Annotated in this window: 45 protein-coding genes and 1 other RNA gene (1 of these 46 running past the window's edge); 27 read left to right on the top strand and 19 right to left on the bottom strand. The window is 56.1% G+C overall.

Annotated features, from left to right (window positions below; all coding sequences use genetic code 11):
- Positions 1-1,439, top strand: the 3' portion of a protein-coding gene (locus PLD04_08925) for a TonB-dependent receptor (protein ID HXK68456.1). The gene continues 358 nt to the left of window position 1, outside the view; the window shows 1,439 of its 1,797 coding nt (coding positions 359-1,797); its start codon lies beyond the left edge, outside the window; its stop codon occupies positions 1,437-1,439.
- Positions 1,440-1,497: 58 nt separating this feature from the next.
- On the opposite strand, the gene PLD04_08920 is transcribed toward PLD04_08925, so the two are convergent.
- The 9 genes from PLD04_08920 to PLD04_08880 form a co-directional block, all read right to left on the bottom strand.
- Positions 1,498-3,198 (bottom strand): AMP-binding protein, encoded by a 1,701-nt coding sequence (locus PLD04_08920; GenBank protein ID HXK68455.1) that lies wholly within the window; start codon positions 3,196-3,198, stop codon positions 1,498-1,500.
- Between the two features lie 39 nt (positions 3,199-3,237).
- Positions 3,238-3,837 carry a DNA-3-methyladenine glycosylase I gene (locus tag PLD04_08915; GenBank protein HXK68454.1) on the bottom strand — a complete coding sequence of 200 codons (600 nt, stop codon included), beginning with the start codon at positions 3,835-3,837 and terminating at the stop codon, positions 3,238-3,240.
- A gap of 63 nt (positions 3,838-3,900) precedes the next feature.
- Positions 3,901-4,605 (bottom strand): hypothetical protein, encoded by a 705-nt coding sequence (locus tag PLD04_08910; GenBank protein ID HXK68453.1) that lies wholly within the window; start codon positions 4,603-4,605, stop codon positions 3,901-3,903.
- Between the two features lie 278 nt (positions 4,606-4,883).
- Positions 4,884-5,633, bottom strand: coding sequence for a 2,3-diphosphoglycerate-dependent phosphoglycerate mutase (gpmA, locus tag PLD04_08905; GenBank protein HXK68452.1), 750 nt, complete (start codon positions 5,631-5,633; stop codon positions 4,884-4,886).
- A 2-nt stretch (positions 5,634-5,635) separates the two neighbouring features.
- Positions 5,636-6,685 carry a class I fructose-bisphosphate aldolase gene (locus PLD04_08900; GenBank protein HXK68451.1) on the bottom strand — a complete coding sequence of 350 codons (1,050 nt, stop codon included), beginning with the start codon at positions 6,683-6,685 and terminating at the stop codon, positions 5,636-5,638.
- Between the two features lie 110 nt (positions 6,686-6,795).
- Positions 6,796-8,538 carry a KamA family radical SAM protein gene (locus PLD04_08895; GenBank protein HXK68450.1) on the bottom strand — a complete coding sequence of 581 codons (1,743 nt, stop codon included), beginning with the start codon at positions 8,536-8,538 and terminating at the stop codon, positions 6,796-6,798.
- Between the two features lie 329 nt (positions 8,539-8,867).
- Positions 8,868-9,995, bottom strand: a complete 1,128-nt coding sequence (locus tag PLD04_08890; GenBank protein HXK68449.1) for a cysteine desulfurase family protein — start codon at positions 9,993-9,995, stop codon at positions 8,868-8,870.
- A gap of 44 nt (positions 9,996-10,039) precedes the next feature.
- A complete protein-coding gene (locus PLD04_08885) occupies positions 10,040-11,629 on the bottom strand; it encodes a hypothetical protein (GenBank protein HXK68448.1) in 1,590 nt (529 codons plus the stop codon).
- 27 nt (positions 11,630-11,656) lie between these two features.
- The gene (locus PLD04_08880) at positions 11,657-13,891 is read right to left on the bottom strand and encodes a DUF5916 domain-containing protein (protein HXK68447.1); all 2,235 of its coding nucleotides are present in this window, start codon (positions 13,889-13,891) and stop codon (positions 11,657-11,659) included.
- Positions 13,892-14,129: 238 nt separating this feature from the next.
- On the opposite strand from PLD04_08880, the gene PLD04_08875 reads away from it, so the two are divergent.
- The 5 genes from PLD04_08875 to PLD04_08855 all read left to right on the top strand — a co-directional run bounded on the left by PLD04_08875 (position 14,130) and on the right by PLD04_08855 (position 19,449).
- Positions 14,130-14,750, top strand: a complete 621-nt coding sequence (locus PLD04_08875) for a hypothetical protein (GenBank protein HXK68446.1) — start codon at positions 14,130-14,132, stop codon at positions 14,748-14,750.
- Positions 14,751-14,848: 98 nt separating this feature from the next.
- Positions 14,849-17,068, top strand: coding sequence for an amino acid permease (locus tag PLD04_08870; protein HXK68445.1), 2,220 nt, complete (start codon positions 14,849-14,851; stop codon positions 17,066-17,068).
- A 9-nt stretch (positions 17,069-17,077) separates the two neighbouring features.
- Positions 17,078-17,335 (top strand): hypothetical protein, encoded by a 258-nt coding sequence (locus tag PLD04_08865; GenBank protein ID HXK68444.1) that lies wholly within the window; start codon positions 17,078-17,080, stop codon positions 17,333-17,335.
- A 64-nt stretch (positions 17,336-17,399) separates the two neighbouring features.
- Positions 17,400-18,782, top strand: a complete 1,383-nt coding sequence (locus tag PLD04_08860) for a TrkH family potassium uptake protein (protein HXK68443.1) — start codon at positions 17,400-17,402, stop codon at positions 18,780-18,782.
- A gap of 10 nt (positions 18,783-18,792) precedes the next feature.
- Entirely contained in the window at positions 18,793-19,449 is a 657-nt protein-coding gene (locus PLD04_08855) for a TrkA family potassium uptake protein (GenBank protein ID HXK68442.1), read from the top strand.
- Between the two features lie 308 nt (positions 19,450-19,757).
- Here PLD04_08855 and PLD04_08850 read toward each other — a convergent pair whose 3' ends face one another.
- On the bottom strand, positions 19,758-21,035 hold the full coding sequence (locus PLD04_08850) for an adenylosuccinate synthase (protein ID HXK68441.1): 1,278 nt from the start codon (positions 21,033-21,035) through the stop codon (positions 19,758-19,760).
- Positions 21,036-21,154: 119 nt separating this feature from the next.
- Between PLD04_08850 and amrB the strand changes: the two genes are divergently transcribed.
- Positions 21,155-22,348, top strand: a complete 1,194-nt coding sequence (gene amrB, locus PLD04_08845) for an AmmeMemoRadiSam system protein B (protein HXK68440.1) — start codon at positions 21,155-21,157, stop codon at positions 22,346-22,348.
- A 3-nt stretch (positions 22,349-22,351) separates the two neighbouring features.
- Here the strand turns inward: amrB and PLD04_08840 are convergent, their stop codons facing one another.
- From PLD04_08840 to PLD04_08830, 3 genes are all read right to left on the bottom strand, one after another.
- Entirely contained in the window at positions 22,352-23,551 is a 1,200-nt protein-coding gene (locus PLD04_08840) for an ABC transporter permease (GenBank protein HXK68439.1), read from the bottom strand.
- Between the two features lie 5 nt (positions 23,552-23,556).
- Positions 23,557-24,726 (bottom strand): efflux RND transporter periplasmic adaptor subunit, encoded by a 1,170-nt coding sequence (locus PLD04_08835; protein HXK68438.1) that lies wholly within the window; start codon positions 24,724-24,726, stop codon positions 23,557-23,559.
- A 72-nt stretch (positions 24,727-24,798) separates the two neighbouring features.
- Positions 24,799-25,785 carry a DUF1028 domain-containing protein gene (locus tag PLD04_08830; protein ID HXK68437.1) on the bottom strand — a complete coding sequence of 329 codons (987 nt, stop codon included), beginning with the start codon at positions 25,783-25,785 and terminating at the stop codon, positions 24,799-24,801.
- A gap of 116 nt (positions 25,786-25,901) precedes the next feature.
- Between PLD04_08830 and PLD04_08825 the strand changes: the two genes are divergently transcribed.
- The 10 genes from PLD04_08825 to PLD04_08780 all read left to right on the top strand — a co-directional run bounded on the left by PLD04_08825 (position 25,902) and on the right by PLD04_08780 (position 37,775).
- On the top strand, positions 25,902-26,408 hold the full coding sequence (locus tag PLD04_08825) for a GAF domain-containing protein (protein ID HXK68436.1): 507 nt from the start codon (positions 25,902-25,904) through the stop codon (positions 26,406-26,408).
- Positions 26,409-26,475: 67 nt separating this feature from the next.
- Positions 26,476-27,309 carry a zinc metalloprotease HtpX gene (locus PLD04_08820; protein HXK68435.1) on the top strand — a complete coding sequence of 278 codons (834 nt, stop codon included), beginning with the start codon at positions 26,476-26,478 and terminating at the stop codon, positions 27,307-27,309.
- A 102-nt stretch (positions 27,310-27,411) separates the two neighbouring features.
- Positions 27,412-28,068: a TetR/AcrR family transcriptional regulator gene (locus tag PLD04_08815; GenBank protein ID HXK68434.1), complete on the top strand. Its 657-nt coding sequence runs from the start codon at positions 27,412-27,414 to the stop codon at positions 28,066-28,068.
- Positions 28,069-28,070: 2 nt separating this feature from the next.
- Positions 28,071-29,534 (top strand): efflux transporter outer membrane subunit, encoded by a 1,464-nt coding sequence (locus tag PLD04_08810; protein HXK68433.1) that lies wholly within the window; start codon positions 28,071-28,073, stop codon positions 29,532-29,534.
- Positions 29,527-30,735, top strand: coding sequence for an efflux RND transporter periplasmic adaptor subunit (locus PLD04_08805; protein HXK68432.1), 1,209 nt, complete (start codon positions 29,527-29,529; stop codon positions 30,733-30,735). The genes PLD04_08810 and PLD04_08805 overlap by 8 nt, the downstream gene beginning before the upstream one ends.
- On the top strand, positions 30,732-33,920 hold the full coding sequence (locus PLD04_08800) for an efflux RND transporter permease subunit (GenBank protein HXK68431.1): 3,189 nt from the start codon (positions 30,732-30,734) through the stop codon (positions 33,918-33,920). Before PLD04_08805 ends, PLD04_08800 begins: the two co-directional genes overlap by 4 nt.
- Before the next feature lie 46 nt (positions 33,921-33,966).
- Positions 33,967-34,503, top strand: coding sequence for a DUF1648 domain-containing protein (locus PLD04_08795; protein ID HXK68430.1), 537 nt, complete (start codon positions 33,967-33,969; stop codon positions 34,501-34,503).
- Entirely contained in the window at positions 34,490-35,323 is an 834-nt protein-coding gene (locus tag PLD04_08790) for a DUF2520 domain-containing protein (GenBank protein HXK68429.1), read from the top strand. The genes PLD04_08795 and PLD04_08790 overlap by 14 nt, the downstream gene beginning before the upstream one ends.
- Before the next feature lie 5 nt (positions 35,324-35,328).
- Entirely contained in the window at positions 35,329-36,531 is a 1,203-nt protein-coding gene (locus PLD04_08785; protein HXK68428.1) for an efflux RND transporter periplasmic adaptor subunit, read from the top strand.
- The gene (locus PLD04_08780; GenBank protein HXK68427.1) at positions 36,528-37,775 is read left to right on the top strand and encodes an ABC transporter permease; all 1,248 of its coding nucleotides are present in this window, start codon (positions 36,528-36,530) and stop codon (positions 37,773-37,775) included. Before PLD04_08785 ends, PLD04_08780 begins: the two co-directional genes overlap by 4 nt.
- Positions 37,776-38,104: 329 nt before the next feature.
- On the opposite strand, the gene PLD04_08775 is transcribed toward PLD04_08780, so the two are convergent.
- The 5 genes from PLD04_08775 to PLD04_08755 form a co-directional block, all read right to left on the bottom strand.
- The gene (locus PLD04_08775) at positions 38,105-38,953 is read right to left on the bottom strand and encodes an OmpA family protein (GenBank protein ID HXK68426.1); all 849 of its coding nucleotides are present in this window, start codon (positions 38,951-38,953) and stop codon (positions 38,105-38,107) included.
- A 202-nt stretch (positions 38,954-39,155) separates the two neighbouring features.
- Positions 39,156-45,872, bottom strand: a complete 6,717-nt coding sequence (locus PLD04_08770; protein ID HXK68425.1) for a PKD domain-containing protein — start codon at positions 45,870-45,872, stop codon at positions 39,156-39,158.
- A gap of 250 nt (positions 45,873-46,122) precedes the next feature.
- Entirely contained in the window at positions 46,123-47,211 is a 1,089-nt protein-coding gene (locus tag PLD04_08765; GenBank protein HXK68424.1) for a M20/M25/M40 family metallo-hydrolase, read from the bottom strand.
- 82 nt (positions 47,212-47,293) lie between these two features.
- Positions 47,294-47,761, bottom strand: coding sequence for a HEAT repeat domain-containing protein (locus PLD04_08760; GenBank protein ID HXK68423.1), 468 nt, complete (start codon positions 47,759-47,761; stop codon positions 47,294-47,296).
- A complete protein-coding gene (locus tag PLD04_08755) occupies positions 47,730-48,038 on the bottom strand; it encodes a hypothetical protein (protein ID HXK68422.1) in 309 nt (102 codons plus the stop codon). The genes PLD04_08760 and PLD04_08755 overlap by 32 nt, the downstream gene beginning before the upstream one ends.
- Before the next feature lie 387 nt (positions 48,039-48,425).
- On the opposite strand from PLD04_08755, the gene ffs reads away from it, so the two are divergent.
- From ffs to surE, 10 genes are all read left to right on the top strand, one after another.
- An RNA gene (gene ffs, locus PLD04_08750) (signal recognition particle sRNA small type) lies at positions 48,426-48,525 on the top strand.
- A gap of 7 nt (positions 48,526-48,532) precedes the next feature.
- Entirely contained in the window at positions 48,533-50,107 is a 1,575-nt protein-coding gene (dnaX, locus tag PLD04_08745) for a DNA polymerase III subunit gamma/tau (GenBank protein HXK68421.1), read from the top strand.
- A gap of 3 nt (positions 50,108-50,110) precedes the next feature.
- Positions 50,111-50,401 (top strand): YbaB/EbfC family nucleoid-associated protein, encoded by a 291-nt coding sequence (locus PLD04_08740; GenBank protein HXK68420.1) that lies wholly within the window; start codon positions 50,111-50,113, stop codon positions 50,399-50,401.
- Positions 50,398-50,988, top strand: coding sequence for a recombination mediator RecR (gene recR / locus PLD04_08735; GenBank protein ID HXK68419.1), 591 nt, complete (start codon positions 50,398-50,400; stop codon positions 50,986-50,988). The genes PLD04_08740 and recR overlap by 4 nt, the downstream gene beginning before the upstream one ends.
- Before the next feature lie 57 nt (positions 50,989-51,045).
- Complete coding sequence (locus PLD04_08730; protein ID HXK68418.1) at positions 51,046-51,546, top strand: roadblock/LC7 domain-containing protein; 501 nt, start codon at positions 51,046-51,048, stop codon at positions 51,544-51,546.
- Entirely contained in the window at positions 51,543-52,127 is a 585-nt protein-coding gene (locus tag PLD04_08725; protein ID HXK68417.1) for a GTPase domain-containing protein, read from the top strand. Before PLD04_08730 ends, PLD04_08725 begins: the two co-directional genes overlap by 4 nt.
- 14 nt (positions 52,128-52,141) lie before the next feature.
- Entirely contained in the window at positions 52,142-53,509 is a 1,368-nt protein-coding gene (gene glmU / locus PLD04_08720) for a bifunctional UDP-N-acetylglucosamine diphosphorylase/glucosamine-1-phosphate N-acetyltransferase GlmU (protein HXK68416.1), read from the top strand.
- Positions 53,509-55,317: a glutamine--fructose-6-phosphate transaminase (isomerizing) gene (gene glmS / locus PLD04_08715; protein HXK68415.1), complete on the top strand. Its 1,809-nt coding sequence runs from the start codon at positions 53,509-53,511 to the stop codon at positions 55,315-55,317. Before glmU ends, glmS begins: the two co-directional genes overlap by 1 nt.
- Complete coding sequence (gene truA / locus PLD04_08710; protein ID HXK68414.1) at positions 55,310-56,446, top strand: tRNA pseudouridine(38-40) synthase TruA; 1,137 nt, start codon at positions 55,310-55,312, stop codon at positions 56,444-56,446. Before glmS ends, truA begins: the two co-directional genes overlap by 8 nt.
- Positions 56,443-57,186 carry a 5'/3'-nucleotidase SurE gene (gene surE / locus PLD04_08705; protein HXK68413.1) on the top strand — a complete coding sequence of 248 codons (744 nt, stop codon included), beginning with the start codon at positions 56,443-56,445 and terminating at the stop codon, positions 57,184-57,186. The genes truA and surE overlap by 4 nt, the downstream gene beginning before the upstream one ends.
- A gap of 218 nt (positions 57,187-57,404) precedes the next feature.
- On the opposite strand, the gene PLD04_08700 is transcribed toward surE, so the two are convergent.
- Positions 57,405-57,671, bottom strand: a 267-nt coding sequence (locus tag PLD04_08700; protein HXK68412.1) for a hypothetical protein, incomplete at its 5' end; no start/stop codon positions are given.

Here is a 57,671-nt window from a genome sequence, read left to right as displayed (position 1 = left end):
GCATCGATCGGGTTGAGGTTGTACGGGGCCCCTTCTCCGCCCTGTACGGTTCCGATGCGGTGGGGGGTGTCGTTCAACTTTTCTCCAGACCTCAGGAGGGCTTTCGCGCAAGGCTTGGATTGGGAGAAAAAGGGTACCAGCACGCCGGAGCCACCTTTGGAACCGGATCCTTCATGGTCCATCTTTCCACTCACGGTGAAAACGGAATGATGGAGAATGACACGTTTGACCAGTCTCAGGCGTTGGTTCAGGCTGAAGGCGAGCACTGGAACCTTCTGTACAGCTTTGGCACGCAGGAGGTCGGGATCCCCTACAATGAGGGCATGTCAAGTCCGGAACGCAGAATGTCTACCCGCACGCACACCTTTGCTCTCCCCTTCCATACCCGCCTTTATGATTCCTTTCTTTTAGAAACGGAATTCACCCACCAGTACTCCAACTTCACCTTTTCTGACCCCGATGATCCCTGGGGATATACTTCGTCGGACACTACGACAGCCAGAACCACTGCGCGGGCCCTCCTTTCCTCGACCTGGAAACGGTGGACGTTAACCGGCGGTCTTGAAACCCGCCAGGAGGATGTTTCAGATCGCACCGCTTATGGGGTGAATCTGGACAATGAACGAATCCACAATGAAGCCGCCCTGATCAATGCCAGAATGGCAAACCGGATGACCAGCCTCACTCTCGGCGTGCGGGCAGATCGCCACAGCGCCTTCGGAACCACCGTCCACCCGCGTGCATCGTTCTCCATCTTCACCGGACCCCATACCGTTCAGATCAGTGCCGGAACATCCTTTCGGGCCCCCTCCGTCGGTGAACTGGCATTCCCATTTTCCGGTAATAACGATCTGAAACCTGAAAAGGGAACCACCTTTGATGCAGGGTATATCTATATCCGGCGTTCGGATCGCTTTGAAGCCCGTATTTTTTTAACCGATCTGGACAACCTGATCGATTTTGATTACACAACGTATTCATTCCAGAATATGGGAACCTCCAGGATCCGGGGTCTGGAATTCCAGTGGAACCACGCCTGGGGAGAAACGGCCACAGTTCGCACTTCGGTAACCGTACTGGATCATGAAAACACGGACACCGGCCAGCCTTTACTCCGCAGACCGGACCTCTCCGCGTCCCTGATCCTTACCGTTCACCCCACCCTGAACCTGCAGACCCTGGTGACCGGCCGTTACGTAGGTTCGAGGGACGACATCGACCCTCTCACCTACGCCCGGGAAGAGAATGGTGCCTATACCTGCTGGGACCTCGTTCTCCACTACGACATGGGCACCGTCACACCCTTTTTCCGTGTGGAAAATCTCTTTTCCGCCAACTATGAAGACATCCTGGGATATCCATCCCCCGGTCGACGCGTGATCTTCGGCCTTTCCATCGACGGCGGCACCTTTTCCGCCACGAAGGCGAAACCAGACTAAGAAAACAAGGGCGTCCCTGCGTTTCCTTCATGTTTAAACTTTGGACAGGGGGGCTGTTTTACTGGTAGAGGTAGCGCTTAATCTTTTCCGTCGGCGTCTTTTCGAATTCCCGCTCCTGAATCTCGTACCCGTTCAGGTGAGAGAAGTCGGGAAGGTGACGGTTGATCCGTTTGATCAGGTCCCGGAAATAGTGATTGATTTTTGTCCGTATCTCGTCATCATTCATATCGTACAATTTCAGTTCCTGGTAGAGGGTGTCGTAATCGGGAAAGATAATAGCGAGCAAACGCGGTTCTCGTTTCACCACCAGGGACTCCATCACACCGGGTTCCTGGTTCAGAAGCTGTTCGATTTCTTCCGGGTAGATGTTTTCGCCGCTGGCACCCAGGATGACATTCTTGGAACGTCCCTTCAAATGGAGATAATTGTCGGCGTCTATGAATCCCAGATCCCCTGTTTTCAGCCAGCCTTCCTCATCAAAAAGGTTCTTTGTGGCCTCAGGATTCTTGTAGTAGCCACGGGTAACATTGGGCCCTTTTGTAAACACTTCTCCAATCCCCGTTTCCGGGTCGGGCTGGTGAATCTTGATGCTTACCCCATCGATACTGTACCCGCAGCTCTGAAATCGAGTCTTTTCGATTGTCGTTGCCGTGATCAACGGTGAGCACTCCGTCATCCCGTATCCAACCAGGTAGGCAAAGTTCCCCTCCCGCATAAAGGTTTCCACCTCGGGGTTCAGGGGAGCTCCTCCAAAGGCCATCAATCGGAGACATCCTCCCAGGGATTCATGGAGCTTCCGAACCGCCTTGCGGAAGAAAATGGATCGCAGGTAAGGGATTTTCGTCAGGCCCTTCATGACAAGATTGGATTCCAGTTTTGGTTTAATGCGTCGAAAATAGATCTTCTCTATGATGAGCGGAACGGCGGGAACAAGCGTAGGCCGCACTTCCTGAAAGGCCTGCATCATGCGAGTTGGGGTGGGCTTCCCTTCCAGGTAATAGACTGAGGATCCGACGGAGAGTGGAAAGAGAAAGCCGACCGTGCATTCAAAGGTATGAGCAAGAGGTAAAAGGCTCAGAAAACGATCCTCAGCGGTAACAAGGCAGAATGTACCCAGCGCCTTTATGTTGTGAAGCAGGTTTCCGTGCGAAAGCATCACACCCTTGGATTGCCCCGTGGTTCCCGAGGTATAGATGATGGCCGCCAGGGTGTCGGGCGGAAGATCAAATGCGGCCAGCTTTGGATTCTTTTTCTCCTTTGTAAGCACTTTCCTTGCCTGGCGGCCCAGCTGGCGAAGGGCTTCCTGGACCTTATCCTTCAAATCGGGAATCTGATGGATCTCGATCTCTCTGAAATCTTCCAGAACATAGGCATGCTTCAAATGGGGAAACTTCACCCCTTCCAGTTTTTCCAGCTGAGCTGCAGAGGCAAAGACGGCCCTTGCCTCGGACATGTTCAAAATATTGTGAACGTTGGTTCCTGAAAAGTTCGCAAGAATCGGAACAATCACCGCCCCATAGGACACCGTGGCGAGGTAGACAAGCCCCCAGTGGATGGAGTTCGTCCCCAGGAGCGCAACCTTCTCGCCCCGCTTGAGCCCGATCTCCTGGAAAAGCTGGTGAAGATGGGTAATGGCCTCCCACGCTTGACCGTAGGTAATACCGGTCCCCGAAACCTCCTGAAGAAAGGGACGGTCCGTGAAGGTGTTCATGGAAGTGTGAATCAACCGGGTCAGGTTCTGTTGATAATCCTGGGACATGACCCCGTCATTATACACTGAGATTGCCTCCCTGAGCCTTTAGCGGTTCACCTGCATGGCGGCAATTTCGGCATGGCGGGGACAGGAGACAAGATGGTCGTTCACGAGCCCTGCGGCCTGCATATACGCGTAGCAGATGGTTGGTCCGACAAAAGAAAACCCACGGCGGGAAAGATCTAAGCTCATGGCCTCGGATTCCGGCGTTCGAGCGGGAAGATCCTCAATCCTGGCATATCGGTTCACGATGGACTTTCCACCCGTAAACTGCCAGATATATGAATCGAAGGTGGTGAATACTTCCTGAATGGATAAAAAAGATCTTGCATTTTGGACTGCAGCCCTGATCTTCTGGCGATTTCGAATGATCGAAGCGTTCCTGGCCAGGGACACCTCCTGATCGGATGTAAAGGCGGCCACCTGTGCAGGATCGAACCCGGCGAAGGCGTCCCGAAAGGCCTCACGTTTTTTGAGAATGGTCAACCAGTTCAGTCCGGCCTGGAAGGCATCAAGAACCATAAATTCGAAGTGCGTCCTGTCATCGTGAACCGGAACGCCCCACTCCCTGTCGTGGTAGGTTTCCAGTAAGAGGTGGGATTCTCCCCAGCATCGCTGAACGGGACTTTTTTCAGTCACGATCATCGCTCCCAGCCTGTGGATCGAATGGGATTGGACATCCTTCACTCCCGGGAAAGAGAGAATGAGTCAAAGACCAAAAAGGACCGCAATGGCCGTCATCATCTGAATTGCCGCTTTTTTCACGGTGTTATCGTCTCGTTCCTTTTCCGGTCTTGATTTTGTCCCATCACCGGATGGAAGGGCAGGATGGATCCCAAAAATCTCTCCGGATATGGACTCTATCCACTTCTCCACGGAAAGTTGTGCGCCCCCCTGAACACTTACGGTCCCTGAGGATGATCTTCGTTCAGGTCCTGATCGGTCTCCTGCCGCAGTCACCACACCGGCAACCTGGTCCGGGTAGGCACTCTGATAGGCAGAGCCAAGGGTCGGGCCTTCCCCCCCTTCCAGGATGATCACCGTATCCCGGGGCAGGCGACGCCTGAACTTTTCAATTTCCTCAACCACTTTCCGCGTATCATCTTCCGACAGCGCTTCTCCTCCGGCCAGATCCAGATCCGCAAGGCCGTAGAGATCATAATCCGTTGATGGGTGACTTGGGTCCGGATCCTGTCCTCCAAATAGAATAATCAGAGGTTGTTCTCCCTCGTGACGTTCCAGAATGAGAGGAACATCACGAATAGCTGTAATATCCACAATCCCACGGGGGAGGGTACGAAGCAGATCGAGATCAAGCTCGGCTGCCATCCGCTGGTCCGCGCACTGAAGGCTGCCAGCAGAAACGATGACAATCCAGGTAATCAGGATGAGATAAGATACGCCTCGGTTCAAAGGTAGAAAACTCCTGTTCTATTAATCCCCAGTTCTTCCTCCCCCACGGCTGTGGCGGCAAACAGGCCCGCAACTGCTGTGTCAAACTCAATTAAAAATCCTCGACGCAGACTCCTTTTCCGCCTCCGGAATTTTTCAGTCGTTTTCCTTGCATTTGCGAACATCATTACCGCCTTGTCATGCACCATACATGAGGCCTGCGGATTAAGTATAACAGAAGATCCACGCACAAGAAAAAAGGGGGCCCCGGCCCCCCTTGATTGAGATTTCCTGATCCATCAGGTTCCTGCTTTCCCCTGCCTGGCCACAGCCTCCGCAGCCTTTCGCACCGCTTCGGGATCCCCGAGGTAGTAATGCTGCAAGGGTCTCAGATCATGGTCAAGCTCATAAACCAGGGGAACACCCGTTGGAATGTTCAACCCTGGAATTTCCTCATCCGGAATTTCATCCAGATACTTGACCAGCGCCCGCAGGCTGTTCCCGTGTGCAGCGATGATAACCCGTTTTCCCGCGGTTACGTCTGGAGCTATTGTTGAATGCCAGAGAGGAAGAAATCGATCTACCGTATCTTTAAGGCATTCCGTGAGAGGGAGGTGGGCAGAATCAACAGAACCGTACTTCGCTTCGTGTCCGGGCCAGCGAGGGTCATCCCGTTCAAGGGATGGTGGCGGAACATCGTAACTTCTTCGCCATACGTGGACCTGTTCCTCCCCAAATTTTTCTGCCATTTCCGCTTTGTTCAAACCCTGCAGGGCTCCATAGTGCCGCTCGTTAAGCCTCCAGTGCCGAAAGACTGGAATCCACATCAGGTCCATTTCATCCAGAACGATCCACAGGGTTCGAATGGCCCGTCTCAGAACGGACGTATGGGCGACGTCGAAAGTAAATCCTTCCTCTTTTAAGGTTTTTCCCGCCAGGTGGGCCTCCTGGACTCCCCGTTCGGAAAGATCCACATCGGTCCATCCCGTGAAACGGTTTTCCTTATTCCAGGTACTCTCTCCGTGGCGCAGAAGGACAACCTTGTGAATCGTCACGCGACGGTAACCTCCTTGCAAAGGTAGACATCCTGTATAGCGTTAAGCAGCTCCACCCCATCGCTCATCGGCTTCTGGAATGCTTTTCGTCCTGAAATAAGCCCCATGCCCCCGGCTCTCTTGTTGATGATTGCGGTACGGACGGCCTGAGCCAGGTCGTTCTGTCCCGACGCGCCGCCGGAGTTGATCAACCCGGCACGGCCCATATAGCAATTGACAACCTGGTACCGGGTCAGATCAATCGGATGATCCGTCGTGAGGTCGGTGTACACCTTTTCCGAGGTCTTTCCGAATTTCAAAGCCTTATACCCACCATTGTTTTCAGGCTGTTTCTGCTTGACAATGTCAGCTTCGATCGTAGCGGCAAGATGGTTGGCCTGACCGGTCAGATCTGCGGACACATGATAATCCTTATCGGACTTGAATCCGGGATTTCTCAGATAGGCCCAGAGGATCGTCACCATTCCCAGCTCGTGGGCATACTGAAAGGCTTCGGTGACTTCCTGGATCTGACGCGTGGCCTCGTCGGAACCATAGTAAATGGTTGCCCCGACGGCAACCGCACCCATCTCAAAGGCCTGTTTCACATCGGCAAAGAGAATCTGATCGAACTTGTTCGGGTAGGTAAGAAGCTCATTATGGTTAATCTTGAGAATGAAGGGAATTTTATAAGCGTACTTGCGGCAGATGGATCCGAGCACCCCGAGAGTGGAAGCCACGGCGTTACATCCGCCCTCGATGGCCAGCCTGACAATGTTTTCCGGATCAAAGTAAATTGGATTGGGCGCGAAGGATGCTCCGGCTGAGTGCTCAATCCCCTGATCGACGGGAAGAATGGAGACATATCCTGACCCGGAAAGTCGCCCGGTATTGAAGAGATGCTGCATGTTGCGAAGAACGGCCGGAGACCGATCTGATGGAACCATAACCCGGTCCACGTAGGTCTCTCCGGGAAGATGGAGCTGATCTTTGGGTACGGTACGGCATTCGTGTTTCAAAAGGTTCTCTGCGTCCTCACCCAGAAGTTGTTGAATGCGATCGATCATATGTCCTCCTTCATGCCTGTGTGGAATACCCCGGATCAGTCCGGGGCTCTGATCCTGAATGTAACATAAATCCTTTCTGTCATCTACTCCCTGTCGGCCGACTCCTGCCTCTAAAAGTAATACCAGATCGTTTCATATTCAGAGGTATCTTCTCCCAGGGATTCCAGCCGTTTCAGGTAGTCAAGGATCGGCACATCCTGGTGAAGAACCGTGGATATGTCGTCCGTAATATTTTTTTCCCACGGATGAAATTCATAGAGACGGCTCCCGTCGGGAAGAATAGAGATCAGATCGCGATGCTGACGTGCGCGAAGATAGTTTTTCCCCATACCCGGGACATTGTAGACGGCCTCATCGGTGCGTGCCAGTCCGGGAAGAAGGCGAGCTTCTTCCTTCTGTTCCTGGAGGAGTCTCGCCAGCGGGACCCTGTAATCCTTTGTCTCCTCCTTTCCCTTTGTGTTAAAGGTGTAATAGGGCTCCACGCCCGCCCGAACAAGAATTCGCCGAAGCAGATAGGCTTCGAACCTTCTTGAAATGTGAAAGGTGTACACAAGTTGATTAAAGACGGAGATACCGCGGCTTCGTAACCGTTCCACGACGGTCACCGTATCCGGGGTAATTTCATAGGGATACTGAATATGGGTGACCACGGAAACCTGACGGCGGCCCGGAATACGATACCGCGCAAGAAGATCTGCCAGTTCCTCCGTGATTCTCATGGGGACCGTGACCAGTGTCCGGGTCCCGATCCGGATGCGCTCGATGGATGGAATGGCTGCCAGATCATTCAGGATCTCCTCCAGACGTCCGTCAGACATGGCCAGGGGATCTCCCCCGGTCAGAAGGACCTCATGGATGGCAGGATGGGAGCGTATCCACTCAACGGCAGCGATCCTCCGTTTCCCCGGAGCCAGAGCTCCGGGTGCCATGGCATCGTCGATTTCCCAGTTTCTCTGACAATAGACACAGATCTGAGGGCAGGTGTTGAAGGGTTTGTAAATGCAGATGCCCGGATAGCGCCGCGTGATCAGCTCAACCGGAGATGTGTCATTTTCCTTCATGAAGTCGAGACAGGAACGCTCCTCCCTGAGATACCCCTTTACATATTTGGTCGAAGGAATAACCTGCGCTCGCAATCCGATATCATGGCCCAGGCCGGGGTCATCATCCATGAGGGAAAGATAGTATGGCGTGATTCCAAAGGGAATCCCTTCCTTCCTCGCCTGTGTGACAGCCTTCTTCTCATCGGGGCGCAGTGTCACCAGATGATCCAGGAGATTCGGATCCCGGACAACGTTCCGCATCTGCCATCGCCAGTCATTCCACTGCTGAGAGGACACACCAAGCTGATGCATGAGATTCTCGACGCGCTTCCCTCGACGATGAACTGCATCTTCATCCAGACCCGTGACAAAGCGCGCAATCCGCTCATCCACGGCATCAGACAGCATGTCGAGCTGGCGGCTTCGGTGGAGTGCCGCCTCTCTGCCGTGCAGGCTTACCCGGGTAAGATAACGGGCTTCAAGATCCTTCTCGATTCCCCTTCCCTCCAGTCCCAGCATGAGATGAAGAAGTTCCGCATAAAAAGCCGGGGAGAGATCCGAACGTTCGACGTTCAACGCAATATCTTTCAGAGCCTGCAGGACTGAGAATTTGGAACGGTTTTCCGATCGCAACGAAAAAATCCTCTGGATCGTCCGCGCACAATCACGAACGCGAATAATCGATTTATCCGTAAGGTCATTCCCGTCGTGAAAGGTTTCGTACTCAACCGCATGGATATGTTCCATCATTCGCCTTCGAAATCCTTCCAGGGATTTCGTCCTGCGGGCAAAATAAAGGATATCCGGCACCTCGGATTTTAATCTTTCCGCGGTGAAACGATCTGCATTCAGAATGACTTCACCTCCTGAGGATGGATTCCCATCAGCAACTCCATCCCATCACGCTCTTCATATTGTACGAAATTCGTTAAGTTGTGTCAATAAATCCAGAGAATATTACTTGCTATAGAAATTAGTTTTTTTCTATATATGTACCGCAGGCCGATCCCGGTAACGGTCCAAATGTTTACGAATATAAATTGAGCATATATACGATATGTATTTTATTATATTATGATATATTCATCTTATGCGTTCACACTAAAATAGATCATATTCCCATGACTATGTGCAGACAATTATTGAAGAGCCCGCCTTACAATCGACACGGCCCGGGTGATCTCTCCTTCACAGGTCATTCGTCCCGTGGAGAAGCGAAGCGTTCCCATAGCGATCCTTGCGGGAACACCCATGGCCTCAAGGACATGGGAGACCGTTACGCCTTCGCCATGGCACGCGGCACCTGCAGATACGGCCAGTTCCGTTTCGAGCCGGTTCAGAATATCCGAGGCGATCCTGCCCGGAAATCCAAGGCTCAGGGTATTGGGGAGACGATAATCCGGATGGCCATTGAGCACAACATCCGGAAAAGCCATCTTTATCTCCCGATGAAGCAGATCTCTCATCTCTTTCATGTACCTGCCGTGCTCTTCCAGACCCCGTTTCGCCAGGGCGCAGGCCTTCCCGAGACCCACAATGTAAGCAACATTCTCGGTTCCGGCCCTTCTCCCGCGTTCATGGCCGGCACCATGAATCAGGGAATGAAGCGGAGTGCCGCGGCGGACAAAGAGAACCCCGATTCCCTTGGGGGCATAGAGCTTGTGCCCGGCCAGAGAGAGAAGGTCCACTCCCAGATCCTCGACGCTCACATCGATCTTCCCGACTGACTGGGCGGCATCTGTATGGACGAGTATCCCCACTTCATGAGCCAGGTCAGAGATTTCTTTGACGGGCTGAATCGTACCCACCTCATTGTTTGCATGCATGATCGAGACAAGGATTGTGTCCCGTGTTAAGGCTTTCCGCAGAGCTTCCCGATCCACGGTACCGTGCGAATCGACGGGTACCCGGGTGATCCTGAACCCTGTTCCCTCCAGATACCGGCACACCTCCAGGACTGCCGGATGTTCAATCAGGGAGGTCACAATGTGAGTACCCCGTTCCCGCAAAGCGAAGGCCACTCCTTTGATCGCATGGTTGTTCGATTCGCTCCCCCCCGAGTTGAAGACTATCTCATCCGGATACGATCCCAGAAGATCTGCCACCTCTTCTCGCGCCTTCTCCAGGCCCTTCCGGGCCAGCTGACCATAGGGATGAGAGGAAGACGGATTCCCGAAGTGGTGGCGCAGGTAGGGTCCCATGGCATCCAGGACTTCCGGATCGACCGGAGTTGTCGCGTTGTAGTCGAGGTAGAGCGCTTCAGCCATGAAAGACCTCCTGGACATGCATGCCTTTTAAAAGATACATTTCCTCAGGGACACTCTTCCGGCTGGTGGCCCGTAATGGGGCAACCGGCATCGTTGTCCCCGGCAGGACGCCCGAAACCGTACCCGCCTTCAATTCCGGTTGAGGTGCGCGGTACGACAAGGTAGTACGCTGCGTCGAATCTCGGATCGATCTCTTCCCGGAGATCGGAATTGGAGTCAAAACAGATCCGGGACCTATGGGTATAGGTCCCCAGCCTCAGGCCTGCCGAGATGTCACCTTCGTAGATGGTGTAATCCGAAGCGATCCCGCATGACGGCCCCCAGAACAGGAGAATATTGCCTCCTTCCTTACCCAATCTCACCGATCCGTCTGCTACCTGGCGGGGCCCGATGGGCTGAGACTGCGTCGTAAAGGACCAGACCGGTCCCTCAACGGGAGAACAGAGGTTGCCGGCGTTGTACGCCGTAACCTTCCAGTAGAGCGTTGTTTCCCAGGGGAGATCTGTCAGGTCCGCTTCACTTATTCCCAGGCCGGATCCCTCCACCTGAACCGGTGGATTGACCTGATCCAGGTAGAACGTATAGGCGTCTGCGTTGGAAACATCCGACCAATCAAGGGTAAGATCGACGGGAAGGCCCGTTGCTCCGTTGGAAGGGGAAAAATTTGTTACACTGCCCAGAGGGGGGTTGGCCGGGCAGTCGACGGTCAGGGAGCCATCGAGGGTCACGGCCGTGTATTCGCTGTAATCTCCCAGTGCATACCCGTTTTTCGAGGGTTCGAGGAAGGCCAGGTCCAGGACGGCGTCATCACAATTTTCAACATTCACGTCAAAGACCAGGTTCACCATGACCGCCGTGCCGGTTCCAACAGCGATGGCTGTCGTGCCGGCTGCGGCGATCGTCACGAAGTCACCCAGAACCCCGGAGCCGGTCTGATAGTTTAAAGAAAAGGAATTGAAGGCCGCTCCCTTTTGAACCGAAGTCAGGATCAGGGCCTCGGCGGGGTAGTACATCCGCAATTGAAACGAAAGAATATCATCGGCAAGATCGATCGAAACGGGCACATGGATCTGCAGATCACCACAAGTGGTTCCATGTGTCCCGGCCGTGAAGACCCGGTTCTGCCGCAGTCCAAATCCTGGACTCAGCGGTCCCGGTGCCTGGATCCTCGGGGAGCCTGAATCAGAGGACACACTGGCCAGAACCACTCGAACCGTCTCACTTTGACCGTTGGGAACGACAACCCGGGCGGAATGATCCATGGACAGAAAAACTTCTCGAAACGGTGTAGCATCCGGCTCCCGATCGCTCAGAAAGTGGCCGAAATCCAGCAGTGAAGAGCTGGCCGGCAAAAAAGGCGGCCCGAAAGAAGCCAGGATGGCCCAGGCTGTCTCATGGTCACAGAGGTTTCCGCCAGATGGCGGTTCCTCCTCTTTCCAATCCAGGGTGAGCGTCGTGAACCCTCGCTCGGGAACGTCGATTTCCTTTTTTCGGAGAGAGACGGCCGGTGCGGGACAACCGGGACCATTGTCCGTTTCCATCGATCTTCTCCCATCCGCAGCCCGCAAAGAATCTGCAGAAATCAGGATGACCCCCAGAAAAATCAGACAAAGATAAACAAAGAAAGTCCGCATGAATCTAATCCATTATACGCTGTTGTTTCAGGGACGAAAGGCATAGGATAATTTCAGAAAGAGGGTTCGGTTCATCGTGGTGCGGTCCAGATCTTTTTCCTCAATACCCCGGTCGGCATAGCCGAGAAAGGCCAGCGTAAAGGGGTTTATTTTATAGGTAAAGAGAATCTGGGACGCAAGAAACCGTTCTTTTTCCTTTACGTCATCCACGTAGAGATCCCCGTCTCTCCTAACATCCCCATACTGGAGGATGGTCCGGAGAAAAATCGAGTTATTGAAGTGGTACAGAAGCTTCAGATAGTAGATGGATGCCGTGTAGATCTGTCCCTGTGCGATGGAGAGGCTCTGATGGCGGAGGTTGAAATCGAGGAAGATACGCCGCCCGAACCGGATATCGAATTGGAGATGTGAATCGAAGAGATCGGCCAGCCGCTCATTGGTGTAGTCAATTCCATCCCCCGCGCTGACGCTGAGATAGAGCGTCATCGCCTTGGAAAACCGGCTGTTGAACCAGAGATGGGCCTGGTTCGTCGTATAGTCGGCTCCATTGTACCGCTCCAGGGATCTCTCCAGGTTGAATTCTCCGTGGATCTGCCGTGCCAGACTGAATGAGAGTTCCGCGCCCAGGAGTCGGTCGGAAAGTTCCCCGCTATGGTCTTCGGTATAGCTCGTGTAGATGCCGGGAGACAACGTCTGGTGGAACCCACTCCCGTCCCCGTAATGGGTGTAGGCAAGGGCTGAAGAGAGGGATCGGTAATCGACCCTGGGGATAAAACCCAGATCGGCCCGAAAATCGGGATCGAGATCGCGGAAGGCGGCATTCCAGGTCCAGTGCCGGGAGTTATGCTCATAGGCCAGATAGGTCGCACCGCCTTCCCTCTCCCTTCCATCAAAATGGGCAGACTCATCGGGCAGGTCAGGCATTCGTGTCTGGCTGAACAGGGCCAGGAAATTGATGAAGTCATGCTCCGCGAGACGGAACCGGCCATCCCCTCCCATGAGGTCAAAGGTGTACCCGTCCCCATGCCGTCCCGTGTAGATCGCGCCGAGGGTGCTGTCCCGTCCCAGGTCCCTGCGGTACCGAAATGATCCGTCCAGGACTTCCTGATCCAGAAAGAGAAGATCGGAACCCTGGTTCCCCGGAATCAGAATATTGGTCACCGTATCCCTGGCGATAAAGGCGCCCCACCCATTCCGTCCGTCCTTGCCGGCCACCTTGACTCCCCAGGATGGATCGGCAACGGTTCTCGAATAAAAAACATCCATAAAGGTGGAGAAATACCGGGATCCTTCCAGAAAGAAGGGCCGCTTTTCGCTGTAATAGAGGGCGAACCTACGGTTGACATCGATCTCCTCGGAATCGGTTTCTACCTGCGAGAAATCGGGATTCACCATGCCGGAAAGGGCCAGGTTTGGGGTTAGCCCCCAGGTACCGCTCACACCGATCTCCGTGGTGCTTTCCCGATCCGAAAAGGGTTCTTCCGGAGCCGGCCGATCCTGTGTGGAGATAGCCGTCAGCGTGGGAACCACTTCCAGCTGGCGTCCGGAGCGGGCCCCTTCCATTCCGGATATCAGACCCGCCTGACAGAGGAGGCAATTTTTATTTCTATCCAGGGGCTGAGAAGAGATTTCATGTCGGAATTCCCGGGGATAGATCCGAATAACGAGAAACCGCCACACCTGGGTGTCCAGGTTCGGGAAACGTAGAGTCCTGAATGGAATTGCTATTTCGATTTCGTAGCCTTCATCTGTGATTCGTCCTGCGGATGACCAGATACCGTCCCATGACCGGTCCTCCTGTTCCGGCTCCGTCAGTGTCAGATCCATCTGTGCGCCGAAGGGATTGACGAAAAACTCGTAGGCCTGACGCTGGTCGTTGAAGGTGTCAAGGATGATGCCGGCAAAATCATCGGCCCAGGCACTGTCCCGGTCGGCATAGCGGGCCCGAATCCTGTCCGGGTCCGGGTCAAAGCAGGAAAGGGCCACAAGAAAGTTTTCGCCGTCAAAGGCGAATCGCACCGTCGTCTTCACGGGTGGAGCGGTATTGTCTCCAGGGGATATCTCGTAGTTGAGATCGAAGGTAAGGGCTTCCTGCCAGGCCCTCTCTTCGATCTTTCCGTCGATCTGTATCGGAAAGGTGATGCGCGGGACGGTCAGCGGCAGCGGGTCCTGCGCACGGAGCGGGCTTCCTGGAGACAATAGAACGAACAAGATCAGGCCCGCCTGGAGAAAAGGGGGCCATCGAAGATGACCCCAGCCCATGTTCTCTGTCCCATGAGGATGACATCCCTTCGGGATCCTGTGCCCCGGACCGGACAAACTTTTCTTCCGGAATGCCCAAAAAGCTGGCACGAGGATTGCTATCAAGCAACGTGAGGACACGATGACATTCTACAGCCCCCGCACCGCAGACTCAACTCCATTCAGACCGGGCAGGATATGTCCGGATCCTCATCCATTGAAAGCGAAGGTGAAGTACAATACCCATGAGGAGGTCGCTATGAAAACTCGAATGTTTGCAGTATGCCTGATTCTCGTTCTCCCTCTGGCCGCTCTGGCTCAGGGAGATGGCGGATTCGGGATCAAGATCGGTTCCTTCAGCCCGAACGGGGACTACCTGGACACGTGGTATGGAAACATGACCACCCTCAGCATCGTCTACGTTCATCCGGTCGCCCGCAATACGACACTGGAGTATGGCGTCGACTATACAAAGAAATCCGGGGATACCTACTCCTACTACGATCCCGACTTTGACGCGGATATTTATGGCGACTCCGAACTCGAGATCGTACCTCTCCTGCTGACGGTTCGCTATTCGCCCTGCAATCGAACCGGGTTCTGCCCCTTCTTTGGCGCCGGTGTCGGGTACTATCTTGTCGAAGAGACCCTCGACTATGACGTCTACGATTACGTGTACGACGACTACTACCGGGTCATCGATTCCGACCAGGACGATGTCTTTGGATTCCATGCCGTCGTGGGATTCGAGATCCGCCAGCGTTCCGGAGGAGCCCTGAGCGTTGAAGCGCGATGGAGCACGGCGGAAGCCAGACTGTGGCGTCAGGATGTGGAACTGGACGGGGTCACGGCACTCCTCGGATACCGTTTCCGATTCTAGATCTCATTCCTGCCTGAAGTATCTCCCCGTTTTCCCTGCCCGGGAAAACGGGGTTCTTCTTTCTTGACTGCGGGAAAATTACGGGTATAGTTGAGCCTGTGACGAATCCTTCAGACCCTGAACCCCAGCCATCCATCACCCCGTCTCCCGAAACCCGCGGATACCAGTTCGGCACCTTCAAGGGAGTCTTTACCCCTTCGATTCTCACGATTCTGGGTGTCATCATGTACCTTCGGTTTGGCTGGGTCCTGGGAAACGTGGGGCTCCCCCTCACCCTTCTCATCGTGACGATGGCCTGCTCCATCACCTTCCTGACCGGCCTCTCCATCGCCGCCATGGCCACGAACATGAAGATCGGGGCGGGGGGCGCATATTTCATGCTCTCCCGATCCTTCGGCCTGGAAGCCGGAGCCGCGATCGGAATTCCCCTCTTCTTTGCCCAGGCCCTCGGCATCGCGTTTTACGTTACGGGGTTTTCCGAATCGGTCGTCGATCTTTTCCCCATGCTTGACCCGAAGATGGTGGGGGTGGTCACCCTTCTGGCCCTCACCGCCCTGGCCTATAAATCGGCCGACCTCGCCCTGAAGTCCCAGTTCGTCATTCTTGCTTTCATCGCTCTATCTCTCATTTCGTTCTTCATGGGCGGCACACCCTCCGGAATCCAGGCTGAAGTGGTGACACCCCCGATTACAAGTTCGTTCTGGGTGGTCTTTGCCGTCTTCTTTCCCGCTGTAACGGGAATCGAAGCCGGAATCGCCATGTCAGGAGACCTGAAAAATCCCGCCCGGTCCCTGCCTGTGGGTACGATCGGGGCGGTCATCACCGGGTACGCAGTTTACCTTGCCATTCCCATCTTTTTGAATTCCGTCGTTCACGACCGCAACCTCCTTCTCACCGATACGCTCATCATGCGGCAGGTCGCCCGTTTTGGCCATCTGGTCATCCTGGGTCTCTGGGGTGCCTCTCTTTCCAGCGCCATGGGATCCCTCCTCGGCGCCCCGCGGACCCTGCAGGCCCTGGCCCGGGACGGAATACTCCCCCGATTCCTGGGGAAAGGATATGGCAAGGGAGACGATCCCAGGGTTGCAACCGCCGTCGCCTTCGGCCTGGCAACCGCAACCATCCTGGCGGGAGATCTCAACATGATCGCCCCGGTTCTGTCCATGTTCTTCCTCACATCCTACGGCCTGCTGAACACGGCATCGGCTCTGGAGCAGCTCATCGGCAGTCCTTCCTGGCGGCCCACCTTCCGGATTCCCTGGTTCATATCCGCAGCGGGAGCTATCGGATGCCTGGCCGTCATGCTGATGATCAACGCGGGGGCCACGATCATCGCCGTTATTATTACCTCTCTCATCTACACCGTCATGCAGCGCAGACGCCTGAGCGCAAACTGGGGTGATATCCGGTACGGCATTCTGATGCTCATCATTCAGAACATCGTCTATCGCCTGTCGGGCAAGGTCCCCGATGAACGGACGTGGCGGCCCAATATCCTCGTTCTCTCGGGGGTTCCCACCACCCGCTGGTACCTGATCGAACTGGCGGACGCCATCGCCCACGGGAACTCCCTTCTCACCGTTGCAACCGTTCTTCCCCCCGAAGGTCAGCGCGTCCGCCAGGTCACAGAGACGATCCAGAACTACCTGGACAAACAGCGGGTTACGGCACTTGTAAAAATAGTCCGGGCTCCCACTCCTTTGCAGGGAGCCTATCAGCTGGTTCAGACCTACGGGTTCGGCCCGATCTTCCCCAACACGATTTTGATCGGCGAAACCGAGCGGACGGAGAACATGGAAGAGTACGCCATCCTTCTCAATGCCATACACCGGAACCACAAAAACGTCATCATCGTACGTGAGGGAAGGATTCCTCCCACGTGGCATCAGGATCTCAGGATCGACGTCTGGTGGGGGCGGGAGAGAAAAAATGCCAACTTCATGCTTGCGCTGGCGTACCTCCTGGAGACCAGCCGCGCGTGGCGCCATGCCCACCTGGTCCTCAACACCATCGTCACCTCCCCGGATCAGAAGGAAGAAGCCGAACGGACCCTGTCCAAGCTGATTGAGGCGGGACGAATTGAAGCGGAACCGGTGGTCCACGTGAGCAGGCAGGATGAGGTTTTTAACGTGATCCGGGAGGCATCCCGTGGATCCAATCTCGTCTTTCTCGGGATTCGGCCACCCGATCGTGATGAGACGACGGAAGCCTACGCAGCCTACTACCAGAGCCTGATCGAACGGACAGAGGATTTCCCTCCCCTGGCCCTGGTCATGGCTGCCGAATCGATAGAATTTCACCGGATTTTCCGGGCCTGAGAGGTGCCTATGCCCAACCTGCTTACCCTGACGGGGATTCTCGGCGTCATTGTCATTCTCGGAATCTATCTCCTCCTTCAGATCGGAAAAATACGGCAGGATCACCCGGCATACTCCCTGCTCAATGCCCTCGGAGCGGCCATGATCATGGTTTCCCTGACGAAAGACTTCAACCTCCCGGCTTTTATGATCGAAGCCGCCTGGTTCCTCATCAGCCTGGGCGGATTTGCCCGGTCCCTCTACCTGCGCCGACCCCGGCACACCTGACATCGTCCCCGGAGAATCAAATCTGATCCCATCCATCGGGTGTACAATAAGAGTTTAACGATCCATGAAGCCCCTGCATACGCTGCAGCGCTTTGCAGCCCGTCTTCACCCGGTCGCCCTTTTGGCCCTGGGATTTGCCGCTCTGATTCTGATCGGCATGGTTTTCCTTTCTCTCCCGGTCTCAAGGGCGGGAACCGATCCCTTACCCACGATCGACGCCCTCTTTACGTCCACATCCGCCGTCTGTGTCACGGGCCTGATTGTCGTGGATACAGGCTCCTTCTTTTCCCTCTTCGGACAGATCGTTCTGCTGATTCTCATTCAGATCGGCGGGATCGGGGTCATGACGCTTTCCGTCCTGATCTTCCGAGTGATCGGAAAACGTATTTCTTACCGCCAGAGGCTGATCATGCAGGACGTCTTTACCCAGGCCCCCCGCGCGGACATCTTCCGGCTCGTCCGTTCCATCGCTGTTTTCACACTCATCACCGAAGGCCTGGGAGCTATCCTGCTCTTCGGATTCTGGGTCGGAGAGTTCCCCTGGCCCCATGCGCTCGTCCTGGCGGTCTTCCACTCGGTGTCCGCGTTCTGCAATGCCGGGTTCTCCCTCTTTTCCACCAGTATGATCACCTACGCATCCAATGCCTATCTCAATGGCGTCATTCTCACGCTGATCATCCTGGGCGGCCTGGGCTTTCCCGTCATTTACGAGCTTCAGCAGAGGCTTGTGTCAAAGAAAATCCGGAAGCAGCGTCTGAGCGTTCACAGCCGTACCGTTCTGATCACGACCGTGATCCTGATCCTGCTCGGGACCCTGGTCTTCTTCACCTCCGAACAGTTCGGGGCCCTGAAAGGCAAACCCCTGGAAGAGAAGGTCCTGATCTCCGTCTTTCAGTCGGTGACCTGTCGGACCGCCGGATTCAACTCCATTGACACGACAAAGCTCCATGAGGCAACGCTGACCTTCATGCTCTTTCTCATGTTTATCGGGGCCTCTCCGGGATCCTGCGGCGGCGGGATCAAGACCACCACGCTGGCCCTTCTCCTGGCCACGGCCTGGAGTAAGTTCCGCGGACGAAGCCGGGCCGCGCTCTTTCGAAGGAGCCTCCCCTCCGCGACGGTCATTCGGGGCCAGGCCCTGGCTCTCCTGGCCCTGGCCGTCGTCATGGCATCCGTCTTCCTTCTCCAGTTCGAAAGCCACTTCGAGAGGGTATCGCCCGAGGGACGCGATCCCTTTCTGTCCTACCTCTTTGAAACCGTATCGGCCTTTGGCACCGTGGGACTCTCCATGGGCGCCTCGAACAAGCTGACATCCTTTGGAAAGATACTCATTTCGATTCTCATGTTCATCGGGAGGGTCGGAGTGCTCTCCTTCGCGTACATGCTGACGCCCACGGGAAGGACCGTGGACATCGAATACGCCGAAGAAGACATGATGATCGGATAGGAGGACCAACGTGAAACGATTTGCCGTGATCGGACTTTCCACCTTCGGGTACTACCTCACCAAGTCCCTCTTTGACGCGGGCCACGAAGTCATCGCCATCGACCAGGACCGCCAGCGGATTCAATCGATCAGCTCTTCCGCCACCCAGGCCGTGATCCTCAATGCCACGGACAAGGAACAGCTCCGTTCCCTGGGCCTTGAGTCCATGGATTCCGTGATCATCTCTACCGGCACCAACCTGAGCGCCAGCGTCCTGATCGCCTTCTACCTCAAGGAGATGGGGGTGAAGCACATCATCGCCAAAGCCCTGGACGAGGACCATAGCCAGATCCTGGAGAAGCTGGGGGTCAACGAGGTCATCCAGCCCGAGCGGGACATGGCTTTCCGGCTCGCCAAGAGCCTCATTTCCGGGAATATCCTGGATTACGTCCCCTTAGACGACAACCATAACCTCATCCAGTTCGCCGCACCGGCTTCCTTCCAGGGAAAGAGCCTGAAGGACCTCGATCTCAGGGCTCGGTACAACATCAACGTCATCGCGATCGAGGAGCTCGTCCCCTACCGCTTCATCCTGGCCCCTACCGCCGACTTTATCCTCAAGGAAAGCGATATCCTGATCGTCCTCGGCGCCTCCCAGGACATCGAGAAGTTCCAGAAGGTGAAGTAAGAATAGTTTTAGGTTTTATGGGTGGATGAGTTTTATGGATTTATTGATTAAGGTGGGATGAAACCTCAGACCCTTTGCACGAAGATGCCCAAAATCAAAAGTCCCTTACTCCAAAATCATTCCATTTCATTTAATTCCTTGACCGAGTGCTCTCCATATCAGGAATTCCCGGAGTTTATTAATTGGGGGTGGAGATCCTACTGTTTACTGGCTATCCATGAGATCCAAGATGTCTACAAAGTAACCTGGCAAGCCGAATGGATGCCCGTAAGATCAAAGATTTGAAGGGTATGGTCTACGGACTACTGTCAGTTTCGAACGATCGTCTCTTCCCGCCTGGGGCCGGTGGAGATGATGGTGGCTTTCACCTTGAGGAAGTCCTCGATATATTCCACGTAGTGGCGGGCATTGGCGGGCAGGTCTTCATAACGGGTCACACTGGTCGTCTGCTCGGCCCATCCGGGGAGGTGATCAAAATCGGGGGAAACCTTCGCCATGGCCTTGTCCGCCGCCGGCGGGGATTCCACGACGGTACCCTTGAGCCGGTACTTCGTGCAGATGGGGATTTCCTCGAAGTCGTCCAGGACATCCAGCTTGGTAAGGGCGATCTGGTTGATGCCGTTCAGCATAACGGCGTACCGCGCCGCCACCAGGTCAAGCCACCCTGTCCGCCGGGGCCTGCCGGTGGTCGTTCCGAACTCGTTCCCACGGCTTCTCAGTTTGTCTCCGAACTTATCCTTCAGCTCCGTCGGGAAAGGACCTCCACCCACGCGGGTGGTGTACGCCTTGAGGACTCCCATGATCGACCCGAGAAGGTGGGGTGAAGCGCCGGACCCGGTGAGAACGCCCCCGACCGTACAGTTGGAGGAGGTGACGAAGGGGTAGGTGCCATGATCGACATCCAGCATCGTCCCCTGAGCACCCTCAAAGAGGATCGAACGGCCGATCTGGCCCATTGAATTAATCAAAACCGCCGTATCGGCCAGGTGGGGCAGGATCGATTCCATATAGGTGTCAAGAAACTGGATCGTTTCTTCCACGCCGGGGGAGGTGACGCCGTAGACCTTCTCCAGCAGTCCGCTCAGTGCGGGAATCAGCTTGTCCAGCTTCATCTTCATTACGTCCCGGTCCTGGAGATCTCCCGTACGAAGTCCGTACCGGAAAATTTTCGATTCGTAGGAAGGTCCGATTCCCCGTCCCGTGGTGCCGATGCTTCGCTCCTTGAGGCTGTCCTCACGGGCTTTATCCAGCAGTTTATGGTGGGGAAGGATCAGCTGGGCCCGGTCGGAGATGAAGAGGTTGCCGTCCATCCTGATTCCCCGGGACCGGAGGTGTTCCATTTCAGAGGTCAGCGCCTCGGGATCGATAACCATGCCGTTGCCCAGAACACAGATCTTGCCTTCATGGAGGATTCCGGAGGGGATAAGATGGAGGGCAAAGTGCTGGGTGCCGAATTTCACCGTGTGTCCGGCATTGTTTCCGCCCTGGAAACGTACGTTGATGTCGTAATCGGGGATCAGAAGGTCGACGATCTTGCCTTTGCCCTCATCTCCCCATTGCATGCCAAGCACCACGAGATTCTTCACGTTGGGATGGTAACAAAAAGGCCTGGTCTTTGCAATCGCAGAGCCTGTTTGTGATTGGAGGAAAGATGCGGTATCGTAGGCAGGATCCGTACAAAACGTGCCCGTTTTCAGGAGTCAAGATGATGATTGGAGAAAACCGCCCCCATATCCGTCCCCTTGAAGCCTTTCCCGCAGTCGCCCAGGGCGGCCAGCCCGTCGTGATCTTTCGGGATCCCCTCGGGATTTTCCGGGAGACCCTCCTGCTGAACCCCCAGACCGCCCACCTGGTCGCCCTCATGGATGGGAGCAGAACGATCGAGGACCTGCGAATGGGGTTCTTCCGGGCCTTCGGCGTCCTTCCCGGCATGGGAGAGCTCGACCAGCTCGTGGCCGACCTGGAGTCCAAGGGACTGCTTTTCGGACAAACCTTCGACATCCTTGCGGGAGAGAAGGTGTCCGCCATTCTTAAAACCGGCGTCCGATCGGCGGCCCATGCGGGCAATGCCTATCCGGATTCAAAAGAGGCCCTGGAATCGTTCCTGGAACCGTTCCTGCCTGGAGGTAGATTTCTCCCTGATTTTCCCGATCTCATCGTGGCGCCCCATCTGGACCTCTCTCTGGCCGTTCCGGCCTATTCAGCCGCCTACGACGGCCTTCCCTCCGTGGAAGATCTCACCGTGGTTCTCCTCGGCGTGGCCCACCAGGGCCTCTCTCAACCTCTAGCCCTCTGCCCCCTGCCCTTCGAGACTCCGCTCGGAAGGACTCCTCTCAACGAAGAGGCCGCGAAGCTGTGGATCGAAAAAACCGGCCACGGAGAGGACATGGACCTCCTGGCCCACACCGCGGAGCACTCGATCGAGTTTCAGCTTCTCTTCCTGCAGAAGCTCTTCGGTGCTGACAGCTTCCGGATCCTCCCCTTTCTCGTTAGCCTGGACCCCTCGGGTGACCTGCCCGATGATGCCTACTTCGAGATGATCAAAGATTTTTTCCTGCAGCTGCGTGAAGAGACCACGGTCCGATTTGTCGCGGGGATCGACCTCTCCCACGTCGGGCCACGGTACGGGGATCCCGAACCGGTATCGGATTCCTTCATGGCCGAAATCGAGCGGGGAGACCGGGACTTTCTCCGTGCCTGCTGCGAGGGGAACCGGCTGGAGATGGTTTCGTTCCTGTCCGAAAAGGGAGAAAAGCACCGCATCTGCGGCGCCGGCGTCCTCTACCTGCTCTCCCGAATCGGGTTCGAACGGATTACCGTAAAGGAATACCACGTTGGCTGGATGAAGGAAGTCGGTTCCGCTGTATCCTGCGCGGCCCTTCACGGCTTCCTGGCCTGAACGTCACTCGTAACGGAGGGATTCGATGATGTCCTGATGAGCCGCATGGAGAGCGGGATAGAGTCCTGCCGCCACGCCGACGGCCCCGCAGATGGCCACGCTGTAAAAGACCCAGTTCCATATAATGATCCACCCCGCTCCGATCTGGAACCGGTTGAAGAGGGTCCCCAGGATCAGCCCGGCCATGCCTCCCAGGAGACAGAGGACCACGGCCTCGGACAGGAACTGAAAGATGATATGGCGCCGGCGGGCCCCGATGGCGCGGCGGAGACCGATTTCCCGGGTCCGCTCCGTCACGCTCACGAGCATGACGTTGGCAATTCCGATCCCTCCCACGACCAGAGAGACGAGGGCGATCAGGATGATAAACCGCGCAAGTTCCCGGTTGGTGTCCTGGATCGTGGTGAGAAAGAAGTCCTGCCGCATGACCCGGAAGTCGTTAGGTTGGCTCGGATAGATCCGGTGGCGGCTCCGCAGGGTGGTCTCAATGTCGAAATAGGCTTCATCGATATCCGAGGGTGCGCGGAGGCGGGCCAGGATGGAGGAGAGGTAGGTTGTGCCGAAGATACGTTCCTGGGCCGTTGTGATGGGAATGAAGACCTGGTCGTCGGGGCTGGACCAGCTCTCCCCCTTGGCTTTGAGGACCCCGATAACCTTGAATCTTTTGGACCGGAGCAGTATATCCTCCCCCACGGGAGAGGCGTCGCCGAACAGGTTGCCCCGGACGGTGGCTCCCAGGACGCACACTCTCATACGCCGGGCGTCGTCCTCTTCCTCGATGAACCGACCCCCGGTCAGCTGTTCATTGTTGATCTCGAAATAGGATGGCGTGACTCCGGTGATCCGTGTCGTCCAGTTCTGATCCCGGTAGACCGCAATTCCGGACTCGGATTTGACCGGGGATACTTCCTCGATCACCCGGGATACCTTATCGATCTCCTTCGCATCGTCCCAGGTCAGGCTCACGACACTGCTTCCCGTTCGAACGCCCCGGGAAGATCCGAAATCGGGCCGGATAACAAGTACGTTGGATCCCAGCGATTCCAGCTGTGCCTGGATCCGCCGCTGGGTTACCTCTCCCAGAGTGACAACGTAGAGTACGGCGGCGATCCCCACGGCGATTCCGATCAGGGTCAGCATCGATCGAAGCGGGTTTTTCGCCAGGCTCTGGATGGCGATACGGATGTTTTCCAGGATCATCATGGGGATCAGGATCGGGGGGATCTGGAGCCGATTCCCAGCTCCCGGCTGCTTCGGAACCGGTTTTCCCGGCGGTCATTCTCCTCCTTCAGCTGGGTCCGCATGGGGATTCCCACCACGTCACCCTCCTCGAGCCCTTCAAGAACTTCGCAGTCGCGGAAGTTGCGAAGGCCGATCTTCACGGGCTTCGGTTCATACCCGGCCCGGGATTTCACGTAAACATATTCCTCTTCCCCGTTTTTCCCTCCCTGGACAGCCAGAACGGGAAGGAGAAGCACATCGGGCTTTTCGATCACCGGGATGGTGATGTGGGCGTTCATCCCCGGTTTGAGGCGAAGGTCCGGGTTTTCGACCTTGACGACCACGTCGAAGAGAGTGACGTTTTGATCCAGTCGGGCCTCGGGCGAAATCCGGACGACGATGCCCCGATTCCGGTCCTGCGGGTAGGCATCCGTTGTCACACCGACCCGCAGTCCCACCCTCACGGAGGCGATATCGATCTCGTTAATCCCTGCCACGATATAGACGCTCCGCAGATCGGCAATGTCCACGATGGCCGTCCCTCCGGTGACCGTGCTGGTTCCCGACGAGATGATCTGGCCTTCCTCCACGTACTTTTTCAAAACGATGCCGGAGACGGGCGCCTGGACAACAGCTTCGTCCAGCCTCTCCTGGGCCCGGTCCAGGGTCGTCGTGGCCCGCAGAAGGTTCCCTTTGGCCACGGCCAGCTGGAGGGCCTGTCCATCGTATTCCTCCTGGGAGATGAGGTTCTGCTGAAGAAGGTTTTCCCTCCGCTCATACGCCCGCTGGGCGCTGGTCAGCTGAGCCCGGGCGATATCGACATCGGCACTGGCCTGTGCGACAGCGGCCGTCTCATCCTTCTGGTCGAGGCGGGCAATCAGCTGTCCCTTCCTGACCGAATCTCCCTCCTCCACAGGGAGGGTGATGATCTGACCGCTCGCCTTGGACTTGATTTCCACCCGGTCAATGGGCTCCACGGATCCGTCCGCGGTGACGACCGTGCGGAAGGTGGAACGGGTTACGGTGGTATCCCTGTACGGGACTCCGATGTCCGGGGTTTCTCCCCGGGCGCGGCTGCAGGAAGAAAGGGAAAAAATCAGAAGTCCCGCAAAGAGCAGGCATGATATTGGGGTGCGAATAGACGGGTTTCGAAACATGGCGGACTCCCGGTAGGATGACGACCACCCAGTATAGGACCGTTTTCCGATCCCATCAATGAGTACGTTCAATCAGGGGGAAGTTGTTGGCGGATGGACCGTCTTCCCCACGGATCCCCGGATGATATCCCAGACATCCTCCTTCGAAAAGAGGCCCGCCTCCGGAAGCCGGATCAGGACCTCCCTCCAGGCTTCCTCCTTTTCCAGGATAGGCTGTAGAACCGCCATAGCCTTTTTCTTCTCTCCCGATTCCCACAGGGTCACCCCCTGCCAGAACCGTACCTCCACGTTGTCGGGGCTCAGGGCGGCGGCCTCTTCGTACATCTTCATCGCCCGGGAGACATCCCCCGAGGCAAGGGCCTCGTCTCCGGCATTCATGGCATCGTATGTGCGATGGACACCCCAGATCCTGCGAAGTTCAGCCAGAGGTTCGGTCGAATCATCTACACGGATATCCACGACGACGTTTTTCCAGGGGGCTCCCTGAGGTTTCACTTTTACAACGCGCAGTGCAGCGGACTGGCGTCCACGGATATCTCCCCCCTCCCCTTCGGCCGCTTCAAGGGCTTGGATCAGCCTTTCGGCCAGAGGCTGCCCCTCAGAAGATCGAAAGGCCTCCGCCATCGCACTCCATACGGTATCCCGCATCATCAGGTTGGCCTGCACCGAAAAGTGATCGCCTTCAATGTGGCCCGCTTTCGGGATACATCGGTTTCCCGTATGGGCGGCGACTCTCCCGCTTATGTCAAGAAGGGCAACCTGGCGGGCCTCCCGCTGAGGATCGGCGGCCAGAAGCATGGTGAGGGCATCCGCCGGTGAATAGCCTGCATTGAGGAGTTGAAGCCCGAGTGGACCGTATGCGATTTCACTGAAGGACTGAGTCGCCACCACCCCCAATCCGGGCTCTGCCCAGGATACGACCGTCCCGACCGAGTACCAGTGGCTCTGTACAGCCACCCCCATTTCCTCACCATCCCAGGCCACGATGGAGTACGTCGCATGGAGAGCTGCTGCAAACAGGCTTACGGCAAGAAAGATTCCGATCATGATTCGATTCATGGCACTCCTCCCGATTGGGATCATAGACCATTATATATCCTGAAGGAGTCTTCGAAATGCCCGGGACCCGTGTATAATAATGAGGATATGAATTTTCAAATAAAAGGCAGCCGGGCATGACCTGGACACTTACCGATGGCGAACTCGGCACGATGACCAAGGATGTAGCTTACGAGTATGCCTGGAAAGCCTTCAACGAAATGATTCACGACCCGAAGGAAAAGCTGGATGAGATCGCCATCATGTCCACGCTCTGCTCCCTGCTCCATACTCTCCATTCCCATATGTTCTGGGTAGGTTTCTATCGCGTAACCCAGCCCGGCCTCCTCGTGATCGGCCCCTACCAGGGGACCCCGGGATGTCTGACCATCGCCTTTACGCGGGGAGTATGTGGACAGGCGGCCAGGGAGAAGCGGATCATCGTGGTTCCCGATACCCGACTGCACCCCGATCATATCGCCTGCGATGCCCGGTCCCGCTCCGAGATTGTTCTTCCCGTCTTTAATCCCAAGGGCGACCTCATCGCCGTTCTGGATGTCGATTCCACGGAACCCGATGCCTTTGATGAAACCGACAGAAAATGGCTTTCCAAACTGCTCGGTGCCATCCAGCATCATCTCTGATCCTGGAATAGTCCCGCTCTCCCAAATGTTTTTTTGAATGTTCGGTTCATTACAGGAGGACTGAGTCATGAACACGCTTCGCGTCTTTTTCTTTATGTTTCTTCTCACGGCCCTGCTGGCCGTTGCCGGTGAACTCTTCGGAGGCCGTCAGGGCCTGATCATGGCCCTTATCTTTGCCGGAATCATGAACCTGGGCAGCTATCTCTTTTCCGACAAGATTGTCCTTGCGATGTACCGCGCCAAACCTGTGACCGAGGCCCAGGCCCCGGAGCTCTATTCTTTAATTCAGACTCTTGCCTCCCGTGCCGGCCTCCCCATGCCCAAAATCGCCATCATTCCCCAGGCCCAGCCCAATGCCTTTGCCACGGGACGGGACCATCACCATGCCGTGGTAGCGGTTACGACGGGGATCCTGGAGTCAATGAACCGGGATGAACTCGAAGGTGTCCTGGCCCATGAGCTCGCCCATATCAAGAATTACGACATGCTGATCGGAACGATTGCGGCGACGATGGCCGGGGCCATTGCCTTCCTGCCCCGCATCTTCCTTTTCTCCGGAGGAAGCCGTGACCGAGAAGGTGCGGGGAATGCCCTGGCTCTGATCGCCATGATCATTCTGCCCATCGCGGCCCTTTTGATCAAGATGGCGATGAGCCGGGCCAAGGAATTCCGGGCTGACCGCGTTGGTGCCGAGATTTCCGGAAACCCCCGCGGCCTTGCCAGCGCGCTGGCCAAGCTGGGACAACTCTCCCGCCGGGTCCCCCTCCGGGGCTCCGAAGCCACGAGCCATCTGTTCATCGTCCACCCCTTCTCGGGTGGAATGGCCTCCTGGTTTTCGACCCACCCCCCCATTCCGGAAAGAATCAAGCGCCTGGAAGCCATGGCTGTCGGAGGAAAATAATTCAACCTGTCGTTGATTTCTCTTTCTGAAGTTTCCCCCTTGACAAACGGTCGTTTTAAATATATGTTTTGAACATACGTTTAATTCTTGCCAGGAGTCGTTATGAGAGAAATAAGCCAGGACCCGGAATCTCTGGTAACCCGGGATCGAATCCTGAAGGCCGCGGAATTCTTTTTTTCCGAAAAGGGTTTTGAAGCTACGTCCATCCGGGATATCACCTCGGAGGCCGGGTGCAACATCGCGGCGGTCAACTACCACTTTGGGTCCAAGGAAAAGTTGTATGAAACACTCTTTCGAACAACTCTATCCCGGCTCACAGAATTACGGGTTCAACGCATTACTGAAGTCGCAGAACGCAAAGATCCTCCCCCATCCATTGAAGACGTTTTGGATGCTTTTGTCCGTTCCTTTCTCGAACCCCTTCTGAACCCAACCGAGGGACCCCGATTTATCCGAATCCTTCAATGGGAAATGCTCCATCCCGTTCTCCCGAAATCCCTCTTCAGCGAAGAGATGATCCAGCCAACGATGGAAGCCTCCGTGTACGCCCTCAAGAATGCATGCCCCGGATTACAATCGCCCCATCTTCAACTCTGCATGATGTCTGTGGTGGGCCAGGTCTTTCACCTGGTTCACATGCAGGGCTTTTTTCGGGACATGAAACCCGAGATCATCGCCAGGCTCGATCTGGAGACCCTGATCCGCCATGTGGTTACCTTCTCTTCGGCAGGTATTCGTCGTTTCACGGAGACGTGCTGACCATGCGTAATTCTATCTTGAGACTCCTGGTCATACTCCTCACCGGATATTCCACAGCCTGTCACCTTGGACCGGAACCCATCCGTCCGGTCAACCCCGCCGAAACCGCAGAAGCCTACATCCACGATCCTCATCCTGATAGCGGGAAAGCACCGGCCGTTTCCCGCTGGTGGGAGCGGTTTCATCAGCCCGAATTGAATCGTCTCGTAGAGGAAGCCCTGGAAAACAATATCGATCTTCAAACCTCAGGGGCAAAGGTGGCGGAGGCCCTGGCCACTCTGGAGTCCGTTCGGGGAAGCCTCTGGCCTCAGGCTCAGATGGATGGAAGCGGCTCGAGGCAAAAGACCTCATTTGTCCTTCCCTCAATTGGACGTACTTCCGTCTATTCGACGACCTATTCCCTCGATCTCAGCGTCAGTTACCAGGTCGACCTCTTTGGCCGGCTTTCCCGGACACGGCAGGCGGCGCAGGCTGACTTCCTTGCCGTGGAGGCCGATCGGGAAGCTCTGATCCATACGGTTGTCGCTTCCACAGTGCGGGCATGGGTTCAGACGGCCGCCCTGCAGAATCAGCTCGAACTCGCACGAAGGGATCTGCAAAGCTGGTCCGACTCGGTGCAGAGCATGGAGCTGCGGTACGCGAACGGTCTCCTTTCTTCCCTGGATCTCCGCAGGGCCCGGGAGAACCTGGCCTCAGCAAAGGTCAGAGTGGAAGAGCTGACCCGATCGGTGAAGCTTTCCCTTCACGCGATCGACGTTCTCACCGGAAAGAAGCCGGGTACGGGTTTTGTCCAACCCGCCTCTCTGGAAACCATGCCCATTCCGGAGCTGGTTCCTCCGGGTCTTCCCGGAGATCTCCTCGACCGCCGACCCGATCTCCGGGGTTCCGAGTTCCGTGCCATGGCGGCCACCGCGCGGGTTGGAGCCTCCATGGCCAACCTCTTCCCCTCTCTTTCCCTGACCGGCGCCGTGGGCACAAGGTCCGACACCCTGAAGAACCTGACCTCCTCCGATGGGCTGATCTATTCCGCCATTCTCGGGATCGTAACCCCTCTCTTTAAGGGCGGGCAGCTACGGGCGGAGGTACGGGCATCCCGGGCACGGATGGACGCCGCCGCATCCACATACGCGGGGCGGGTCCTGACCGCGCTCCGGGAGGTGGAAGATGCCCTCGTAAGAGAATCCTCCGCCCGAACTATCCTGCAGGAATCGGGTATCCGCGTCCGGGAAGCAAAGGCAGCGGAAACCCTGACCCGTGATCGGTATAACGGGGGGATCTCTCCCTATCTGACCTTTCTCGATGCCGGACGCCAGGCCCGATCGGCGGAGAACCAGTATCTTCTGGCCCTGAACGAACTGTGGACGGCTCGCGTCGATCTCTACCTGGCCCTGGGTGGAGATTGGGAAACATCCGCAGAAATGAACGATGAACCATTGCCAACGACTCCAGGAGGTTCCCATGACTGACCGAATCCGGCAGGGCGCATACGTCGTCCTGGTGCTGGCCATATCCATGATTCTTGCAGGTATTCTCATCGCCACGGGAAAGAGCCCGGAACAGAGGTCCCCGGAAACTCCGGGCCCCCTGGTAAAAACTGAAACCGTTCAATCAGTGGACGTTCCCCTTACGATTTCGGGAAATGGAACGGCCCGGGCCCGCCATCAGATTCAGGTGGTTCCTCAGGTTTCAGGCCGGGTTGCAGAAGTTCTTCCGGCATTTGTTTCCGGTGGCTTTATCCGCTCCGGGGAAGTCTTTCTGACGATTGAGCCCGCAGATTATGATCTCGCCGTCCAGAGAGCGGAAGCCGACCTGGCCCGCGCTTCGGTGGCCCTCGACATGGAACTCGCCGAAGCGGAGGTTGCACGTAGTGAATGGAATTTCCTGCACCCCGGAGAAGAGCCTCCGTCCCCTCTGGTCGTGAGGGACACACAGGTTGCCAGAGCGCGGGCCGATCTTGCCGCGGCTCAGGCGGGAGTGGAGACGGCCCGATTAAACCTGTCCCGCACCCGAATGACGCTCCCCTTCAACGGCAGAGTCTTATCGGAAAGCGTGGATGCAGGGCAGTTTCTTCCCGCCGGACAGCCCATTGCGACCGTATATGGAACCGATGTCATCGAAATTCCGGTTCCCCTTGAAAATGATGAACTGGCCTGGTTTTCTTCTCCTCTGAAGGGAAACGGGACGATGTCCGGCGGAACTCCCTGCACGGTCGCGACAACCTTTGCCGGGAAACGGGTGAACTGGGAAGGCAGGGTCGTTCGGACCGAGGGACAGATCGATCCCATAACACGGGTCGTGCATGTCATTGTCGAAGTGACTCACTCTCTTTCCGAGGGGGATTCTCCCGTTCTTCTCATTCCGGGAATGTTCGTCGATGTTTCCATTCATGGAACGACGATGAGCGGCGTGGTTCCCATTCCCCGCCATGCACTCCGGGCCGATCAAACCGTATGGGTTGTTTCGGGAAACACCCTTCAAATCCGTAAAGTGGAGGCAGCACGAACGGACAGGGATTTCGCCTATATTTCCCGGGGACTCAGTGACGGAGACCGGATTGTGGTCAGTGCCCTCGATGTCGTGACAGACGGCATGGTGGTCCGGGAAGCCGGCGGGCCCGACAACGGTCTCATCGATCGCGAAAAGAATGAGGAAGAGACCCGGCCATGAAGGAAAAGGGAGTTCTCGCCTGGTTCATCTCCAACCACGTCACGGCCAACATTCTAATGTTCTTTCTCCTTGCCGCGGGGGTACTTTCTCTGATTGCCATAAAGATCGAGGTCTTCCCTGAGCTGGAATCGGACACCGTCACGATTCGAGTCCCCTATCTGGGGGCCTCACCCGATGAGGTTGAAGAAGGCGTCTGCATCAAGGTGGAAGAGGCCATTGCCGGGATTGAAGGGATCAAGCAGATTCGGTCGGTGGCCAGTGAAGGAACGGGCACGGTCACGGCGGAGCTGGAAGAAGATGCAGATCTTGCCCGGGTTCGGGACGAAATCAAGGCCGCAGTGGACCGGATTGAAACCTTTCCTGAGGAAACGGAAAAGCCCGTAGTCTCGGAAAACCTGAACCGCCGCAGGGTTATCACCCTGGCCCTTTATGGAGATGTTTCCGAGAAAGTCCTGAAACATCTGGCGGAGCAGGTACGGGATGACCTGTCGGCAACGGATAACATCTCTCAGGTCGAGGTTGACGGCACGCGGCGATACGAGATCTCCATCGAGGTTTCCGAAGAAGCCCTGCGCCGATATTCCCTCTCCTTTGACGCTGTCACTTCCGCGGTCCGTCGATCCTCCCTGGACCTTCCCGGCGGTTCGGTAAAGACCGAAGGCGGGGAAATCCTGATCCGGACCAAGGGACAGAAATACACGGGACAGGAGTTTTCGACCATCCCTCTTCTCACCCGGCCCGACGGAACCCGTGTGCGACTCGGCGATGTGGCAACCGTTGTGGACTGGTTCGAAGACAGTGACGTCATCACTCAGTTTGACGGAAAACCCGCCGCTCTCGTCCAGGTGTACCGGGTGGGGGATCAGGGGGCCCTTGATGTCGTGGATACCGTCATGCACTACATCGAAGAGAAGGCGCCGAGCCTGCCGGCAGGGGTCACCCTGACGACCTGGCAGGACGACTCCAGGATCCTTCGCTCCCGTATCAGCCTCCTGGTCCGTAACGCCCGAATCGGCCTGATCCTTGTCTTTATCTGCCTGGCCCTCTTTCTGGATCTTCGCCTGGCCCTCTGGGTTACCCTCGGGATTCCCGTCTCGTTCATGGGAGGGTTTTTCTTCATTCACCAGGCCGACGTATCGATCAACATGATTTCCCTCTTCGCCTTTCTCATCTCCCTCGGCATCGTCGTGGACGACGCCATTGTCGTCGGGGAGCAGACCTTCACGTACATGGGACAGGGGATGAAGCCCCTGGAAGCCGCCATTCGAGGCGTCAGAGAGATGGCTCTGCCCGTCACGATCGCCGTCCTTACCACCGTGGCCGCCTTTTTGCCCCTCATGTTCGTGCAGGGGAGAATGGGACAGATCATGGGCCAGGTGGCCTTTGTCGTTGTCGCCATTCTCATGGTTTCCCTCGTGGAGGCCCTCTTTATCCTTCCCGCCCATCTGGCTCATTCCCGAAAGAGGAAACTCCCGTCCTGGATTCTCCGTTTCCAGGAAACCTTCAGCCGGGGACTGGAGCGTTTCATCCAGGGTCCGTATGCCCGGACCCTGGAAACGGTCCTGCGCTGGAGGTACGTAACCGTTGCGGTGGCGGTCGGCGTTCTTATGATTACCCTGAGCTTTGTTGTCGGGCGTCACATCCACTTCACCTTCATGCCCAAGATCGATGCGGACAACATGATCGCCATGCTCACCATGCCCCAGGGTACCCCGGTGGAGCAGACGCAATCCGTCGTAGAAATCCTTGAGGATGCGGCGCGTCAGGTCCAGAATGAATTTGATGCAGGCCGTCCTGACGATGCCCCCTCCGTGGTCCGCCATATCTTTACGTCCATTGGCTCCCAGCCCTCGCTCAGTATTGCCCGGGGACCCATGGGACCGGCCGGGGGAGGCGGACTGAGTCAGTCCCATCTGGCGGAAATCAACGTTGAGCTCCTGCCCAGCGAAGATCGCGGTGCTTCGTCCACGGACATGGTCAACCGGTGGCGGGAGCTGGTAGGCCCGGTACCGGGTGCCAACTCCCTATCCTTTTCCGCATCCCTCTTTTCCGCGGGGGATGCCATTAATGTCGATCTGGCTCACACGAACTTCGACACCCTTCTCGCTGCCGTCGATCGCCTTAAGGCCATTCTGGCCAAATACCCGGGTGTAAAGGACATTGACGATTCCTTTCTTCCCGGAAAAAAGGAACTGAAGCTTTCGTTGACTCCCGCCGGCCTTGCCTCAGGGTTGAAGCTAAACGATCTGGCCCGGCAGGTTCGACAGGGATTTTACGGGGATGAAGCCCAGCGGATTCAAAGGGGAAGAGACGATATCCGGGTTATGGTCCGCTATCCGACGGCCGAGCGGAGAAGTCTCGACGACATCCGCAGGATGAGGATCCGCACACCCGGAGGGGATGAGATTCCCTTCTATACGGTCGCCGAAGCAGAGGAAGGTCGCGGGTACGCTTCGATCAACCGCTCCAATCGCCGAAGGATTGTGACCGTCAAGGCGGATGTCGATCCTCAGGTTGCCAACGCCAATGAAATCAATCAGATCCTCAGATCCTCGATTCTGCCCCAGATGAAGCGTGACCTTCCCGGGCTCAGCTTCAGCTTCGAGGGAGAACAGCGCCAGCAGCGGGAAGCCCTCTCCTCCCTGGCCCGAAATTTCATCCTTGCCCAGCTGGTCATCTTCGGGCTTCTTGCCGTGCCCCTGAAACGGTATATCCAGCCGATCATCATCATGACAGCCATTCCTTTCGGCATCGTGGGTGCCGTCATCGGTCATGTCATCATGGGACTCGACCTGACCCTTCTCAGCATGTTTGGCCTGGTAGCGCTCACCGGAATCGTCGTGAACGATTCACTCATCATGGTGGACCTCATCAATCGGGAAAACGAGGAAGGGATCCCCCTCCACCAGGTCATCCTGGATTCGGGGATCAAGCGATTCCGCCCCATCCTTCTGACTTCCCTGACCACATTTTTCGGTCTCACCCCGATGATCCTTGAGACAAGCCTTCAGGCACGGTTTCTGGTACCCATGGCCGTAAGTCTTGGCTTCGGGGTTCTCTTTGCCACGGGAATCACTCTCCTTCTCATCCCCTGTTTTTACGCGATTTTGGAGGACTTCCATGAATTTCGACTGAGACGGCAGGGTACCGGTGCGATCATGGAAATCGATCCTGCCGGTGAATAAAACAAATTCCCTTGTCGGTCCCGGGGCCCTTTGCTATGATAGGCCGGTGTCAGTAAGGAATGGCTGGTTGTTGAATATCGTCCTCATGTTCTTCCATGGTGTTTTCCTTTGGATGAGCTACGGAAGCCTGCCGAGGCGGATTCCCATCCATTTCAACCTTGCCGGCCAACCCGACCGGTTCGCCCGCACCTCCATTCTTCTATGGGTAACGCCCCTGTTGATCGTCATGGGCTTTTCCTTTTTTTTCTATCTCATGAGCCTCGGCGTCCGATGGGTGGGCCGCCAGAATCCCGGAGCCCTCACCATCCCTTTGAAACCGATCTTTTTGAAACTGCCCCGGGAAAGGCAGGAAATTCTTGTCGGGATGATGGAAGGCCACCTTGCCCTTCAGGCAATCCTGATTTCCTGCCTCTTCATCTTCCTGCAGATGGCGGTTCTGGGCGTCATCCTGAAATCCTGGAGCTTCCACCTTCTCTTTCTTCCCGCCTTCACCCTGTGGTGTGTGCTGATCACGGTTCTGACCCTTTCTCTCTATGCGCGCATGAAATCCGTGATCGAGAGGTTCTCCCGTGAAACAATCTGACCTTCGCGTTTCCCTTCTGGGTTGCGGACGTGTGGGCGGCAGTCTGGCCATGGCCACGCCGGGAGCACGGATCTGGGGCCGAAATCCGGAAAGGGCTCGAGCGGTCGCCGCCTCTGCTGGTGTGCAGGCCGTCACCGACCTGGACGACGCCCTGGATGCCGATCTGATCCTTCTGACGGTGCCGGAGAGGTCCATACCTGAACTGGTTGAAAAGATTGTGTTGACCGGAATGGGTAAGGGGCAGGTCGCGGCCCATACGGCAGCGGTCCTGGGGTTGGAGCACCTCAACCCGCTGGCCGATCAGGGGTTTCGAATCGGAAAGTGCCATCCGATGTTCCCCTTCGCTTCTCCGGCCACACCTCTCCCTGCCCGGGTGATCTTTGGAATCGAAGGGGATGAATCTTCGGCAGAGATATTGCAATCCTTTGTTGAGATGATTCTGGGAATCCCCCTGCCCATCCATGCTTCCAACCGTGTTGCGTACCATCTTATGGGCATCTTTGCATCCAATTTCCTCATGGGGCTCCTCAAGGCCGCGGAATCCCTGGCTGCAGGTCTGGACACAAAAGTCGCCCCCGCGGAGATTCTCTTGCCCCTGGTGGAAGGTACGGTGAAGAATTATCACGAAATGGGTGTGGAAAAGGGGCTCACCGGACCATGGACGAGGGGGGATGAGGAAACCCTTCGACTCCATCTCCAGGCCCTCCACGACCGGCCGGACCTTCAGGTAATCTATACGGCGATGGCACGGTATCTTCTGCCTGAAACTTCTCCCTTGCGTTATATCTTTGAGACCAACCCCCCGTATAAGGAGTCATGAACGTGATGAAACGCTTCTGGTATGTTCCCCTTGTCATTCTTGTCGTGATCCTCGGATTTGTTTCCCTGTCTGGGGGAGAGGGCCCTCTGACCATTCAGGCCACACGGGGCGCCTTTGTAATCGATCTTGAGGTGACGGGAGAACTGGTCGCCGAAAAATCAATTACCGTGTCGGCTCCCAACGTTCGGACCCGACTCCAGGTCACCTATATCATCAAGGACGGGGCCCTGGTCAAGGCGGGCGATATCCTGGCCAGGTTCGACCCCAGCGAACTCCAGAACGAACTGGACAACTCTGATGCGGAACTGAAGACGATCGAAGCGCAGATTCAACAGAAAGAAGCCTCTCTTGAAGCGCTGAAACGCCGATACACCCTCGATCTTGAGGACGTGAAGATGCAGTATGAGCTGGCCAAGCTTGACATGGTGGATGACGAGGGAATCCTTCCCGCCAAGGAAATTGAAAAGGCACGTCTGCGTCTGGAAAATGCCGAGCAGAAATACAAGGAAACGGAAAAACAGCTGGCGGACGAAAAAGAAGCGGCCCTCGCCGATCTGAAGGTTCTCCAGGTCCAGAAGCGGAACAAGGAGCAGAACCTGGCCTTTGCCCGAAAGAGTTACGATGACATGATCCTGAAGGCTCCGGCCGATGGACTTGTCGTGATCAATGAAATCTGGAAGGGGGCAGGATCGGGAAAGGTTCAGGAGGGAGACACGGTGTGGCGGGGCTATGGAATCATTTCCCTCCCCGACCTGAAAACCCTTCAGGTCCAGGCATGGCTCTCGGAAGTCGATATCGGCAACCTGAAAGAGGGGCAGAAGACAAAGATCATGCTGGACGCCTTCCCCGGAGAAACCTTTACCGGTCAGGTGTCCCGGGTTTCATCCGTTGGAGCGAAGCGCCAGTTTGACAGCGATAAAAAGGAATTCGAGATCATTGTTTCTCTGGACCGGCTGGATGACCGGATGAAGCCCGGAATGACGGTCCGTGCCACCATTGCGATAAAAACGTTGAAAGATGTTGTTTCGGTCCCCATCGAAGCTGTCTTTACGGGAAAAGATGGAGAAAGTGTCGTATACATTAAGTCCTTCGGAGGGAAGAAGGAACAGGTGGTCCGAACCGGGGAGCGGAATGCCACACATATCCAGATTCTGGAAGGTCTCGAGGGTGGAGAGACCCTCCTGATCGCCAAGGAAGACGTGGAGTGATCGCCAACGAAACTTTCAAGGAAAACCTTGAAATCTGCCTGAGGACCTTCAAGACGCACAAGCTCAGGACTCTCCTGACGATGCTTGGAATCATCTTTGGTGTCGGCGCTGTTGTGGGGATGCTCTCCATCGGAGAAGGTGCCAAGAGGGAAGCAGTCAAACTGGTTCAAACCATGGGGCAGAAGCATGTCATCCTGAAGATCAAAGATCTCCCCGATGAAAAATTGAAGGAAGTCCGGAAATTTTCCGCAGGACTCACCGATCGGGATGCCCATGCCCTTGCCCAGGCGGTTCCCGGTGCCCGGCGCGTCGTTTCCATCCGGGAAATCCCGGTGGATTATGTCTGGAACGAACGCGGCCGTTCCAATGCCCGCGCCCTGGCTGTCAATCCCGAGTACCAGGATGTCATGAACTTTTCCATCCTGCGCGGCCGATTCTTCGATAAAAGAGATGCCGGGGAATGCCGGCAGGTCTGCGTCATCGGGAACGGAATCGCCCGCTCGATCTACGGCCAGATGAATCCCATGGGAACCGCCATCAAAGTGGACAACCTCTGGTACAGGGTCGTTGGAGTCGTCGGGTCGCGATGGAGTTCCAAGGAATCCCTCAAGGGCCTGGAAGCCGAGGAAGTGGATCGTGTAGTCTATATCCCCCTTACGACGGCCCGGGTCAAGATTCCCCTTAAGCCCGATGAATCACCTCTTCAGGAGATCGCCATTACCCTCGAATCCACCCAGCACATCGAAACGATCCGCGACTTCGTCGAGCGGATGATCACCCGCCTCCACGGGAACCAGGCCGACTTCACCCTGACGGTGCCCCTGCTTCTTCTGAGGCAGAAGCAGGAGACCCAGAGAATTTTCAATATCGTCATGGGACTGATCGCCGGGATTTCGCTGATCGTGGGAGGAATCGGAATCATGAACATTATGCTGGCCTCGATCCTGGAGCGGATCCGAGAAATCGGACTCCGAAGAGCCCTGGGTGCAACGCGGCGCCAGATCCTCGTTCAATTCCTGACCGAAGCCGTAGTGATTTCTGCTTCGGGAGGTGTCCTCGGCATTGTCCTCGGGTGGGGTATTGCCCTGGCCGTATCGGTATTTACAGACTGGACCACCGTGGTGGCCTGGTGGTCGATTGTCCTTTCCGTTGGCGTCTCGGCCGGTGTCGGGATCGCCTTCGGCTACTATCCGGCCCGCCACGCCGCTCAGTTCAGCCCCATCCGCGCCCTCCGCTACGAGTGACGTATCTGACAGGTTCAGCGGTTTCATCTCAGAAACCGCGAAACGGAACAATACCTTACAGGCTAAAACACTGACACAGAACCTGGATCAGTTGTTGGCGGGCAGGTCACCGGAAAAGGTTTAAAATGGGATTAAAAAGATGGCGGAAACGGCGGGACTCGGTTTGATCCGAGTACACCCACAAGGTCCTACCATGGAAAAGAGCGGGATTTATTTTAAATTAAAGACTGGCCGAAAATACACCGTCCGCAGAGCGTTCGCGAAACACAGCATAGGTTTGGATTCACGGGTTTCATCCATTCGCGCTGTGTCACTCAATATCATCAAACTTATTCCTTTACCAGTTCGACCCTGCGATTCCGCGCGCGGCCTTCCTCGCTGGCGTTCGGCATGACGGGGCGGGATTCTCCGTATCCTTTCGGCGTCAACCTTTCCTGATCGATTCCAAAAAGTTTGAGGTAGGAGACCACAGCTTCAGCCCTTTTCTGCGAGAGCGTCAGGTTGTAATCGGTGGAACCCTGGTCGTCGGTATGTCCCTGTACCTCCAGGACAAGCTCAGGATTTGTCTTCATCAACGTAACAACGTCCTGCAGTTGTTTCGTCGACTCCACTTTCAGGGTCGCCTTATCCACATCGAAGAAGATATCGTTCAAAGAAACATGGCCATCGACGTCCAGAGCTTCTTTCATTTCGACGGATCCGAACGTGAGGCTCTTTTTAAATCCAGATTCCTCGATGATGCGGAGGTTCTGTTGAGCCCCGTTGGTCACCCAGAGATGGACCCAGGTCCTTCTCCCGTCTTCACCCGGGAGCGTAAAAATCAGATCATTCCCTCTGTCGAGGCGAACCTCTCCCCCTTTTTCCAGGGCTGCGGCCTTGTAATTCTCCTTGAGTTCCACAACCGAATGAGATTTATCCCACTTGTTGTCCGGTGTGTAAAGGGTGTAGAGAAGCTGCCAGTATTTCCCCCGCACAGGGATCTTTACCTCCTTCCCGGTATCCGAATCCACTATCCGAAAAGAGTATTCGTCAAAATCGGCGTAATGACAAACGTTGTCGTTTAGTGTTGAACCGGGAAAAGGCCGCACTAGAGGATGCTCCTTGACCTCCCCAGCAACAAGATACAGAGCGGCAAAGCATGCGAGCATAGCCAGGAACACAACACTGAATCGTTTCATCTCATCCTCCTTTCTTGCGGTTCTGTCATCTTGGTCGGTATATTCGCACACGACGCCACATGTAGCAAACCTGTGGCTACCGGGACATATTACTGATTGTCCAAAAAACACCCCGGAACGATACCTATCGTTTGGCCGTCATGTCTGAAGATAAAAACACCCCGCCGAAGCGGGGTGTTTTTGATTTACGATAAGGAGATAATCAGGGGCCGACGCACCAGTCATCCGCAGTGCGGAGATTCGTGGATGAATCCTCTCCGAGGGCACCCTCCACAATACCGACATCCGCCGTCACCAGGATGAAGAGGGTCGGCTGGTCTACCAGACAGTTGTTGATCGTCCCGGAACCGCAGAGGTCAACGTCGGACAGGGTACAGGTTGTCCCGTCGCAGGATGGGGATGCATCGCAGTAGTGGGTCCCGTCATCGGCGCTTAATACGCGGAAGGGTTCGGTTTCCGTGGTCGTTGGATATTTGCTGACGTAGACGTTGTAGGAAGACATGGAAACGTCCTCGAAATCCAGGTTGACCAGGTTGGAAGAAGATCCCTTTGTGACGAGGAGGGCGTCACCGGGCCAGCCGGCGCCATGGGGGTCGGAGACTTCGGGAGCGGTCAGGACCGGGCAGGATCCCGTCCCGATGTCGCAGTTAGGTGTACCTCCTCCTGTCAATGTCACCTGAACTTCATCGAAAGTGACCCACTCCGAGGAGCTGTTGCCCTGATAGAGATGAAACTGGATCGAAAGGGCTGTCGCGGGCAGGTACGGGGTCAAATCGAGATCTTCCGTTACGCAAATCCCGGAACCGGCTCCCTGCGTAATAGGCCCCAGAATGGCCTGGTATCCCGATCCGCTGTCGATGCTGACCTGGAAGTACTCTCCGCTATCCAGCGTGTTGTTCAGCTGATAGACGAAGTGGAGGGTTCCGGAAGTAGCTCCATCGGCGGTGATGGAACGAGTGAGGGTGTGATTCCGGGGGTTATTCGTCCTCGCTCCGAGGTAGGCTTCATAGGTATTGGATGTCGTGGGGCAAAGGGGTGCTGTGGCAATTCCACCGTTAAAGGCAAGGGTCCACTGCGCTTCGACCCAGTCTCCCGTGCCGCCCAGAAGGTCTCCCGATTCAAAGTCATCCTCGGCGTAATAATCATTACCGCCGCCGACCGAACCGATCTGAATCGAAATGACATCGGCTTCGTCGGGACCGGCGGAGGGAGCCGCAAAGCCGCTGGCTCCCTTGTTCACAAGGTTGGCGTAGAGCGTTCCCCCGCAGGTAAAGGATGCATCGACAACTACGATGTAGTCTGCGAAGCCCTCGGTCGTTCCGTCAGCGGGAATATCGGGCGAATAGGTCAGGGGAGTGATGCAGACAGTGCCGTCTGCGGCTCCATTGGCAAGCGTGATATCCGCATAGGGGTTCACGGCAACGGCATTTCCGGTGTTGACCATCCCGACACGCAGGGTCCATCGTTCACCGGGTTCGATGATCCCGTCGTTGTCCCCGCCTCCGTTCACAGTATCCTCGATCCACTGGTGCTGAGAGTATTCCAGATTGGGAGCACAGGGTGTAATCGTGACGGCATGGCCCGGGGATGTGGCCGAGCATCCGCTTAACGTAACAGCCACCGTATAGGTCCCCGATGCGGTTGCGGAGTAGGCCTGGCTGTTTGCACCCGGGATGTCGGATCCGTCCAGTTTCCACTGGTACGAATCAAAACCCTGGGTGGAGAGATCCACGCTCATGGACGGGCAGACGTTTCCGGCCGCTCCGGAGATCGTGGGAGCCGGGGCATTGTTTTCATCCACTCCGGCGGTTGCCGTGGACCACGCTCCCAGACATGTCGTCTTGGCACGGATGGCATAGGTATGGGAAGCGGAATTCCCGGGGCTGTACGTATAGGGGCTTGTGACGTTGGTCACCGTGGTCGTCCCATCCACGAGGAGATCGTAGCCCGTGGCTCCGGACACACCGCCCCAGGTAATGGACACCCCGGAAAGAGCGCAGCCATCAACATCGGACACGGTGGGAGATCCCGGCGTACCGGGTGTATCATCCCCATCGGCAAAGGATGTTGCACCGGAGAAGGATCCATCGCCGCAGGTGTTCGTTGCCCGGATTGCGTAGGTGTGGGAATTCAGGTTTCCGGGGTTGTACGTGTAAGGGCTGGTTACATTAGTTACGATCGTACCGCCGTCCACCTGGAGATCGTACCCGTCGGCTCCGGCCACGGGACTCCAGCTGATGGAAACACCGGTCTGATCGCAGGCGTCAGGATCACTGACCAATGGCGCTCCCGGGGTTCCCAGGTTGTCGTCCCCGTCGGCAGCGATGGTCGCCGTGGACCAGCTACCGGTGCAGCTGGCCGTCTTGGCCAGGACAGCATAGGTGTGGTTGGCGTTATTACCGGGTGAGTAATCGTAGGGGCTGGTGACATTGGAAATCGTCGTGGTTCCGTCTACGAGGAGATCGTACCCCGTCGCACCGCTGACCGATCCCCAAGTGATCCGGACACCTGTCAGCGTACAGGCATCCAGATCCGAAACGGCGGGCTGAGCCGGAGTGCCGGGGGCGTTATTGACGTCGGTCGCTGAGGTTGCACCGGACCAGGAACCTGTGCAGGAATTTTTCGCACGAATCGCGTACGTATGGGAACTCGAATTTCCAGGTGAATAATTGTGCGGGCTGGTGACGTTGGTCACGGTTGTCGTTCCGTCCACAAGGAGATCGTACCCCGTCGCGCCGCTGACCGAACCCCAAGTGATCTGGACACCTGTGAGGTCGCAGGAATCCAGATCGGAGACCGATGGCGCCGACGGCGTGGCAGGTGTCCCATTGGCGTCGGAGAAGTTCCGCGCCGACGACCAGGAGCTTGTCCCGCAATCATTCTTGGATCGGATACGGTAGGCGTGGGAGGCATTGTCTCCAGGATTGTAGGGATAGGGACTCGTCACGTCGGAAGTTATGGCACCGTCCACGCTGAGGTCATATCCCGTGGCTCCGGAAACACTGGTCCAGGTAATCTGGACCCCGGACGTGGCGCAGGCGTCGAGATCCGAAACCGTGGGCGTGGCAGGAATTGCGGGCGTCGTGTTGACCGTGACGGTCGTCGTGGTGGTGGCCGTCTGCGGCGTTCCACAGGAATCGGTAACCCGTAACCTCACCGTGTAGGTATTGGCTGTGCCGTAAGCATGGGTGACGTTCTGTCCGTTGGCATCGTACGTTCCGTCGTCCTCAAAGTCCCATGAATAGGTCAGGGTTCCTTCCCCCGTTCCCGTTCCGGAGAAGGAGATATTCTGTCCCGTGCAGGCGGGATTCGGAGTGGCCGAGGAAATGGTCGCGGAAACGGAAGCACAGGCACCGCTCGTCGTGCAGGTAGAGAATCCCGTGATCACGATATCGTCGAAGGCGGCTTCTATCAGGTCTCCAACCGCCGTTCCATCGGCGACCCGCATCCGGATCCGCATGGTGGAAGTAAGAGTGACAAAATCTTCGAGGTTGAAGGAAACCTGGTTCCAGGAATTGGTGCCCAGAACCGTATCCGGAATCGACTCCAGCTCCGTCCAGGATGTACCGTTGTTGTTGGAAACTTCCAGGATGTAGTAGTCCCCTGCGTCGTCGGTATCCTCATTGAAAAACCAGCGCCAGAGGGAGAGAGAAACCGAATCGTACCCTGAGCCGCTGAAGGCAGGAGAGGTCGTCACGACTTCCCCGTTGTCCACGTCATCGGTACCGGCGCCCGCTGTCGGGTTGGCTGCAGTATACATACAGTTCACTCCGGGCGAAGGCGTATGGTCGTCTTCGGGCTGGGAGTTGTCCCCGTAGTTCCCCGTCGTTCCGACAGGATCCCCGATGATGAAATCACCCAGAGTGGCCGCGGGAGACCCCTTGGCAAAGGTCCAGCCGAGGTTGCCTCCCTCGAAGTTGTCGGAGAAGATGACCGAGGACGGACCCGTGGGGACACCGCTCTTTTCTACCGTATTGGTCTCTTCCAGTCCATTGGCCGAATCGGTCGCCCGAACCACGTAGTAGTATGTCGTTCCGCTGATAAGGCTGCCGGTATCGGAATAGGAGGAACCCGAAAGATTCTGGGCGATCCGGTTGGTTGATCCGGGTGTAAAGCCGGAGGTCGTGGATCGATAGACACTGTAGGTGATGGTACCGCTGCAGTTCGATGTCGCCGCAGACCAGGAGAGGTTCAGGGTGCAGGTGGATGTTGCCGAATTGGTCACCGTCTGGAGACCGGCAAAGGTCGGGGGCGTGTTGCAGATTCCGGTCGCCGTCTCATCGACACAGGTAGAGGGAAGCGACTCACAGCCGCCCGTGGAATCGACGGCTGTGACGTAGTAGGAATAGGTCTGACCCCCGTTAACCAGGGTATCAGTATAGGGAGAGGCCGAATCGGTGGCATAAAAGGAAAAGGCACTGCCCGGGCAGGAACCGAGGGAGCGGTAGATCTTGTAGCTCGATCCGGCCGGTGATCCCGTACTCCAGGAAATTCGGATCTGGTTATCGCCGGGCACCGAGGACGTTACACTGGCGGGAGCACCGGGCGTCGTGCAGGGCTGGGGCACGACTGTCACACAGTTGCTCATGGAGCTGAAGCAAGACTCCGAACTGCCAATTGCCTGGACTCGGTAGTAGTACGAGACACCGTTGGCCACCGTATTATCCACGTACTGGGTCCCCGGAGCCGTGACCGTCCCCACCTTGGTGAAGCCAGCGTCGCATCCCAGCTCATTCCGGAAAACGTAATACTTGGCCGCGTTGGTGACCGAACCCCAGGTGATCGTGGCCTGGGTATTTCCCGCCGCACCGTTGATCGTGGGTGTGACGATGGTGGGACAGCAGTTGGTCTGGTCGTTATTGTTGACCGTCGTGCAGGCAATTTTGTGGCGGTTGAACGCCGCAAAGATTGCGGAGGCGTGGGGCGTGCCGTTGTTCAGGTCCCCGTCACAGTCGTCCACGACCCGAAAGGTTGTGAAGTAGTTGGAAGTTCCGCACCCGTTGGTTGTCGTGACGCTCGGACAGGCATAGACCGAACCCGAAGTAGTCCTGCTGGCGTACCAGTAGCGGTCCATGAGCTGCCAGGCCGTTGTGGCGTCGAGACCCCATGTAATAAGGTCCCTTGTGGGCAGATCCCACATTGGTTCGGAAGATACAATCGATTCGCAGTGGCCCTCCCTGCCGCAGGGACCGGCATAGGTCGCGCTGGAACTGCAGGTATAGGTTGTGCATCCCGTGCAGGTATTGCTGGTCATGTCCTCCGCGAAGTGGGGGCTATGCGAGTTGTGCTTGTTATAGTCCATATCCCGGACGCCGGAACAGCTCAGGCATGAATCCCCGTAGCCGCTACAGTTGCTTGTTCCAAGGAAACCGTTTCCTGCGCAGGATTCGTGGGTCTGGAGGGATCCGGAAAAGTCACCGTACGTTTCCCCGGTTCCCATGTCTCCGGAGGGAGAACCATCGTTAGAATCAAGACCGTGGGCCCATTCATGGAGGGAGACGCCGGGAAGTTCTCCAGTATTCCAGCATCCGTTTCCGGAACGGTAGAAATTGATCGTGCCTAATGTTGGGCTCCAGTAGGCGTTGCAGGTGCTGTTGATATTGACGTTGTCGGTAATCTGACCGTTCAGCCAGCTGTTGCTGGGGAGATAGGTCAATGCCTTCATTTTAATATTCGTAATATGGTAGTACTGGGTTCGGGTAGCCCGGGTGTTGCCACTCCCTCCAAAACCGGGGTTGGAACAGTCCGTGGCGGGGCTGTATCCGAAATTAAGATCTCCCGTGGACGTGGAAAGGCTGATCGATCCGCAGGCATCACTGATCCTTGTATATTTCCCCGAGAGTGCCGAGGTGCATGAGTCCCCCGTAAAGATACCCCCAGCATTGGCGTACACACCGCCGCCGCAATCGACGTAGGGGAAGGGCCGGTCCACTTCCGGGTCTGGATTGGGCGTCGTCCAGGGGTGCTGATCCGTGGGGTAGACGCTTCCATGGGCATCCCCATAACGGTTGGCATCGGCAAACCAGAGGATTTCTCCCGTGTGGGCATCGATCTTGGCTTCCCATGTGCCGTGGTACCCATTCCGGCGGAACGAGAGGATATAGGCCAGACGGTAATCAAGGCCTTCGCCCGGCTGAACGACGGTGCGGGCCACAACTTCAGGTCGGGATACGGGAAGGATTCGAAGGGAACCTTCGTTGATGATCGTGTCCTCTTCGTATCGGCCCCCGACGTAATTCCACAGGGTCTCCCACGCATCCTGCTGTGATAGTTTCGGAACGGGATTCAGGGAATAGATCGAATCGCTGATATATTCCTGGCCGATTTGCACGAGGTTTCCGTGGTTCAGGCGGAATACCACATGGGCCTGATCCACGGGAACGCCACCATACGTCCACTGAAAATCAACAAAATAAAGGTAGTCCAGCATCGGTCCCGAGGCGGCCGGTATCACTTCCAGATTATCCATGTTCACCCTCAGGAGACCCGGGTACTCGGAGAGGAACGATTTCACCCTGGTTATGAGGAATTCCAGGGGAACGTCTTTCCCTTCCATATCTCCTGAAAAGCCGAGATCATACCCCGTCAGGTCATTCGCGGTTCCCGGAATCCAGGGGATTCCCTTTCCTTCCATGTGGGCAGGCCGTCCGGTGACCCGGTCGACCACCATGACCCACTTACCCTCATGGTCGGCGAGGAATCGTCTCCAGTCGGACTGGAGCTCCATATTGAGAAGAGCTTCAATTTCACTGACATCCTGATGCTGGGCTGTGACCCACATCGAAGGATCGGCAAAGACCAGATCCTCGAAGGGTGCCATGTCATCCGGCACCTTGAAGCTAAACAAGGCAGGGATAAAGGTCAGGAAGAAGAGGATACAAATCGAAACACGCTTCAACTTAGACGAAGCAGGATGCATAATGCCCCCCGAGATAAAGTTTTCTTTGTGTAAGCAATTTCCATGCCAAGATGGGATTATGGTAGATAAATTCAATAAATAGTGAGAATTATGACTATATACTTATTTCGATATATGAATTTCGGGTGTGTAATTCTGTTACACTATGCAAACTTCGCAAATCAGTGCGCAGGATTTGCGCATACTTTCCCAAAACTTGTGCATATTTTGCGTACCCCGACTTCTTCAGGATAGAAACCTCATGGGCGCCTCAATCACAGCTGAGCTTGAATATTTCCAGGAGAGCCAGGACTGCTCTTTCCATGTCCTCCACATGAATATGCTCATCCGTAGAGTGTTCCATGCGGGCACCAATGCCGATCACCGCCATTTCAATTCCGTGGTTGTTATAGATCGAGGCATCCGTAAAACCGGTAATGAGCGTGGTGGAAGCCTCAATGCCGACGCGGCGAAAGGCTTCCTTTGCCGTGTTCACCGTCCATGAATCCTCGGAAATAAGTACGGACCTGCAGAGGTTGTTGACTTCCACCTCCACTTTCGCACCGGAGACTTCCCCTTCCCGGATCAGCGTCTCCCTGATCGATTCGGCAAGAGTCACGCCTTTATCGTGGTCAAGGCTTCGGCACTCCGCCATGATGGAGGCCCGGTCCGGTACACCATTCCGAATGGAGCCTCCCTGGATCACACCGACATTACAGGTGGTTTCCTTATCCACACGACCGAAGTCAATGGCGGAAAGGGCTCTCGCTGCCGCGGCGATCGCGTTGATTCCCTTTTCCGGTTCCATCCCCGCATGGGCGGAACGGCCGTGAAATACGGCGTCAATGGCAAAATAGGAGGGTCCGCCGATGACAATCGTGTCGAGAGTGTCGTTATCCAGCAGAAATCCCCGCGTTGCGGTCAACCGGGAATAGTCGAGGTTTTTCACACCCAGAAGGCCGACTTCTTCCTGCCTGCTGATGGCGATTTCCAGCGGAGGGTGGATCTCGGCAATTCGGATTGTCTCGATCATTTCCGCAATTCCAGCCTTGTCATCCGCCCCCAGGATTGTGTCTCCGGAGGAACGGATCACTCCATCCTTGAGTACAGGCTCGATCCCCTTACCGGGCTTGACCGTGTCCGCATGACACGAGAGAAGGATGGGGCGGGTACAGGAAGTTCCCCTGGCCGGCAGATGGGCAATCAGATTTCCGTAGGCGTCTTTTTCCGCTGTGGCTCCAAGATCCCGGAACTTTACAAGAAGATGATCCACCATTCGGGCTTCTTCTCCCGATTCACTATCGATTCGGACCATGTCCATGAACTCATTGACCATTCGGGACACATCTGGATTCGGCATGGCATTCCTCCTCAGGGCGATGTCTCCATAAGCGTAGCACCCGACCGGATGCGAGTCAAAAAAGAACAGGAGGCGGATGGAATCAGGTGATCAACAGAAGGGCTTTTTCCGCAGCTTCCCGGACCAGAGCGCTTTCATCCAGAAGGAAACCCTTGATCTCATTTCGGGCGGATGCATCTCCAATCCATCCGAGGGACCGGACAGCAGATTTCCGGACGATGGGTTCGTCGTCATCCCGGAGCCGCCCCAGGTATGGGATGGCCCTGCGGTCTCTCAACAGACCCATGCCCTTTGCGGCACTCTTTCGGACCCAGGGGTGGGGATCCTGGAGGAGTGTGACCAGCGCGTCAAAAGCCGAAGGGTCTCCCATTGCCCCCAGGGCATAGGCGACATTATCCCTCACCAGGTGACTTTCATCGGAAGCGGCCGCGATCAGAGCAGGGAGTGCATCGTGCAGACGATTTTCTCCAATCACCTTTGCCGCGTTGACGCGGAAAATAACGTGATTGCTCTTCAGTTCACCGATTAACTGCTGTGAGCTCTTCGGCATGCAGGGTCAGGGGAAGGGCGTGGTAAAAGATCCGGCGGCAATCCGTACAACCGCCGATCTTCCAGTATCTTCCGTATATGGTCGGAAAAGCATGAAGGGTGATTTCAGCCGGTTCACTTTCGGTGTTACACGAGTGGGAGACAGTATCTTTCTGCTCAACGGCGGTGCAGAGGTGACGCCACCAGGAACGGACCTCAATGTGTCCATCGGGTTCAAAATAGGCAATTTCCCCCTTCTGGAGGAAATCAGCCACGGCCATTTTCGTCATGGGCTTCATACGCGTAGTGTACCAAGTTTCCGAAATGGGAACAACCGCTGAAGGTGTTCGAATCCAAATGATTCCCTGAACAGATTTCGGCCGGCCGAGACCTTAGTCGACAAACTGTCTCAGATATCTCTCGATAAGAAAAAAAACACCCAGAAAGAGAATGAATGCCAGGATGAGACACCCGATCGGCGCAGATATTCTTCCTCTCTGAAACATGGCGGCTCCTGTTGGTTCTCGGTTTCCACAGACTAAATAAAGTATATCGCACCACTGGAGAGGGGAGGCGTGAATGTCGACAAGATATCCGTCTTTTCAATGGATTTTTTTTCAATCCTTGACGTAGCACAGGATTTTTTCTCTGGCAATTCCGCACCCCTCCATGTATAATCGATGTTGAGTCGGGGTCCGCACGGCGGAGCGCCCTGAACCTCGTCAGGTCCGGAAGGAAGCAGCGATAAGGGGATGTTTCCGGGCGATGCGGGAAACCCCGGCTCATACTATCCATGTCCTATATTGTCCTTGCCCGACGTTTCCGACCTCAAACTTTTTCTGACCTTATCGGTCAGGAAGAGGTGGTTCGCACGCTTACGAACGCCCTTTTGTCCGGGCGTATCGCCCATGCCTATCTCTTTTACGGGCCCAGGGGTGTCGGAAAGACAACGGTAGCGAGAATCCTTGCGAAATCGTTGAATTGTGATTCGGGCATCACTCCGACACCCTGCGGAACCTGTGTTTCCTGCCGCGAAATAGCGGAAAGTAGAAGCATGGATGTGCACGAAATCGATGGTGCGAGCCATACCGGGGTGGATCACATTCGCGAGTTGAAGGAGATCGTACTTTATCCACCCGCCCGCGACCGGTACAAGATTTTCATCATCGACGAAGTGCATATGTTATCCACCAGCGCTTTTAATGCTCTGCTCAAGACACTGGAAGAGCCGCCCCCTCACGCGATTTTCATGTTTGCCACAACGGAGAGGCACAAAATTCCGCCAACCATCCTCTCCCGCTGTCAGCAGTTCACCTTTCAGACAATTCCAGGGAAGACCCTGACTCAGTACCTGCAAACCGTCATGTCAAAGGAATCGATCAAGGCGTCCGATGGAACCCTCAAGCGTATTGTCCGTGCCTCGGACGGCTGCGTGCGCGATGCCCTGAGCCTCCTGGACCAGATGGTGAACTTAAGCGGTCCCGAAATACGGGATGATCTCGTGGCCGAACTGATGGGTGAACTTCCGGTCTCCATGATCCGGGAGCTCCTCCATTCTGCACTATCGGGTCAGAGGGAAGAGCTCTGGGCCGGTCTTGGGGAACTGAGCCGGCAGGGAACCCAGATGGTCCTCTTCTATGAAGGCTGTCTCTCGCTTCTGCGTGAAGCTTTGAATATCTGCCTCAAGGGCCCGACAGAACAACTTCTGCCTGCGGAGATGGAAGCCCTTCAGACTCTGACCGAAAACCACCCTTACGAAACCATCCTTCGAGCATACAACTTTCTGCTCAAGGAGCAGTGGATTGTTGCGCGCAGCGAGAAGCCCGCGCGATCCGCAGAATTGATCCTTCTTAAACTTGCGGAGATACCTGCCCTCGTTTCCTTCGAGGAAATTCTACGGGGGGAACGGACTCTGCCGAACCTGCCGTCAGCGGCTGTACCATCCGGAAGCCAGCTCCCCCCGGGTGAATCAGGTTCCAGGAGTCCCGGGGATCCCGGGGGCGTGCAGGGATTTATGGCCGAGCTGGAATCTCAACATCCTGCCCTGGCCGGCTATCTGGATCACGCCCGTGTCGAAGTTCACAGCGGGACCCTTCAATTCATCTTTCCGGAACGATCCCGCCTGACCTGCGATCGCCTTAATGAACCGGTGAACCGAGAAAAGCTGCTCTCCATTGCCAGAAAACACCTGGGGGACAGTATCTCGATTTCCTGTTCCGTTAAGGAAGACGCAGGGGACACGCTGGACAGGCAGGCACGTCAGGACGAAAATGTCCAGCTGGTCTTGGACTTCTTTCAGGGAACGATAACCGGTGTTCAAAAAGCTCCCAGGCGGGAAGATACAGATCCACCCCAGGAGGAGGAATAATCCATGAATATTAAGAAGCTTATGAAACAGGCTCAACAGATGCAGACCCACATGGAGGAACAGATGTCCACCCTCGAGGTCGAAGGATCTGCGGGAGGAGGGGCCGTGCGGGTGACCCTGAATGGGAAAAAAGACATCCTTTCTCTGAAAATCGACCCCCAGGTATTAAGCCCGGAAAATGGAGAGCTCGTAGAAGAAATGGTCCTGGCCGCTTTCCGCGATGCCGGAGAAAAGGTGGATGCCGAAATGTCCTCCATGATGCAGGGTTTTACCGGAGGCCTTCCGATTCCGTGAATTCGCTGGACGCACTTATGGATGCCCTGCGCCGTCTACCCGGCGTTGGACAGAAAACGGCTCAACGACTCGCCTATTACCTGGTTCGCTGTCCCCGGGAGGAAGCCGATACACTTTCAAAAGCCATCCAGCTTGTCCGGGATACTCTGCGTCCCTGCCGGACCTGCCATTACCTGAGCGATTCGGATCCCTGCATCATCTGTTCTGATCCTGCACGAAGCGCAAAGGTCTTATGTGCTGTTGAGGATTCACTCAATGTGACCATGATTGAGCGGAGCGACGCCTTTCACGGCATCTACCATGTTATCGGCGGCGTGATTTCTCCTCTCCGGGGAATCGGCCCTGAAGAGCTGAATCTTGAAACCCTTCTTTCCAGGGTGGCACGGGGAGGCATCGAAGAGGTCATCCTTGCAACCAGCCCGACCGTGGAGGGGATGGTGACAGCCCGTTATATTGAAAGCCTTCTGGAGCCCTACCCGGTTAAGCTTTCCGAGCTGGCAAGAGGCCTTTCCATTGGAACCGATCTGGAATTTGCAGATGATATTACCCTGGCCATGGCGATCGAAGCTCGCAGAGAAGTCAGGTAAAGATTGCAAAAAGGGTCGGAATTGTGGTAAAACATTACCCTGAAAGGGGGATCATCGATGTCAGGTGTTGATCTCATCATGTATGATGAGGAGTTTCAGAAAATAAAAGAAATTCTTGGGAGACTCCGAGTCGAAGCGAACGCTAAAGTCGTCTTCCTTGTGGATAAGAATGGCCAACAGATCGCCGCCCAGGGCGAGCTGGAAGCGCTGGATACCACATCCCTTGCTTCCCTCACCGCCGGAAACGTGGCAGCCACTGACGGTCTGGCGCGGTTGATCGGCGAGAAAGAATTCAGTGTTCTTTTCCACGAGGGTGAGAAGGATAACATTCACATCTCCATTGTAGGCCAGAGAGTCATCCTGGTCGTCATCTTCGATGAACGTTCCTCTCTCGGGCTGGTCCGCCTCCGCGTAAAAAAGGCTTCCAAGGAACTGGAGACCGTGTTCGAAGAAATCGTGGCCAAGGTTGAAAAAGAGCGTGAGGCTCTGGGTACCAGTTTCGAGTCCCCCTTCGCGGAGATAACCGACGAGGACATCGACGCCCTCTTCTCCGAATGACCTTTATCAATTACTCCGCCCGGGAAATTAATGTCAAGCTCGTCTATTACGGACCGGGCCTGTGTGGAAAGACCACCAACCTTCAATGGGTTTACAATAAAACGGCTCCGGACGCAAAGGGAAAGCTAATTTCCCTTGCGACCGAAACCGATCGAACCCTTTTCTTTGACTTTCTTCCCCTGGACCTTGGCTCGGTACGGGGTTTCAAGATCCGTTTCCATCTCTATACCGTCCCAGGGCAGGTCTTCTATGATGCATCCCGAAAGCTTATCCTCAAGGGAGCCGATGGTGTCGTCTTTGTGGCCGACTCGCAGGAAGCCCGCATGGAGGCCAATATTGAATCTTTGAAAAACCTCCAGCACAACCTTCTGGAACACGGCCTGGATCTGAAATCTATTCCCTACGCACTTCAGTTCAACAAGCGGGACCTGCCCACTGCTGTGGCGTCGGAGGAAATGTACCGGCTGCTGAATTTCAAGGGAGAGCCAACCTTTGAAGCCATTGCTCCCAAAGGCGTCGGCGTCTTCGACACGCTTAAGGCAGTCGCCAAGCTGGTCCTGATCGAACTGAGAAAAAAGTAGTACAGGAGTTTTTCATGGAGTTTGCAACCGTCGTATTGGCCGCAGGCCAAGGGAAAAGGCTCCATTCATCGATCCCGAAAGTACTTCATCCTCTTGCCGGAAAACCTCTTCTCCACCACGTTCTGGATACAGCCCTGGCGCTCCAGGAACAGGTAATCGTCGTTCTGGGCCATAAGGCCGATAGGGTCAGAACCACGCTTCCGGATTCGGTCATGGTCGTTGATCAGGGTGAACCCCGTGGGACTGGGCACGCAATGCAACGAGTCCTGGAAGACCATGCGGATCTCCCTTCCAATCTGCTCATACTTTCCGGAGACGTTCCCCTGATCCAGGAGGAGACCCTTCGCGACCTGATGGAAACCCATTCCCGGTTTGAATCCACCCTGACCGTTCTCACATGCGAACTCGAAGATCCCGGCTACTACGGTCGGATCCTGAGGGACGGAGACGGGAAGGTTACCGCCATCCGCGAATTTTCCGACGCGACCCCGGAAGAATTGAAGACCCGTGAAGTCAACACCGGGATCTATATCATGTCCACCGAATACCTGAGAAAGGTGCTCCCGGGAATCGGAATGACCAACGTTCAGGGGGAACTCTACCTGACGGACACCATTGAGGCAGCCATTCAGGAGGGACGGGTGGTCTCCCCATTACGTCTGGCAGATCATCGTGAAATGCAGGGGATAAACACACGTGCCGATCTCGCCCGGGTCCATCGCTATTATTACGAGCGGGTCCACGAGCGCCTCATGGATTCCGGTGTCACGATCCTGGATCCGGAGCATACCTATATCGACCATCAAACCACCGTCGGAAGGGATACGATCATTCATCCTGGCGTTGTTCTGGCCCGATCCCACCTGGGATCAGCGTGCGTCATTCATGCGCATTCCGTCATTACCGACTGCGCGATCGGAGACGAAACGGCCGTTTTGCCTTCCTCCGTCCTGACGGAATCCACGATGGGACAGGCCTGCTCCATCGGCCCCTTTGCCCATATGCGTCCGGGATGCATCCTTGGAGACCGTGTCCGGTTCGGGAATTTCGTGGAAGGAAAGAAGGCAAACCTGGCCGACGGCGTCAAGGCCGGGCATCTCACCTACCTGGGAGACTGCACCGTCGGACAGAATGTCAATATCGGCTGCGGAACGATTACGTGCAACTATGATGGAACGAGAAAGCACCAGACCATCATTGAGGAAGGTGTCTTTATCGGTTCCGACACCCAGCTCGTTGCCCCCGTTACGGTCGGGAAGGACGCCTACGTCGGTGCGGGATCGACGATCACCCAGGACGTCCCCCCCGGAGCCCTCGCTGTGGCCCGGTCGAAACAGCGCAACATCCCCGGCTGGGTTCTGAAGCGGAAGGAGAAGAGCTGATGTGCGGAATCGTTGGATACACCGGCCCGCGCAACGCCGTCCCCATCATTCTGGAAGGTCTTCACCGCCTGGAATACCGCGGCTATGACTCTTCCGGAATTGCCCTCATTGATTCAGGCACACTGAAGATCTACCGGAAACCGGGAAAAATTGTCGTCCTGGAAGAAGAACTTTCACATGTTTCTTCGATCGCCTTGACCGGAATCGGCCACACACGATGGGCCACCCATGGCAAACCGACGGAGGACAACGCACACCCCCACCGTGACTGCACCAACTCCATTGCCGTCATTCATAACGGGATTATCGAGAACTACCGGGAACTTCGGGATGCCCTTCTGGAGGGAGATCACACCTTCACCTCGGACACCGACACGGAAGTCATTGCGCATCTCATCGAGGACGGCAACCATGATTCCCCTCCCCTTCAGGCCCTCCGCAGCGCCCTCACGCGTCTCCAGGGATACTATGCCCTGGCCGTTCTCTTCACAGGAGAACCTGAGACCATCTATGCCACGCGAAAGGGTGCACCCCTGATCCTCGGTCTGGGAGAAGGTGAATCCTTCCTGGCATCGGATTACACGGCCCTTTTGAACTACACGCGGGACGTCATCATCCTCGAAGACGGCGATATCGCCCGCATTTCTCCCGAAGGAATTGAACTCTGGGATGCCGCGGGGAACAAGATCGAGCGGGAAGTCAAGCGGCTTGCCTGGGACCCGATTCAAATCGAAAAATCAGGCTTCCGTCACTTTATGCTAAAGGAAATCAACGAACAGCCGATTGCCGTGCGGGATACCCTCCAGGCCTACCTGACGCCGGACCATGGAGATATTTCTCTGCCTGATTTTGATGGGTTCGAGGAGATTCGACGGGTTCAGATCCTCGCGTGCGGCACCTCCTGGCACGCCGGGCTCGTTGGAAAATTTTACTTTGAGCAGCTGGCCGGAATCCATGTCGATGTCGACTACAGTTCCGAGTATCGGTACCGGGACCCGATCGTCACGCCGGAAACCCTGATCCTTGGCATATCTCAATCGGGAGAGACAACCGACACGGTCGCGGCCATGCAGCTGGCGAAGGAGCGGGGTGCCCGCCTCGTTTCCATCTGTAACGTCATGGGATCCCAGATTGCCCGGATGTCCGAATCGGTCCTCTATACCCATGCCGGTCCGGAGATCGGCGTAGCCTCCACCAAGGCCTTTACAACCCAGTTGCTTTCAATCTACCTGCTTGCCCTGAAGTTCAGGCAGAGCAGGGGGCTGGAGGTCCGCTCCTTCATGGAGGACCTGCCTCTCCTCCCACAGATCATGGAACAGGTCATCGAGGTGGACGCCATCTGCCAGGATCTGGCGCGGACCTTCCACCGGACCGGGGACTTCCTCTATCTTGGACGAGGGGTGAACTATCCTATCGCCCTGGAGGGCGCCCTGAAGCTCAAGGAAATTTCATATATCCATGCTGAAGGTTACCCGGCGGGAGAGATGAAACATGGCCCCATCGCCCTGATCGATGACACCATGCCCGTGGTAGTCCTGGCCACCCCGGGACCTCATCACAGCAAGATCATGGCGAATATTGAAGAGGTAAAGGCCCGGGATGGAATCGTCATCGGCATTTCCGCACGGGAGGATGACCGGTTAAGCTCCCTGTGCGATCACACGGTCCATGTGCCCACGCTTGACCCCCTTCTCCAGCCCATGATCAATGTCGTCCCGCTTCAACTCTTTGCTTACCATACGGCGGTGCGGCGCGGATGCGATGTCGACCAACCCCGGAACCTGGCCAAAAGCGTAACCGTTGAGTAAGTTCAGGCTGTTCCTTACGATCAGCTACCTGGGCACGAAGTATCGTGGATGGCAGACACAGAGACAGGGAGAAGTCACCATCCAGCAAACCATTCAGGATGCCCTGAAGAAAATTTACGGCCTGCCAATTTCGGTTACGGCCTCCGGTCGAACCGATACGGGCGTTCATGCCGAGGGTCAGATTGCCCACATCACCCCTCCCGACCATCTGGATATCGACAAACTTCAACGGGCTCTGAACGCCATTCTGCCCTGGGACATTCGGATCCGCCAGGTTCGCCAGGTCCATCCCCACGCCCATGCCAGGAAGGATGCCCTGTCGAAGATCTACCGATACCAGCTCTGGGTGGGAAAGATCGTGCCTCCCTTTCTATATCCGACATGGCATCACTTCACCCAGAAAATCTCGACTGACAAATTACGCCAGTGCGCGGAACGATTGCCGGGAAACCACGATTTTGGGGCTTTTACCACACATCCGAAACTCTATGCGACGACCGTTCGTGAAATCGTCTCCACCTCCATTAATCGAGAGGGTGATGGCGTAATCCTTCACGTTGAAGGGCGCGGGTTCATGCGTCACATGGTTCGAAGGCTTGTGGGAAGCATGGTGGAAGTCGCCCGGGGAAAGAGAGAATTGACCTGGTTCGAGTCCCTTATTCACGAAGCTCCTCCCGCGGGCGGAGGTCCGACGGCACCGGCCAAAGGGCTGATTCTGGAGAGTGTTAGCTACCCGGCCACATGCTATAATGATGATATGGATGATGACAGTACCCAGACGGGGAGTGTCGTAGCGGGTGATGATCACCAGGGATATACCCGGAAAGATCTGGATATCCGGCTCATGGTTCTCCAGGGTGAGCAGAAAGGCAAGGTCTATCCTCTTCCCTTCGGAATCACAGTGATCGGCCGTCTGGAAGGTGAAATCAAGATTCCCGACTCGAAGATCTCCCGGAAACATGCCGTTCTCGAGATCCTCGGCCCGAATATCTACTACCTGAAGGACCTGGCTTCCTCCAACGGGACCTTTGTGAATGAGCGGGCTGTCACGCTTACAAAGCTGACTCCGGGAGACATTATCCGCGTAGGGGATACGGTTCTGAAATTCTACGTCGTTCAGACTTCATGATCATTCTCGTCACCAATGACGACGGAGTCTTTGCGGAAGGCATCCGTCATCTGGCCGAGGCACTGGCTCCCCTCGGGGATATCTGGATTGTCGCTCCGGATCGTGAAAGAAGCGCGGCATCCCACGCCCTCACCCTCGACAGCCCCCTTCGAATCCAGGAAGTCGATCAACACAGGTACGCGGTAAACGGAACACCCACCGATTGCGTCAACGTTGGTGTCCTGCATATTCTGAAAGACCGGAAGCCCGACCTGATCGTATCCGGCATCAACTTCGGTCTGAATATCGGGGATGATGTGACCTACTCGGGTACGGTATCCGCGGCCTTTGAGGGTACGATCCTGGGCATCCCTTCCCTGGCCGTTTCCCAGGAAGTCGGCTCTCCCATGCCCTACGAACGAAGTGCCGCCTTCATTCGGGAATTCATCGAATCTCTGATGCAGCGTGATCTGCTGAAAAATGGGCTGCTCCTCAATATCAACCTTCCCTTCGAAGATCCGATCGGGGTCCGGTTTACCCGGCTGGGTAAGCGGCAATACAGCGAAGGCGTCATGGAAAAGGTGGACCCGCGGGGGAAGAAGTACTACTGGATCGGCGGGATTCCCCGGCCCACCGAGATTGAAGAGGGTACCGATTTTCACGCCCTCACCCACCGGCACATCAGCATCACGCCGCTCCATCTCGACCTGACGGATTACACCGCCCTGGACCGGATGAAGGATCTTTCGTTCAAAGATTGAGGGCAGTTAGGGTCAGAACATGAACGTTTACTATCTTGAAAGAGACATCCAAAAGGCTTGGAGTTTCCTGTCTTTCTCCAGCCTTCGCCGTAATTCTTTTCTGTACTTGCTTACGACACTGTCATTCAATTTCCAGAGCCGGGCCACCTCCACCCCCCTCAGACCCACCTGCCGACAAAGAAGCTCCATGAGCACCGCTCGCAAATCTCCCCTGTCCTTCAGCAGTTCTCTTTTTGTTTTTCCTGTATCCTCTTCAATCCGTACCCAGAAATCCGATTCCGAGATCTGACGTTCCAGGGCGATCGTCTCTTCCTGTCTTGACGGTTTTCCTTCTTGATCCGGCTCAGAATCTCCCTGGCAAAGGCCTGACTGCCCAGGACAAACCCACCGTAAAACTCGCCCGGTGAATTCATTTCCCCTCCATCCGCCAGGGCCCGGCGTATCGAGGTGTCATAGGCTCGTCGTCCGGCTGCAGTGTTTCCCCC

The sequence above is a fragment of the Thermoanaerobaculia bacterium genome (genome assembly GCA_035593605.1).
GTDB lineage: Bacteria > Acidobacteriota > Thermoanaerobaculia > UBA2201 > DAOSWS01 > DAOSWS01.
The sequence above is the reverse complement of the archived record's forward strand: the minus strand, read 5'-3'. Positions and strand labels throughout refer to the sequence as shown.

Coding starts and splice junctions, on each gene's coding strand:
- PLD04_08915 (HXK68454.1), bottom strand. CDS start 3,837: ATGATCGTGACTGAAAAAAGTCCCGTTCAGCGATGCTGGGGAGAATCC.
- glmS (HXK68415.1), top strand. CDS start 53,509: ATGTGCGGAATCGTTGGATACACCGGCCCGCGCAACGCCGTCCCCATC.
- PLD04_08815 (HXK68434.1), top strand. CDS start 27,412: ATGAGAGAAATAAGCCAGGACCCGGAATCTCTGGTAACCCGGGATCGA.
- PLD04_08840 (HXK68439.1), bottom strand. CDS start 23,551: ATGATGATCCTGGAAAACATCCGTATCGCCATCCAGAGCCTGGCGAAA.
- PLD04_08885 (HXK68448.1), bottom strand. CDS start 11,629: ATGCGGACTTTCTTTGTTTATCTTTGTCTGATTTTTCTGGGGGTCATC.
- PLD04_08875 (HXK68446.1), top strand. CDS start 14,130: ATGAAAACTCGAATGTTTGCAGTATGCCTGATTCTCGTTCTCCCTCTG.
- PLD04_08760 (HXK68423.1), bottom strand. CDS start 47,761: ATGCCGAAGAGCTCACAGCAGTTAATCGGTGAACTGAAGAGCAATCAC.
- amrB (HXK68440.1), top strand. CDS start 21,155: ATGATGATTGGAGAAAACCGCCCCCATATCCGTCCCCTTGAAGCCTTT.
- PLD04_08830 (HXK68437.1), bottom strand. CDS start 25,785: ATGAATCGAATCATGATCGGAATCTTTCTTGCCGTAAGCCTGTTTGCA.
- PLD04_08800 (HXK68431.1), top strand. CDS start 30,732: ATGAAGGAAAAGGGAGTTCTCGCCTGGTTCATCTCCAACCACGTCACG.
- PLD04_08865 (HXK68444.1), top strand. CDS start 17,078: ATGCCCAACCTGCTTACCCTGACGGGGATTCTCGGCGTCATTGTCATT.
- PLD04_08880 (HXK68447.1), bottom strand. CDS start 13,891: ATGGGCTGGGGTCATCTTCGATGGCCCCCTTTTCTCCAGGCGGGCCTG.
- PLD04_08765 (HXK68424.1), bottom strand. CDS start 47,211: ATGCCGAATCCAGATGTGTCCCGAATGGTCAATGAGTTCATGGACATG.
- PLD04_08775 (HXK68426.1), bottom strand. CDS start 38,953: ATGAAACGATTCAGTGTTGTGTTCCTGGCTATGCTCGCATGCTTTGCC.
- PLD04_08890 (HXK68449.1), bottom strand. CDS start 9,995: ATGGCTGAAGCGCTCTACCTCGACTACAACGCGACAACTCCGGTCGAT.
- PLD04_08825 (HXK68436.1), top strand. CDS start 25,902: ATGACCTGGACACTTACCGATGGCGAACTCGGCACGATGACCAAGGAT.
- surE (HXK68413.1), top strand. CDS start 56,443: ATGATCATTCTCGTCACCAATGACGACGGAGTCTTTGCGGAAGGCATC.
- PLD04_08770 (HXK68425.1), bottom strand. CDS start 45,872: ATGCATCCTGCTTCGTCTAAGTTGAAGCGTGTTTCGATTTGTATCCTC.
- PLD04_08900 (HXK68451.1), bottom strand. CDS start 6,685: ATGATCGATCGCATTCAACAACTTCTGGGTGAGGACGCAGAGAACCTT.
- PLD04_08740 (HXK68420.1), top strand. CDS start 50,111: ATGAATATTAAGAAGCTTATGAAACAGGCTCAACAGATGCAGACCCAC.
- PLD04_08755 (HXK68422.1), bottom strand. CDS start 48,038: ATGAAGCCCATGACGAAAATGGCCGTGGCTGATTTCCTCCAGAAGGGG.
- PLD04_08920 (HXK68455.1), bottom strand. CDS start 3,198: ATGTCCCAGGATTATCAACAGAACCTGACCCGGTTGATTCACACTTCC.
- PLD04_08725 (HXK68417.1), top strand. CDS start 51,543: ATGACCTTTATCAATTACTCCGCCCGGGAAATTAATGTCAAGCTCGTC.
- PLD04_08860 (HXK68443.1), top strand. CDS start 17,400: ATGAAGCCCCTGCATACGCTGCAGCGCTTTGCAGCCCGTCTTCACCCG.
- PLD04_08835 (HXK68438.1), bottom strand. CDS start 24,726: ATGTTTCGAAACCCGTCTATTCGCACCCCAATATCATGCCTGCTCTTT.
- PLD04_08785 (HXK68428.1), top strand. CDS start 35,329: ATGAAACGCTTCTGGTATGTTCCCCTTGTCATTCTTGTCGTGATCCTC.
- PLD04_08730 (HXK68418.1), top strand. CDS start 51,046: ATGTCAGGTGTTGATCTCATCATGTATGATGAGGAGTTTCAGAAAATA.
- glmU (HXK68416.1), top strand. CDS start 52,142: ATGGAGTTTGCAACCGTCGTATTGGCCGCAGGCCAAGGGAAAAGGCTC.
- PLD04_08805 (HXK68432.1), top strand. CDS start 29,527: ATGACTGACCGAATCCGGCAGGGCGCATACGTCGTCCTGGTGCTGGCC.
- PLD04_08810 (HXK68433.1), top strand. CDS start 28,071: ATGCGTAATTCTATCTTGAGACTCCTGGTCATACTCCTCACCGGATAT.
- PLD04_08820 (HXK68435.1), top strand. CDS start 26,476: ATGAACACGCTTCGCGTCTTTTTCTTTATGTTTCTTCTCACGGCCCTG.
- dnaX (HXK68421.1), top strand. CDS start 48,533: ATGTCCTATATTGTCCTTGCCCGACGTTTCCGACCTCAAACTTTTTCT.